This is a genomic window from Pseudomonas campi, assembly GCF_013200955.2.
Taxonomy (GTDB): domain Bacteria; phylum Pseudomonadota; class Gammaproteobacteria; order Pseudomonadales; family Pseudomonadaceae; genus Aquipseudomonas; species Aquipseudomonas campi.
This window is the reverse complement of the sequence record NZ_CP053697.2, coordinates 454,840-512,271: the sequence shown is the minus strand read 5'-3', so window position 1 is coordinate 512,271 and position 57,432 is coordinate 454,840. Positions and strand designations below refer to the sequence as shown.

Annotated in this window: 48 protein-coding genes and 1 tRNA gene (2 of these 49 cut by a window edge); 28 read left to right on the top strand and 21 right to left on the bottom strand. The window is 64.6% G+C overall.

Features of this window, described 5'->3' with window-relative positions; genetic code table 11:
- The 4 genes from HNE05_RS02195 to HNE05_RS02180 all read left to right on the top strand — a co-directional run.
- Positions 1-1,567, top strand: the 3' portion of a protein-coding gene (locus tag HNE05_RS02195; protein WP_173211545.1) for a PrkA family serine protein kinase. The gene continues 356 nt to the left of window position 1, outside the view; 1,567 of the gene's 1,923 nt are visible here — the last part of the coding sequence; the start codon falls outside the window, past its left edge; it ends in the stop codon at positions 1,565-1,567.
- Positions 1,568-1,703: 136 nt separating this feature from the next.
- Positions 1,704-2,972: a YeaH/YhbH family protein gene (locus HNE05_RS02190; protein ID WP_173211544.1), complete on the top strand. Its 1,269-nt coding sequence runs from the start codon at positions 1,704-1,706 to the stop codon at positions 2,970-2,972.
- 11 nt (positions 2,973-2,983) lie between these two features.
- The gene (locus HNE05_RS02185; RefSeq protein WP_173211543.1) at positions 2,984-4,549 is read left to right on the top strand and encodes a SpoVR family protein; all 1,566 of its coding nucleotides are present in this window, start codon (positions 2,984-2,986) and stop codon (positions 4,547-4,549) included.
- 88 nt (positions 4,550-4,637) lie between these two features.
- Complete coding sequence (locus HNE05_RS02180) at positions 4,638-5,870, top strand: multifunctional CCA addition/repair protein (RefSeq protein ID WP_173211542.1); 1,233 nt, start codon at positions 4,638-4,640, stop codon at positions 5,868-5,870.
- A 52-nt stretch (positions 5,871-5,922) separates the two neighbouring features.
- On the opposite strand, the gene folK is transcribed toward HNE05_RS02180, so the two are convergent.
- Positions 5,923-6,441 (bottom strand): 2-amino-4-hydroxy-6-hydroxymethyldihydropteridine diphosphokinase, encoded by a 519-nt coding sequence (folK, locus tag HNE05_RS02175; protein ID WP_173211541.1) that lies wholly within the window; start codon positions 6,439-6,441, stop codon positions 5,923-5,925.
- Complete coding sequence (gene folB, locus HNE05_RS02170) at positions 6,438-6,791, bottom strand: dihydroneopterin aldolase (RefSeq protein ID WP_173211540.1); 354 nt, start codon at positions 6,789-6,791, stop codon at positions 6,438-6,440. Before folB ends, folK begins: the two co-directional genes overlap by 4 nt.
- A 76-nt stretch (positions 6,792-6,867) precedes the next feature.
- Between folB and plsY the strand changes: the two genes are divergently transcribed.
- Entirely contained in the window at positions 6,868-7,437 is a 570-nt protein-coding gene (gene plsY / locus HNE05_RS02165; protein WP_173211539.1) for a glycerol-3-phosphate 1-O-acyltransferase PlsY, read from the top strand.
- Between the two features lie 20 nt (positions 7,438-7,457).
- Here plsY and tsaD read toward each other — a convergent pair whose 3' ends face one another.
- On the bottom strand, positions 7,458-8,483 hold the full coding sequence (tsaD, locus tag HNE05_RS02160; protein ID WP_173211538.1) for a tRNA (adenosine(37)-N6)-threonylcarbamoyltransferase complex transferase subunit TsaD: 1,026 nt from the start codon (positions 8,481-8,483) through the stop codon (positions 7,458-7,460).
- 202 nt (positions 8,484-8,685) lie between these two features.
- Between tsaD and rpsU the strand changes: the two genes are divergently transcribed.
- The 9 genes from rpsU to HNE05_RS02115 all read left to right on the top strand — a co-directional run bounded on the left by rpsU (position 8,686) and on the right by HNE05_RS02115 (position 23,865).
- Positions 8,686-8,901 carry a 30S ribosomal protein S21 gene (gene rpsU / locus HNE05_RS02155; protein ID WP_021702507.1) on the top strand — a complete coding sequence of 72 codons (216 nt, stop codon included), beginning with the start codon at positions 8,686-8,688 and terminating at the stop codon, positions 8,899-8,901.
- 379 nt (positions 8,902-9,280) lie between these two features.
- Positions 9,281-11,272, top strand: coding sequence for a DNA primase (gene dnaG / locus HNE05_RS02150; protein ID WP_173211537.1), 1,992 nt, complete (start codon positions 9,281-9,283; stop codon positions 11,270-11,272).
- 67 nt (positions 11,273-11,339) lie between these two features.
- Entirely contained in the window at positions 11,340-13,184 is a 1,845-nt protein-coding gene (gene rpoD / locus HNE05_RS02145) for an RNA polymerase sigma factor RpoD (RefSeq protein WP_173211536.1), read from the top strand.
- Between the two features lie 95 nt (positions 13,185-13,279).
- Positions 13,280-17,011 carry an EAL domain-containing protein gene (locus HNE05_RS02140; RefSeq protein WP_173211535.1) on the top strand — a complete coding sequence of 1,244 codons (3,732 nt, stop codon included), beginning with the start codon at positions 13,280-13,282 and terminating at the stop codon, positions 17,009-17,011.
- 16 nt (positions 17,012-17,027) lie between these two features.
- Positions 17,028-17,104, top strand: a tRNA-Ile gene (locus tag HNE05_RS02135).
- A gap of 232 nt (positions 17,105-17,336) precedes the next feature.
- A complete protein-coding gene (locus HNE05_RS02130) occupies positions 17,337-17,732 on the top strand; it encodes a hypothetical protein (RefSeq protein ID WP_173211534.1) in 396 nt (131 codons plus the stop codon).
- 279 nt (positions 17,733-18,011) lie between these two features.
- Positions 18,012-21,212: a M10 family metallopeptidase gene (locus tag HNE05_RS02125; protein ID WP_173211533.1), complete on the top strand. Its 3,201-nt coding sequence runs from the start codon at positions 18,012-18,014 to the stop codon at positions 21,210-21,212.
- A 138-nt stretch (positions 21,213-21,350) separates the two neighbouring features.
- Complete coding sequence (locus HNE05_RS02120) at positions 21,351-22,352, top strand: hypothetical protein (protein ID WP_173211532.1); 1,002 nt, start codon at positions 21,351-21,353, stop codon at positions 22,350-22,352.
- 349 nt (positions 22,353-22,701) lie between these two features.
- The gene (locus HNE05_RS02115) at positions 22,702-23,865 is read left to right on the top strand and encodes a glutathionylspermidine synthase family protein (RefSeq protein WP_173211531.1); all 1,164 of its coding nucleotides are present in this window, start codon (positions 22,702-22,704) and stop codon (positions 23,863-23,865) included.
- On the opposite strand, the gene HNE05_RS02110 is transcribed toward HNE05_RS02115, so the two are convergent.
- The 4 genes from HNE05_RS02110 to HNE05_RS02095 form a co-directional block, all read right to left on the bottom strand.
- Complete coding sequence (locus tag HNE05_RS02110; protein ID WP_173211530.1) at positions 23,833-24,600, bottom strand: hypothetical protein; 768 nt, start codon at positions 24,598-24,600, stop codon at positions 23,833-23,835. The genes HNE05_RS02115 and HNE05_RS02110 overlap by 33 nt on opposite strands.
- A gap of 1 nt (position 24,601) precedes the next feature.
- Complete coding sequence (locus HNE05_RS02105; RefSeq protein WP_173211529.1) at positions 24,602-25,477, bottom strand: hypothetical protein; 876 nt, start codon at positions 25,475-25,477, stop codon at positions 24,602-24,604.
- A 5-nt stretch (positions 25,478-25,482) separates the two neighbouring features.
- Complete coding sequence (locus tag HNE05_RS02100; protein WP_173211528.1) at positions 25,483-26,280, bottom strand: DUF1190 domain-containing protein; 798 nt, start codon at positions 26,278-26,280, stop codon at positions 25,483-25,485.
- Between the two features lie 135 nt (positions 26,281-26,415).
- Positions 26,416-28,203 (bottom strand): alkyl/aryl-sulfatase, encoded by a 1,788-nt coding sequence (locus HNE05_RS02095; protein ID WP_173211527.1) that lies wholly within the window; start codon positions 28,201-28,203, stop codon positions 26,416-26,418.
- 97 nt (positions 28,204-28,300) lie between these two features.
- On the opposite strand from HNE05_RS02095, the gene HNE05_RS02090 reads away from it, so the two are divergent.
- Positions 28,301-29,206, top strand: a complete 906-nt coding sequence (locus tag HNE05_RS02090) for a LysR family transcriptional regulator (RefSeq protein WP_173211526.1) — start codon at positions 28,301-28,303, stop codon at positions 29,204-29,206.
- Positions 29,207-29,397: 191 nt separating this feature from the next.
- Here the strand turns inward: HNE05_RS02090 and speB are convergent, their stop codons facing one another.
- Positions 29,398-30,357 carry an agmatinase gene (gene speB, locus HNE05_RS02085; protein ID WP_173211525.1) on the bottom strand — a complete coding sequence of 320 codons (960 nt, stop codon included), beginning with the start codon at positions 30,355-30,357 and terminating at the stop codon, positions 29,398-29,400.
- A 118-nt stretch (positions 30,358-30,475) separates the two neighbouring features.
- A complete protein-coding gene (locus HNE05_RS02080; protein WP_173211524.1) occupies positions 30,476-31,549 on the bottom strand; it encodes a polyamine ABC transporter substrate-binding protein in 1,074 nt (357 codons plus the stop codon).
- A gap of 193 nt (positions 31,550-31,742) precedes the next feature.
- Between HNE05_RS02080 and HNE05_RS02075 the strand changes: the two genes are divergently transcribed.
- The 4 genes from HNE05_RS02075 (at position 31,743) to HNE05_RS02060 (ending at position 35,013) form a co-directional block, all read left to right on the top strand.
- Positions 31,743-32,636: a LysR family transcriptional regulator gene (locus HNE05_RS02075; RefSeq protein WP_173211523.1), complete on the top strand. Its 894-nt coding sequence runs from the start codon at positions 31,743-31,745 to the stop codon at positions 32,634-32,636.
- Positions 32,637-32,837: 201 nt separating this feature from the next.
- Positions 32,838-33,437 (top strand): TetR/AcrR family transcriptional regulator, encoded by a 600-nt coding sequence (locus HNE05_RS02070; RefSeq protein ID WP_219637212.1) that lies wholly within the window; start codon positions 32,838-32,840, stop codon positions 33,435-33,437.
- The gene (locus HNE05_RS02065) at positions 33,427-34,314 is read left to right on the top strand and encodes an alpha/beta hydrolase family protein (RefSeq protein WP_173211522.1); all 888 of its coding nucleotides are present in this window, start codon (positions 33,427-33,429) and stop codon (positions 34,312-34,314) included. The genes HNE05_RS02070 and HNE05_RS02065 overlap by 11 nt, the downstream gene beginning before the upstream one ends.
- Before the next feature lie 267 nt (positions 34,315-34,581).
- Positions 34,582-35,013, top strand: coding sequence for a PaaI family thioesterase (locus HNE05_RS02060; RefSeq protein ID WP_160080221.1), 432 nt, complete (start codon positions 34,582-34,584; stop codon positions 35,011-35,013).
- A 179-nt stretch (positions 35,014-35,192) separates the two neighbouring features.
- Here HNE05_RS02060 and HNE05_RS02055 read toward each other — a convergent pair whose 3' ends face one another.
- Together HNE05_RS02055 and HNE05_RS02050 are read right to left on the bottom strand one after the other, a co-directional pair.
- Positions 35,193-35,516, bottom strand: coding sequence for a hypothetical protein (locus tag HNE05_RS02055; protein ID WP_173211521.1), 324 nt, complete (start codon positions 35,514-35,516; stop codon positions 35,193-35,195).
- 81 nt (positions 35,517-35,597) lie between these two features.
- On the bottom strand, positions 35,598-36,635 hold the full coding sequence (locus HNE05_RS02050; RefSeq protein WP_173211520.1) for an RbmA family biofilm matrix protein: 1,038 nt from the start codon (positions 36,633-36,635) through the stop codon (positions 35,598-35,600).
- Positions 36,636-36,790: 155 nt separating this feature from the next.
- Here HNE05_RS02050 and HNE05_RS02045 point away from each other — a divergent pair, with 155 nt between their 5' ends.
- Positions 36,791-37,351: an NADPH-dependent FMN reductase gene (locus HNE05_RS02045; protein WP_173211519.1), complete on the top strand. Its 561-nt coding sequence runs from the start codon at positions 36,791-36,793 to the stop codon at positions 37,349-37,351.
- 137 nt (positions 37,352-37,488) lie between these two features.
- Positions 37,489-38,265: a hypothetical protein gene (locus HNE05_RS02040; RefSeq protein ID WP_173211518.1), complete on the top strand. Its 777-nt coding sequence runs from the start codon at positions 37,489-37,491 to the stop codon at positions 38,263-38,265.
- 149 nt (positions 38,266-38,414) lie between these two features.
- Here the strand turns inward: HNE05_RS02040 and HNE05_RS02035 are convergent, their stop codons facing one another.
- Complete coding sequence (locus HNE05_RS02035) at positions 38,415-39,899, bottom strand: flagellin N-terminal helical domain-containing protein (protein WP_173211517.1); 1,485 nt, start codon at positions 39,897-39,899, stop codon at positions 38,415-38,417.
- 163 nt (positions 39,900-40,062) lie between these two features.
- Between HNE05_RS02035 and HNE05_RS02030 the strand changes: the two genes are divergently transcribed.
- A complete protein-coding gene (locus HNE05_RS02030; protein ID WP_173211516.1) occupies positions 40,063-40,992 on the top strand; it encodes an ion channel in 930 nt (309 codons plus the stop codon).
- Positions 40,993-40,998: 6 nt separating this feature from the next.
- Here the strand turns inward: HNE05_RS02030 and HNE05_RS02025 are convergent, their stop codons facing one another.
- The 3 genes from HNE05_RS02025 to HNE05_RS02015 all read right to left on the bottom strand — a co-directional run bounded on the left by HNE05_RS02025 (position 40,999) and on the right by HNE05_RS02015 (position 42,787).
- Complete coding sequence (locus HNE05_RS02025) at positions 40,999-41,772, bottom strand: substrate-binding periplasmic protein (protein WP_180889168.1); 774 nt, start codon at positions 41,770-41,772, stop codon at positions 40,999-41,001.
- Between the two features lie 174 nt (positions 41,773-41,946).
- Entirely contained in the window at positions 41,947-42,360 is a 414-nt protein-coding gene (locus HNE05_RS02020; RefSeq protein WP_173211514.1) for a group II truncated hemoglobin, read from the bottom strand.
- 49 nt (positions 42,361-42,409) lie between these two features.
- Entirely contained in the window at positions 42,410-42,787 is a 378-nt protein-coding gene (locus tag HNE05_RS02015; protein WP_173211513.1) for a hypothetical protein, read from the bottom strand.
- Positions 42,788-42,927: 140 nt separating this feature from the next.
- Between HNE05_RS02015 and HNE05_RS02010 the strand changes: the two genes are divergently transcribed.
- Positions 42,928-43,575, top strand: a complete 648-nt coding sequence (locus HNE05_RS02010; RefSeq protein ID WP_173211512.1) for a hypothetical protein — start codon at positions 42,928-42,930, stop codon at positions 43,573-43,575.
- Positions 43,576-43,692: 117 nt separating this feature from the next.
- On the opposite strand, the gene HNE05_RS02005 is transcribed toward HNE05_RS02010, so the two are convergent.
- The 6 genes from HNE05_RS02005 to HNE05_RS01980 all read right to left on the bottom strand — a co-directional run bounded on the left by HNE05_RS02005 (position 43,693) and on the right by HNE05_RS01980 (position 52,679).
- The gene (locus tag HNE05_RS02005) at positions 43,693-45,648 is read right to left on the bottom strand and encodes a PhoX family protein (RefSeq protein WP_173211511.1); all 1,956 of its coding nucleotides are present in this window, start codon (positions 45,646-45,648) and stop codon (positions 43,693-43,695) included.
- A gap of 132 nt (positions 45,649-45,780) precedes the next feature.
- Entirely contained in the window at positions 45,781-46,569 is a 789-nt protein-coding gene (locus HNE05_RS02000) for an energy transducer TonB (RefSeq protein WP_173211510.1), read from the bottom strand.
- On the bottom strand, positions 46,566-47,009 hold the full coding sequence (gene tolR / locus HNE05_RS01995) for a protein TolR (protein ID WP_160488347.1): 444 nt from the start codon (positions 47,007-47,009) through the stop codon (positions 46,566-46,568). Before tolR ends, HNE05_RS02000 begins: the two co-directional genes overlap by 4 nt.
- Positions 47,010-47,019: 10 nt before the next feature.
- The gene (gene tolQ / locus HNE05_RS01990; protein WP_173211509.1) at positions 47,020-47,727 is read right to left on the bottom strand and encodes a protein TolQ; all 708 of its coding nucleotides are present in this window, start codon (positions 47,725-47,727) and stop codon (positions 47,020-47,022) included.
- Positions 47,728-47,965: 238 nt separating this feature from the next.
- The gene (locus tag HNE05_RS01985) at positions 47,966-49,903 is read right to left on the bottom strand and encodes a phytase (RefSeq protein WP_173211508.1); all 1,938 of its coding nucleotides are present in this window, start codon (positions 49,901-49,903) and stop codon (positions 47,966-47,968) included.
- A gap of 250 nt (positions 49,904-50,153) precedes the next feature.
- Complete coding sequence (locus HNE05_RS01980; protein ID WP_173211507.1) at positions 50,154-52,679, bottom strand: TonB-dependent receptor; 2,526 nt, start codon at positions 52,677-52,679, stop codon at positions 50,154-50,156.
- A 379-nt stretch (positions 52,680-53,058) separates the two neighbouring features.
- Between HNE05_RS01980 and HNE05_RS01975 the strand changes: the two genes are divergently transcribed.
- The 5 genes from HNE05_RS01975 to HNE05_RS01955 all read left to right on the top strand — a co-directional run.
- Positions 53,059-53,976 carry a GGDEF domain-containing protein gene (locus HNE05_RS01975; protein WP_173211506.1) on the top strand — a complete coding sequence of 306 codons (918 nt, stop codon included), beginning with the start codon at positions 53,059-53,061 and terminating at the stop codon, positions 53,974-53,976.
- Between the two features lie 10 nt (positions 53,977-53,986).
- A complete protein-coding gene (locus tag HNE05_RS01970; RefSeq protein ID WP_173211505.1) occupies positions 53,987-55,027 on the top strand; it encodes an AraC family transcriptional regulator in 1,041 nt (346 codons plus the stop codon).
- A 459-nt stretch (positions 55,028-55,486) separates the two neighbouring features.
- Positions 55,487-55,888 carry a YkgJ family cysteine cluster protein gene (locus HNE05_RS01965; protein WP_173211504.1) on the top strand — a complete coding sequence of 134 codons (402 nt, stop codon included), beginning with the start codon at positions 55,487-55,489 and terminating at the stop codon, positions 55,886-55,888.
- A gap of 408 nt (positions 55,889-56,296) precedes the next feature.
- A complete protein-coding gene (dctP, locus tag HNE05_RS01960; RefSeq protein ID WP_173211503.1) occupies positions 56,297-57,292 on the top strand; it encodes a C4-dicarboxylate TRAP substrate-binding protein DctP in 996 nt (331 codons plus the stop codon).
- A 67-nt stretch (positions 57,293-57,359) separates the two neighbouring features.
- A protein-coding gene (locus HNE05_RS01955; RefSeq protein ID WP_173211502.1) for a TRAP transporter small permease crosses the window boundary here: on the top strand, positions 57,360-57,432 show its 5' end (the start). 560 nt of this gene lie beyond the right edge of the window; only the first 73 of its 633 coding nucleotides appear in the window; it begins with the start codon at positions 57,360-57,362; its stop codon lies off the right edge, out of view.

Genomic DNA, 57,432 nt, shown 5'->3' with positions numbered 1-57,432 from the left:
GGCAGAAAAGCTCAAGCAGCTGATGGAAAAAGTGCCCTTCTATGCGATCAAGGGCTCACCGGTATTCGAGTCGCCGCTGGGGCTGTTCAATGCCAGTGAAGACGGTGCCATCCTCGAAGAGGACTACGGCATCCCGCGGCGCTACCTCAACAGCATCATTTCGCCCTGGGCAACCAAGCGCCTGACCGAGTTCGGTGGTGACATCAGCCAGTTCCGCGTGGTCAAGCTGTATCCCTCGATACTCAACCAGATCGCCGTGGCCAAGACCGAACCGGGCGACGAGAACAACCAAGACATCTCCGCCCTGGTCGGCAAGGTGGATATCCGCAAGCTGGAGGAATTCCCGCAGAACGACGCCGACGCCTACAGCTACTCGGGCGCCCTGTGCCGTGCCAACCAGGGCCTGATGGAATTCGTCGAGATGTTCAAGGCACCGATCAAGGTCCTGCACCCCTTGCTCACCGCCACCCAGGAAGGCAACTACAACAGCACCGAAGGCCTCGGCGCGATTCCCTACAGCGGCATCCTGCTGGCCCACTCCAACGAGTCCGAGTGGCACAGCTTCCGCAACAACAAGAACAACGAGGCGTTCATCGACCGCATCTACATCGTCAAGGTGCCGTACTGCCTGCGCGTCACCGACGAGGTGAGAATCTACGACAAACTGCTGTTCAACAGCTCGCTGGCCAAGGCCCATTGCGCCCCGGACACCCTGAAGATGCTCGCCCAGTTCTCCGTGCTCAGCCGCCTGAAAGAACCGGAGAACTCCAACATCTACTCGAAGATGCGCGTCTACGACGGCGAGAACCTCAAGGACACCGACCCCAAGGCCAAGTCGATCCAGGAGTACCGCGACACGGCGGGCGTCGATGAAGGCATGAACGGTCTGTCGACCCGCTTCGCCTTCAAGATTCTGTCCAAGGTATTCAACTTCGACCCGCACGAGATCGCCGCCAACCCGGTGCACCTGCTGTATGTGCTGGAGCAGCAGATCGAGCAGGAACAGTTCCCCGCCGAAGTGCGCGAGCGCTACCTGCGCTTTATCAAGGAATACCTGGCACCGCGCTACATCGAGTTCATCGGTAAGGAAATCCAGACCGCCTACCTGGAGTCCTACAGCGAGTATGGGCAGAACATCTTCGACCGCTATGTGCTGTACGCCGACTTCTGGATTCAGGACCAGGAATACCGCGACCCGGAAACCGGCGAGATCCTCAACCGCGTGGCCCTCAACGAGGAGCTGGAGAAGATCGAGAAGCCGGCCGGAATCAGCAACCCGAAGGATTTCCGCAACGAGATCGTCAACTTTGTGCTGCGCGCCCGTGCCAACAACAACGGCAAGAACCCGACCTGGCTCAGCTACGAGAAGCTGCGCGTGGTGATCGAGAAGAAGATGTTCTCCAACACCGAGGATCTGCTGCCGGTCATCAGCTTCAACGCCAAGGCAAGCAAGGAGGATCAACAGAAGCACAACGACTTTGTTACCCGAATGGTCGAACGTGGCTACACCGAGAAGCAGGTGCGCCTGCTGTCCGAGTGGTATCTGCGGGTTCGCAAGTCGCAGTAACCCGTTGCCGGCGCGGCACTCGCTGCCGCGCTGGTCGCCGTGCGTCCGCAAGGCGTACGTGCAACGAACCGACTCATGGCCTCGCGAGCTAGAGCAAAACGCGCCGCAGGCTATGTGCAGGTTCTAAGGAGATGTCATGAGCTATGTGATAGACCGGCGTCTGAATGGCAAGAACAAGAGCACGGTGAACCGCCAGCGTTTCCTGCGGCGTTACCGTGACCACATCAAGAAGGCAGTGGAGGAGGCCGTCAGCCGGCGCTCCATCACCGATATGGAGCACGGCGAACAGATCAGCATTCCCGGCCGTGATATCGACGAGCCGGTGCTGCACCATGGCCGCGGCGGCAAGCAGACCACCGTGCACCCCGGCAACAAGCAGTTCAGCGGTGGCGACCATATCCCTCGCCCACAGGGCGGTGGTGGTCGCGGCGCCGGCAAGGCGAGCAACTCCGGCGAAGGCATCGACGAGTTCGTCTTTCAAATCACCCAGGAGGAATTCCTCGACTTCATGTTCGAGGACCTGGAACTGCCCAACCTGGTCAAACGCCACCTGACCGGCAGCGACACCTTCAAGACCGTGCGCGCCGGTATCAGCAACGAAGGTAACCCGTCCCGTATCAATATCGTGCGCACCCTGCGCTCGGCCCATGCCCGGCGCATCGCCCTGTCCGGCAGCAGCCGCGGCAAGCTCAAGCTGGCCCTGGCCGAACTGGAGCGCCTGAAGCTCGAAGAACCGGACAACTTCAGTGACATCCAGGCGCTGGAAGAGGAAATCAGCAAGCTGCGCGTACGCATCAACCGCGTGCCGTTTCTCGACACCTTCGACCTCAAGTACAACCTGCTGACCAAGCAGCCCAATCCCAGCTCCAAGGCGGTGATGTTCTGCCTGATGGACGTGTCCGGCTCGATGACCCAGGCCACCAAGGACATCGCCAAGCGCTTCTTCATCCTCCTGTACCTGTTCCTCAAGCGGAACTACGACAAGATCGAGGTGGTGTTCATCCGCCACCACACCAGTGCCAAAGAGGTCGACGAGGAGGAGTTCTTCTACTCGCGGGAAACCGGCGGCACCATCGTCTCCAGCGCACTGAAAATGATGCAGGAGATCATGGCCGCGCGTTACCCGATCAACGAGTGGAACATCTATGCCGCCCAGGCGTCGGACGGCGACAACTGGAACGACGATTCGCCGATCTGCCGCGATATCCTGATCAACCAGATCATGCCGTTCGTGCAGTACTTCACCTACGTCGAGATCACCCCGCGCGAACACCAGGCGCTGTGGTTCGAGTACGAGCAGGTCGGCGAAAACTATGCCGACACCTTCGCCCAGCAGCAGCTGGTCTCGTCCGCCGATATCTACCCGGTGTTCCGTGAACTGTTCCAGCGCCGCCTGGTGACCTGAGGGGAACCGCGATGACCGTATCCGAGAGAAAACGCCAGCCGATCTCCACCGGCTCGGAATGGACCTTCGAACTGGTCCGCCAGTACGACCGCGAGATAGCGCGCATCGCCGAACGCTATGCGCTGGACACCTACCCCAACCAGATCGAGGTGATCACCGCCGAGCAGATGATGGACGCCTACGCCTCCGTCGGCATGCCCCTGGGCTATCACCACTGGTCCTACGGCAAGCACTTTCTCTCCACCGAGAAGGGCTACAGCCGCGGGCAGATGGGCCTGGCCTACGAGATCGTGATCAACTCCGATCCGTGCATCGCCTATCTGATGGAAGAAAACACCATGTGCATGCAGGCCCTGGTGATCGCCCACGCCTGCTACGGCCACAACAGCTTCTTCAAGGGCAACTACCTGTTCCGCACCTGGACCGACGCCAGCTCGATCATCGATTACCTGGTGTTCGCCAAGCAGTACATCATGCAGTGCGAGGAGCGCCACGGCATCGACGCGGTGGAAGACCTGCTCGACTCCTGCCATGCCCTGATGAACTACGGCGTAGACCGCTACAAGCGCCCCGACCCGATCTCCGCCGAAGAAGAACGGCGCCGGCAGAAGGACCGCGAGGAGCACCTGCAGAAGCAGATCAACGACCTCTGGCGCACCATCCCCAAGGGCGCCAGCAAGGGCCACGACCAGGACAACAAGCGCTGGCCGGCCGAACCGCAGGAAAACATCCTGTACTTCCTCGAGAAGCATGCGCCGCTGCTGGAGCCCTGGCAGCGCGAGGTGATCCGCATCGTGCGCAAGATCGCCCAGTACTTCTACCCGCAGCGCCAGACTCAGGTGATGAACGAAGGCTGGGCGACCTTCTGGCACTACACCCTGATGAACGACCTGTACGACGAAGGCCTGGTCACCGACGGTTTCATGATCGAGTTCCTTCAGTCACACACCAGCGTGGTCTACCAGCCGGGCTTCGACAGCCCCTACTACAGCGGCATCAACCCCTACACCCTGGGCTTCGCCATCTACTGCGATATCCGCCGTATCTGCGAACACCCCACCGAGGAAGATCGCCACTGGTTCCCCGACATAGCCGGCAGCGACTGGCTGTCGACCCTCAAGTTCGCCATGGCCAACTTCAAGGACGAGAGCTTCATCCTGCAGTTTCTCTCACCCAAGGTGATCCGCGACCTCAAGCTGTTCAGCGTGATGGACGACGACCAGCAGGACGACATGCTGGTGCCGGCCATCCACGACGAGCCGGGCTACCGCATCATCCGCGAGACCCTGGCCGCCCAGTACAACCTGGGCAACCGCGAACCCAATGTGCAGATCTGGAGCGTCGACCGCCGCGGTGATCGCTCGCTGACCCTGCGCCACCAGCAACACGACCGCAAACCGCTGGGCGACTCCACCGGCGAGGTGCTCAAGCACCTGCATCGCCTGTGGGGCTTCGATATCCACCTGGAAGTCCGCCAGGGCGAGCAGGTGGTCGGCATGCAGCACGTGCCGCCGCGCAACGAGCAGGATGCCGACAGCGAGTACCCGCGCCTGGATCTGGTGATTCCGCCGATCTGAGCCCCCGCTCGACCAGGCAAGCCCGTACCGGCAGGCAGCAGGTACGGGCTTTTTCGCTTATCCTCCGCGGCAACGGAGGAGTGATTCCATGCAGATCTATAAAGTCGGCGGCGCGGTGCGTGATCGCCTGCTCGGCCGGCCCATCACCGATATCGACTGGGTGGTGGTCGGCGCCGATGCGCAGAGCATGCTCGACCAGGGCTACCGGCCGGTGGGCGACGACTTCCCGGTGTTCCTCCACCCGCAGAGCGGCGAGGAATATGCGCTGGCCCGCACCGAGCGCAAGTCCGGCCAGGGTTACGGCGGCTTCACCTTCTACGCCAGCCCGGACGTGACTCTGGAAGAGGACCTGATCCGCCGCGACCTGACCGTCAACGCCATGGCCGAGGACGACCACGGCCTGGTGATCGACCCCTATGGCGGCCAGCGCGATCTTGCCGCGCGGCTGCTGCGCCATGTTTCCCCCGCCTTCGCCGAAGATCCGCTGCGTGTGCTGCGGGTGGCGCGTTTCGCCGCACGCTATGCACCGCTGGGCTTTGTCGTGGCGCCGGAGACCCTGGCCCTGATGCGCCAGCTGGCCGAGTCCGGCGAGCTCAAGGCGCTGACCGCGGAGCGCAGCTGGAAGGAGATTTCCCGCGCGCTGCTGGAGCCGTGCCCCGAGGTGTTCATTCAGGTACTGCGCGACTGCGGCGCCCTGGCCGAGTTGCTGCCGGAAGTCGATGCCCTGTTCGGGGTGCCGCAAACCGCCACCCATCACCCGGAAATCGACACCGGCCTGCACAACCTGATGGTGCTGCAGCAATGCGCCCGCCATCAGCAGCCGCTGAGCGTGCGCTGGGCCTGCCTGCTGCATGACCTGGGCAAGGGCACCACGCCGCCAGCCGAATGGCCACGGCATATCGCCCACGAAACACGTGGCCTGAAGTTGATCAAGGCGGTGAATACACGCTGCAAGGTACCGCGGGACTGTGCCGAACCGGCGCTGTTGGTCGGCGAGTACCACACCCACGGCCACCGCGCCCTGGAGCTGCGCGCAGACACCCTGCTCGGCTTGCTGCAGAGCTTCGACGTCTACCGTCGCCCGCAGCGTTTCGAGGAATTTCTCGCCGCCTGCGAGATGGATGCCCGCGGCCGTCTCGGCTTCGAGGACCGCGACTACCCACAAGCCGCCTACCTGCAGGGTGCCATGCAGGCCGCCCGTGCGGTGGCAGTGCAGCCGCTGCTGGAGCAGGGAATTCAGGGCGCGGAGCTGGGCGAAGCGCTCAAGCGCGAGCGGCTGAAAGCGCTCAAGGCCTACAAGGAACGCAGCGCGCAAACGTAGCCCGGATGCAATCCGGGAGGCACACGCGGATTCGATTCCGAGCGGATGTGTCTCAGGCCTGGAGCAACGCCGCCGGCGTCAGCTCGCGGCCGCGCCACTGGAACGCCACCGGGCGCAGTTGCTGGTCGATCTGCGCCGCCGCCCAGAGCTGGGCAAATGACGTACCGGTCAGCGGATGCACTGTCGCGGGCACCAGCAGCGCCAGCGGCCAGAGCACGAAGGCATTCTTGAGGATTTCCGCGCGAGGCAGGATCAGCCCATCGAAATTGCCGACCAGTTCGTCATACAGCAGCACGTCGATATCCAGCGGCAGGCCCTTGCGATTGGGCGCATAGCGGCCATTGTCGGCCTCGATGATCTTCAGCCGGCGATCCAGCTCGGTCAGCGGCAGATCGGTGCGCGCGCTGACCACCAGATTGAAGAATGGTCCGCTCTTGATCCCCACCGGCGCGCTCTCGAATACCGGCGAGCACTGCAGGTCATGGAGAAACCCGGCCAGCGCATCGAGCCCGGCACACAGGTGCGTCTCGCGCTCGATGTTGCTACCCAGGCCAAGCAGTATCCGGCTCATGGCTGACTGCGCTCGATTTCCACACCCACCGCACGGGCCGCCGGGTTGGCACCGGGCTTGGTCACCTTGAGGCGCAGCCAGGGCATGCCGAACTCGCTCAGCAGGCTGGCGGCCAGGTGCTCGGCAAAGGTCTCCACCAGCTCGAAGCGGGCGGCGCTGGCGAACGCCTGCACGTGCTGGTTCACCGCTGCATAGTCGAGTGCCTTGCTCAGGTCATCGCCAGCTGCGGCCGGGCGGATATCCCAGGCGAAGGTCAGGTCCAGCTGCAGGCACTGGCGAATGCCGCGCTCCCAGTCGTAGGCACCGATCAGGGTGTCGACTTCCAGACCTTCGATAAAGACTTTGTCCAAGCACTTAACTCCACAGCACGACAAGGAGTGTGTCCCGCCGCTAGAATCGGGGCTCACTCGCCCCGGAATGGATACCATGTTCTGGCTGTTGGTACTGCTCGCCTACCTGCTCGGCTCGCTGTCCTTCGCCATCCTGCTCAGCCGCCTGAGCGGTGGGCCGGACCCTCGCGCCAGTGGCTCGGGCAATCCCGGAGCGACCAATATGCTCCGGGTGGCGGGCAAGAAGCTGGCCATCATCACCCTGCTCGGCGACCTGTGCAAAGGCCTGCTGCCGGTACTGATCGCCAGCCTGCTCGGGCTGAATATCCAGCAACAAGCCTGGATCGGCCTGGCTGCCGTGATTGGCCACCTTTATCCGCTGTACTTCCGCTTCAAGGGCGGCAAAGGCGTGGCCACGGCCGCCGGCATGCTGCTCGGCCTGTATCCGCCGGCCGCCGTGCTGGCGCTCGCCGCCTGGGCGCTGACCTTTATCCTCACCCGCACCAGCTCGCTCGCCTCACTGATCGCCACGCCGCTGACATTGCCATTGCTGGCCTGGCAACAACCGGCAGCGCTGCTGCCGATGTGCGTGCTGACCGGGCTGATCGTCTGGCGCCATCGGGGCAATTTACGCGACCTATTCGCCGGACGCGAACGGCACTTCTGAGCAATCGGGCTGCAAGCGCCTCAGATGGCCGGCAGCTGTTCCATCGGCCAGCGTGCCTGCACCCCGATGGCCGGGCCATCCTGCTGACCGGCCAGCAGACGCTGACAGCCGGCGTAGGCGATCATCGCGCCGTTGTCGGTGCAGAAGCGCGGCCGCGCATAGAACACCTGCCCCTTGAGCTCGCCGAGCATCTTCTCCAGGGACTGGCGCAGCGCCTGGTTGGCGCTCACGCCGCCGGCGATCACCAGGTTATTCAGACCGGTCTGCTTGAGGGCGCGGCGGCACTTGATGGTCAGGGTATCGACCACCGCCTGCTGGAAGGCCAGGGCCACGTCCGCGCGGATCTGCTCGCTCTGGTCGCCCGCCTCGCGGCATTGCAGCCAGGTATTGAGGGTGAAGGTCTTCAGTCCGCTGAAGCTGAAATCCAGCCCGGGGCGATCGGTCATCGGCCGCGGGAAGGTGAAGCGCCCCGGCGTACCAACCTCGGCCAAGCGCGCAATCTCCGGGCCACCTGGATACTGCAGGCCCATCAGCTTGGCCGTCTTGTCGAACGCCTCGCCGGCGGCATCGTCCAGCGACTCGCCGAGTAGCTGATAACGGCCGATGCCATCGACCCGCACCAGCTGGGTATGGCCACCAGACACCAACAAAGCGACGAACGGGAAGGCCGGCGGCTGTTCTTCCAGCATCGGCGCCAGCAGATGGCCTTCCATATGGTGTACACCCACCGCCGGAATACCCCAGGCAAAGGCCAGGGCCTGGGCGCACGAAGCGCCAACCAGCAGCGCGCCGACCAGGCCAGGACCCGCGGTGTAGGCGATGGCTTCGATCTGCGTGCGCTCTACGCCGGCCTCGGCCAGCACTTCGCGGATCAACGGCAGCATGCGCTTGACGTGATCGCGCGAGGCCAGCTCCGGCACCACGCCGCCGAACACCCGGTGCTGCTCAATCTGACTGAACAAGGCGTCGGCCAGCAGGCCGCGCTCGCTGTCATACAGAGCGACACCGGTTTCATCGCAGGAAGTTTCCAAGCCCAGCACCAGCATGGGTTCGCGCCTTTAATACAGAGGGAATTCGAAGGCGCGCATAATAATCGCCGCCCTACAGCCCGACCAGCGCTTTTCGATCAGAGGCTTTGCATTCTGCGGCGCTTGGCGTTAATATCCGCAGCCCTTGAAAACCGACGTATTCCCGTGCCCTAGCCGGATCGCGTCGTCCATTCGGTAAAACAGTGAAGGTACGACCTGGATGCCAGCCGTCAAAGTTAAAGAGAACGAACCCTTCGACGTAGCTCTGCGTCGCTTCAAGCGCTCCTGCGAAAAGGCCGGTGTATTGGCCGAAGTGCGCAGCCGCGAGTTCTATGAGAAGCCAACCACCGAGCGCAAGCGCAAGGCAGCAGCCGCTGTTAAGCGTCACGCGAAGAAAGTGCAGCGCGAACAGCGCCGCCGCGAGCGCCTGTACTGAGTCATCAGTCACGCCGCAAAGGTTTCCGCAGGGCCCGGCTTACGCCGGGCTTTGCATTTTAAGGCTCCACCCGACTCCGCTTCGCCGCTCGGCGATGACCGGAGTTTTTTCGTTTAGCAGGCTGTTGAAAAACGTAGGCGAGGCAGCCAGCGCAAGGCGCTACGTTAGTAACAGCCTACGGCTGATCAAAACGGCGAAAAAGCGCAGTTTACGAGTTGTAAATGAGCATTTGATTCGCTGCGCTCACCCCTTCGGGGCCGTGCTAAAGCACGTTCAGCCGCTGGCTGTGAGCCTGTTTTTAACGCCGCGATGGCAACGCAGGTAGTTTTTCAACAGCCTGTTATGCTCCCGCCCCTGACACCAGCACACTGACGACCCCATGGCCGGCCTGATCCCACAATCCTTTATCGATGACCTGCTCAACCGCACCGACATAGTCGAGGTGGTGAGTTCGCGCATCCAGATAAAGAAGGCCGGCAAGAACTACAGCGCCTGCTGCCCGTTCCACAAGGAAAAGACCCCGTCGTTCAGCGTCAGCCCGGACAAGCAGTTCTATTACTGCTTCGGCTGCGGCGCCGGCGGCAACGCGCTCGGCTTCATCATGGACCACGACAACCTGGACTTCCTCCAGGCCATCGAGGAACTGGCCAAGCGCGCCGGCATGGACATCCCGCGCGAGGAAGGCGGGCGCGGACACAAACCCCGCCAACCGACCGACTCACCGCTCTATACCCTGCTGACCGCCGCCAGCGACTACTACCGCCAGGCCCTGAAAAGCCATCCGACGCGCAAAGCCGCGGTGGATTACCTCAAGGGCCGCGGCCTGTCCGGCGAGATCGCCCGCGATTTCGGCCTCGGTTTTGCCCCGCCCGGCTGGGACAACCTGCTCAAGCACCTGGGTGGCGACAACCTGCAACTGAAGGCGATGATCGACGCCGGCCTGCTGATCGAGAACACTGAAACCGGCAAGCGCTATGACCGCTTCCGCGACCGCGTGATGTTCCCCATCCGCGACAGCCGCGGCCGTATCATCGCTTTCGGTGGCCGGGTGCTCGGCGACGACAAGCCGAAGTACCTGAACTCCCCGGAAACCCCGGTATTCCACAAGGGCCAGGAACTCTACGGCCTGTTTGAGGCGCGCAAGAACAACCGCGACCTCGACGAGATCATGGTGGTCGAGGGCTATATGGACGTCATCGCCCTGGCCCAGCAAGGCCTGCGCAATGCCGTGGCCACCCTCGGCACCGCCACCAGCGAAGAACACCTCAAGCGCCTGTTCCGCATCGTACCCAGCGTACTGTTCTGCTTCGACGGCGACGCCGCCGGGCGCAAGGCCGCCTGGCGCGCCCTGGAGTCAACCTTGCCAAGCCTGCAGGACGGCCGCCGCGCGCGCTTTCTGTTCCTCCCGGAAGGCGAAGACCCGGACAGCCTGGTCCGCGCCGAAGGCACCGACGCCTTCCGTGCGCGCATCAACCAGCACGCCCAGCCGCTGGCCGACTACTTCTTCCAGCAACTCTGCGAAGAAGCCGACCCGCGCTCCCTGGAAGGCAAGGCTCACCTGGCGACCCTGGCCAGCCCGCTGATCGAGCAGATTCCCGGCAACAACCTGCGCGCCCTGATGCGCATGCGCCTGGGCGAGATCACCGGCCTCACCGCCGAAGCCCTGGCGCAGATGACGCAACACGCACCCGCCGCCAGCCCCAGCAGAACCGAGCACGAATACGGGCCGGCCGCCGAGCACTATTACGACGCCCAGCCGGACTACGGCGACATCGCCGACTACGCCAACCATATCGAGCCACCCGCCGACGCCGGCTTCGAGCAGAAAAAGAACTGGAAGAAAGGCGAAGGCAAGCCGTGGAAAAAGGACGGCAACTGGAAGAAAGGCGGCCGCGACGACCAGCCGCGCACTCCGCGCAAGGCCGTCAGCGTCGAGTCACCCACCCTGACCGCCCTGCGCACCCTGCTGCATCACCCCAATCTCGCGCAGAAGGTCGAGGATGTCAGCCATTTCGCCGCCGAAGACGACACCTACGCCCAATTGCTGGTCGCCCTGCTCGGCGCCCTGCAGAAGAACCCGCAACTGCGCTCGCTGCAGCTGATCGCGCGCTGGCACGGCACCACCCAGGGCCGCCTGCTGCAGGCCCTGGCGGAAAAAGAATGGCTGATCGACCAGGACAATCTTGAAAAGCAGTTCTTCGACACCATTACTACACTTGCCCATAACCAGCTGCAGAAACGACGCGAGCAACTCCTGCGCAGCGTCATGCAAAAAAGCCCCAGTGAACTGACACCGGAAGAAAAGACTCTACTGCGCGAGCACTTCAGTCGCCCTTCTTCCGCAAGCGACAAGAGCTCAACTGGCGCCTGAGCCCCTTAATCAGTTATAATCCTCGGCTTGTTTTTTGCCCGCCAAGACCTTCAATGGATAGGGTGTTATGTCCGGAAAAGCGCAACAGCAATCTCGTTTGAAAGAATTGATCGCCCGTGGTCGTGAGCAGGGTTACCTGACTTACGCGGAGGTCAACGACCACCTGCCGGAGGATATTTCCGACCCGGAACAGGTGGAAGACATCATCCGCATGATCAACGACATGGGGATCAACGTATTCGAGACTGCCCCGGATGCGGATGCCCTGTTGTTGGCCGAAGCCGACACCGATGAAGCCGCAGTAGAGGAAGCTGCAGCCGCCCTGGCGGCCGTGGAGACCGATATCGGCCGCACCACCGACCCGGTACGCATGTATATGCGTGAAATGGGCACCGTGGAGCTGCTGACCCGCGAAGGCGAAATCGAAATCGCCAAGCGCATCGAAGAAGGCATCCGTGAAGTCATGGGCGCTATCGCTCACTTCCCGGGTACCGTCGACAGCATCCTCGCCGACTACCAGCGCATCACCAGCGAAGGTGGTCGCCTGTCCGACATTCTCAGCGGTTATATCGACCCCGACGATGGCAGCCTGCCGGCTGAAGAAGTTCCGGTCGATCTGAAAACCGCCGCCCCGGCTGCTGAAGCCGCGGAAGACGAGGAAGAAAGCGACGGCGACGACGAGGAAGAAGAAGGCGATGGCGGTCCGGATCCGGAAGAAGCCCTGCGCCGTTTCACCGCTGTCTCCGACCAGCTGGAAAAAGCCCGCAAGGCGCTGAAGAAGCATGGCCGCAGCAGCAAGCAGGCGATCGCCGAACTGCTCGCCCTGGCCGAGCTGTTCATGCCGATCAAGCTGGTGCCCAAGCAGTTCGATGCCCTGGTCGAGCGCGTACGCGGCTCGCTGGAGCAGCTTCGTGCCCAGGAACGCGCCATCATGCAGCTGTGCGTGCGTGATGCACGCATGCCGCGCGCCGACTTCCTCAAGCTGTTCCCCGGCCACGAAATCGACGAAACCTGGGCCGCCGGCCTGGCCAAAGGCAAGGCCAAGTACGCCGAGGCCATTGGTAACCTGCAGGCCGACATTCTGCGCTGCCAGCAAAAGCTGATCGCCCTGCAGAACGACACCAGCCTGACCATCGCCGAAATCAAGGACATCAACCGCCGCATGTCCATCGGCGAAGCGAAAGCGCGCCGGGCGAAGAAAGAGATGGTCGAGGCCAACCTGCGCCTGGTTATCTCCATCGCCAAGAAGTACACCAACCGCGGCCTGCAGTTCCTCGACCTGATTCAGGAAGGCAACATCGGCCTGATGAAGGCGGTGGACAAGTTCGAATACCGCCGCGGCTACAAGTTCTCGACCTACGCCACCTGGTGGATTCGCCAGGCGATCACCCGCTCGATCGCCGACCAGGCGCGCACCATCCGTATTCCGGTGCACATGATCGAGACGATCAACAAGCTCAACCGCATCTCTCGTCAGATGCTGCAGGAGATGGGCCGCGAGCCGACTCCGGAAGAGCTGGGTGAGCGCATGGAAATGCCCGAGGACAAGATCCGCAAGGTATTGAAGATCGCCAAAGAGCCGATCTCCATGGAAACCCCGATCGGCGACGACGAAGACTCGCACCTGGGCGACTTCATTGAGGACTCCACCATGCAATCGCCGATCGACGTGGCGACCGTGGAAAGCCTCAAGGAAGCCACCCGCGAAGTCCTGGCCGGCCTCACCGCACGTGAAGCCAAGGTTCTGCGCATGCGCTTCGGCATCGACATGAATACCGACCACACCCTCGAGGAAGTCGGTAAGCAGTTCGATGTGACCCGCGAGCGGATCCGCCAGATCGAAGCCAAGGCGCTGCGCAAGCTGCGCCACCCGACGAGAAGCGAGCATCTACGCTCCTTCCTCGACGAGTAAATCAGAACCCCCGGCCAAAACCGGGGGTTTTGCTTTATCCCCCAAGGAATGCAGGGCTACACTGAAAATTCCACCTTGCTGCGGAAGCCGCCTGCATGTCACGTCTGCTGGCCATTCTCCTGTTGTGTCTGGCGTACTGGGCAGCCCCGGTGTATGCGCTCACCCTCAGCCCAGATGAACAGACCTGGCTCGCCAACCATCCCCAGGTGCGCCTGGGTGTTGATGCCTCCTGGCCGCCCTTCGAATTTCGCGACGAGCAAGGACGCTATCAGGGGCTCAGCGCCAGCTATGTCGAGCTGATCGAGCAACGCCTGAACATCGCCATGCGGCCCGTGGAGCCAAGCAGCTGGAGCGAGGTGCTGGCAAGCGCCAAGAGCGGCGAACTCGACCTGCTCCCCGGCGTGATGTCGACGCCCGAAAGACAGAAGGATCTTGCCTTTACCCGCCCCTACCTCGACTTCCCCATCGTCATCATCGCCCACCATAATGGCCCGCAGCCGAGCAGTCTGAAGCAGCTCTATGGCCTCAAGATTGCCGTGGTCAAGGACTACGCCCCGCACGAACTGCTGCGCACGCGCCATCCGGACCTCAACCTGCTGCCGCTGCCCAGCGTCAACGCCGCCCTGCAAGCCGTCGCCACCGGCCAGGCCGACGCCCTGATTGGCGACCTCGCGTCCAGCGTCTGGAGCATGCGCCAGCTCAAGCTCGAAGGCCTGTATGTCAGTGGTGAAACCCCCTACCGCTATCAACTGGCCATGGCCGCCCCACACAGTCACGCGGTACTGATCGGCATCCTCGACAAGCTGTTTGCCGAACTCACCGAAGAGGAAATCGAGGCCCTGCAAAAGCCCTGGGTGGGCGGCGTGCTGGATGGCCGGCAAAGCTGGCAGCAAGCCGTGCTCTATGGCCTCCCCGCCCTGCTCGTGGTCCTGCTGATCCTCGCCGCCGTGCTGCGCATCAACCGTCGTCTGAGTCAGGAAATCCAGGGACGGCAGGCCCTGGAACTGCAACTGCGTAGCAGCGAGCAGCATTACCGCGGCCTGGTCGAAAGCCTCAGCGCAATCGCTTGGGAAATGCGCATGGAGGATTACTGCTTCACCTATGTCTCACCGCACGCCGAACGCCTGCTCGGTTACCCGCTAAACGACTGGCTGCAGCCAGGCTTCTGGCAACGCACCCTGCACCCGGATGACGCCGAGAAGGCCCTCAACTACTGCATCAGCGAAAGCCAGGCCGGCCGCGACCACAGCCTGGACTATCGCATGCTGGCCGCCGATGGGCGGGTGGTGTGGATTCGCGACATCGTCACGCCCATCCAGCAAGGCGCCAAGCTGATCCTGCGCGGCCTGATGATCGACATCAGCGAAGCCAAGCACGCCGAGCACGCACAGCAGCTGTCGGAACAAAAATTCGCCTCGGTCTTCCACAACTGCCCGGACATCCTGGTCATCGCCCGGCGCAGCGATGGAGCCTTGCTGGCCCTCAACCAAACCTTCGAACAGCAACTCGGCATCAGCGCCAGCGAAGCCATCGGCAAGACCGCCACCCAGCTGGACATCTGGGGCGTGCCCGGCGTCGGCACGCAGCTACTCGCCCGCCTGCAAGAGGACGTCCTGAACAACCTCGAGATGCCCTTCCGGCGGCGCAACGGCGAGCTCTTTATCGGCCTGGTTTCGGCTCAGCCGGTGCAGCTCGATGGCAGCCCGGCACTGGTGGTCGCCGTGCGCGACATCACTGAGCTGAAGCGTACCCAGCAGCAACTACAAGCCTCCGAAGAGAAGTTCGCCAAGGCGTTCCATGCCACTCCAGACGGCATGCTGATCACCCGCCTGGAGGATGGTCGCATCCTCGAGGCCAACGAAGGCTTCACGCGCATCACCGGCTATGACAATCATGAAGCCATCGGCCAGACGACACTGGAACTGGCCATCTGGAGCTCGGCTGCTGATCGGGAGCGCCTGGTGGAACAGGTTCGCACGCAAGGTCAAGCCAGAGACTTGCTGGCCTGGATACGCACCCGCGACGGCCAGTTGCGCCTCGCCGAACTATCCGCCCAGCCGCTGATGATCGACGACACCCCCTGCATACTGACCATGGCCCGCGACATCACCGAGCGCCAGCAGATGCAGGAGCGCCTGCACCAGGCCGCGACCGTGTTCGAGAACACCGCCGAAGGCGTGATGATCACCGACACCGAGCAACGCATCACCGCGGTTAACCGTGCCTTCAGCGAAATTACCGGCTACAGCGAAGCGGAAGCCCTCGACCAGACCCCGCGCCTGCTCTCCTCCGGCCAGCATGACAGCGCCTTCTATGCCGCCATGTGGCACCAACTGGCGGCCGAAGGCCACTGGCAGGGCGAGATCTGGAACAAGCGCAAGAATGGCGAGTTGTATCCGGAGTGGCTGACCATCAGCGCCGTACGCAACCAGGCCGACGACATCACCCACTTCGTTGGCGTGTTCGCCGACATCAGTACGCTCAAGCATGCCCAGGCCCGGTTGGACCACCAGGCGCACCACGACCCCCTGACCGGCCTGCCCAACCGCCTGCTCTTCGAAACCCGGCTGGCAGCCGCCCTCGGCGATGCACTCGCCGACAATCACCAGGGTGCCGTGCTGTTCCTCGACCTGGACCGCTTCAAACACATCAATGACAGCCTCGGCCACCCGGTCGGCGACGCCCTGCTGAAAAGCATCGCCCTGCGCCTGCGCGAACAACTGCGCGATATCGACACCGTCGCACGTCTGGGGGGCGACGAATTCATCGTCCTGCTACCCGGCCTGCAGCAGGCAAGGGATGCCGAGCGCGTGGCCGCCAAGCTGCTGAGCTGCTTCAACGCCCCCTTCGAGGCCGACACCCACGAGTTTTTCATCAGCGCCAGCATCGGCGTCAGCCTGTTCCCCCTCGATGGCACAGATGTCGCCACCCTGGTGAAGAATGCCGATGCGGCCATGTACAGCGCCAAAGCCAAGGGCCGCAACCGCATCGAACTCTACACGCGCAACCTGACCTTCCAGGCCAACGAGCGCATGACCCTCGAACACGAACTGCGCCGCGCCATCGAGCGTGACGAACTGAGCCTGCACTACCAGCCGAAGATGTGCCTGCACAGCGGCAACCTGGTGGGCGCCGAAGCGCTGATCCGCTGGAGTCATCCGGTATTCGGCGACATCCCACCCGACCGCTTCATTCCCCTGGCGGAAGAAACCGGGCTGATCCTGCAGATCGGCGACTGGGTACTGCAGGAAGCCTGCCGGCAGATGCGCGAATGGCAAAGCCGGCACGCGCCCTTCGGCCCACTCTCGGTCAACCTGTCCGGCAGCCAGCTCAGCCAACCCCAGTTGGCCGAACGCATCGCCAACACACTCAGCGACTTCGGCCTGGACGCCTGCTACCTGCAACTGGAAATCACCGAAGGCTTCATCATGACCCAGGCCGAGGAAGCACTGGGCGTACTGCACGAACTGAAAAGCCTGGGCCTGCAACTGGCCATCGACGACTTCGGCACCGGCTACTCCTCGCTCAGCTACCTCAAGCGCCTGCCGCTGGACATCCTGAAAATCGACAAATCCTTCGTCCGCGGCCTGCCCAGCGACCCGGACGACGCCGCCATCACCCGCGCCATCATCGCCCTCGGCCGCAGCCTGCAGATGACCGTGATCGCCGAGGGCGTGGAAACCAAGGCCCAGGAAATCTTCCTCACCAGCGAAGGTTGCGAACAGATCCAGGGCTACGTGGTCAGCCGCCCGCTCTCGGCCGAGTCTTTCGCCAACAACTTCCTCGGCCCCTTGCCGATTGGCAGCAGCGAAAAGGCACCGGTATAATCCGCCGTCCTTCTGGGGGCCTATAGCTCAGTTGGTTAGAGCAGAGGACTCATAATCCTTTGGTCCACGGTTCGAGTCCGTGTGGGCCCACCATATGAAACAACGACTTAGGTCAGCCATCGTGCTGGCCTTTTGTCGTTTATGGGCTGAACAAAAAATTTGCGTACCGTTTTGCGTATCGTTTCATTTTTGCTGCTACGGAACGCAACGAGCGCTTTAGCTCGCAGATTGCCTCCTTTCAAGCAGTCCCCGTCTGGGACGTATCGTTCCCTTATATCGGAGGGCGGCTGTTTAGCCGAACGCCACAATCGCAAAAGGAAAATACATGAGGTCTGAAGCGCTCTTTATCGCAGGCCTCGTGGCGCTGCTGGCAGGCTGTGAGGCTCTGATGTTCGGCAATGTGATAGTCGGCTGCGCCATGCGGCCTGATCCCGAGATCCTGCCGAAGGCGCTTCCCGCTGCAACTGTGGAGGTGCCGTACCGCATGCGTGTCGATGTGATCAACGCCAGCACGCCCCTCAGCAAGCTGCTGGTGCCCCCCGACAAGCCCCTGCCCGCGGGCCTGGAGTTAACCCACAGGGAAAGAGAAAAGCAGGGGGTGATTGAAGAGGTCCCCATCACGGCCGGAAGCTACGACGTGCTGGTCTATGGCAGTACTTATGGCACTCAATGTGCCGGCCAATCTGCCGAACGGCTCTATCGGCTCGACGTGCAAAATTAGCCCACGACGGGGCGCAACGCCCACAGGTACCGCGACCCACCACCTCCGAGAGCTCCTGGCACAAGGCGGCATCACCCAGCTCCCGGGCGGTTGGCACTGTACCCACGATCCAGTCATATGCGCTGCCGCGAGAAAGCCAAGACAGGCGAACAGTGCGCAAAAAACGGGTATTTGTCGGCAACATCTTGAGAATGCCGGGATTGCCCCCTAAATTAGCCGCCCCGATCAGGGAGGCAACTGCCTCCTTTACTTTTTCTATTGCCAGGATGGTGATGCTGTATGCCAAGCCCAAGCGAATCTACCGCCGCTTCCTATGTTGTTCTGTCCAACGACAGCCAGATCGATAGCTTGATCTATGGCACCAAATGGGGCGGCACCACCGGTTCCGGCGTCACGCTGAGCTACAGCTTCCTGACTGCCGGCTCCCAGTTCGCCAGCAACTACTCCTCCGACAACGAACCCCTGTTCGACTTCGTGCTGACCTCCGGGCAGCAGAGCGCGGCCATCGCCGCCCTGGCGGAGTGGAGCTCGGTCGCCAACATCACCTTCAGCAAGGTCACCGAGACCAGCAGCCAGGTCGGCACCCTGCGCTTCGGCGGCTATCTGGAGATGGACGACCAGACGGCGGCCTGGGCCTATCTGCCTGGCTCCACGGCCAAGTCAGGCGATATCTGGCTTCATCCCTACACCAGCAGCAATCCCCAGCCGGGGCAATTCGACTACCACGTGCTGGTGCATGAGATCGGCCATGCCCTCGGCCTCAAGCACCCCTTCGAAACCAGCTTCCTGAGCGGCGAAACGCTGGCCGGCACCGAGTACGACGATGTGCGCTATACGGTGATGAGCTACAACGACCCTTACTACTTCGAGCCCACCGGCCCGATGCTGCTGGACATCGCGGCCATCCAGTACCTGTATGGCGCCAACATGAACTGGCAGACCGGCAACAACACCTACAAGTGGGATGCCGGCAGCAGCGTATTCGAAACCATCTGGGACGCCGGCGGTACGGACACCATCGACGGCAGCAACCAGGCCAGCGCAGTGAACATCAACCTCAACGCCGGCAGTTTCAGCAGCATCGGCAAGGCGTTCTGGAACGGCAGCACCTACATCAACAACTGCCTGGCCATTGCCTACGGCGCACAGATCGAGAACGCCACTGGTTCCAAGTACAACGACACGCTCACCGGCAACGAACTGAACAATGTGCTCAACGGTGGCGCCGGTGCCGACCGCATGACCGGCGGCAACGGCAACGACACTTACTCCGTTGACCACACTGGCGACCGGGTCAGCGAAACCGAGGCCGACCGCAGCCTCGGCGGCAGCGACACGGTCAAAAGCTACCTGAGCGCCTACAGCCTCGGCGCCAACCTGGAAAACCTGCGTCTGATGAGCAGCGGCACCGCGAGCGGCACCGGCAACGCGCTGGACAACATCCTGTATACCGGCGCTGGCAACAACAACCTGAATGGCGGCGACGGCAACGATACCGTCTCCTATAAATACGCAAGCCTGGGCGTGACGGCCAGCCTGGCCCTGACCAGCGCCCAGGCCACCGGCGGCTCCGGCAGCGACACCCTGCGCAACTTTGAGAACCTTAACGGCAGCCAGTACGACGACAAGCTCACCGGTAACGCTGACGCCAACAAGTTGAGCGGCAACGCCGGCAAGGATGTCCTTGACGGTGGCGCCGGTGCCGACAACATGATCGGCGGTGACGGCAACGACACCTACTATGTCGACGACATCGGCGACAGCGTCAGCGAAACCAACGCCGATGCCGCCAGCGGCGGCAGCGATATCGTCTTCAGCTACCTGGCCGACTACAGCCTCGGCGCCAACCTGGAAAAACTGCGCATTATGGCCGCAGGCAATGCCAATGGCAGCGGCAATGCACTGAACAACCTCATTCACGCTGGCGCTGGCGACAACGTTCTGGACGGTGGCGACGGTAACGACACCCTGTCCTACCGGCATGCCACCCAGGGTGTCAGTGTCAGCCTGGCCCTGAGCGGCGCGCAGGACACAGGCGGCTCTGGCAGCGACACCCTGCTGTCATTCGAGAACCTCAACGGCAGCCAGTACGACGACAGCCTGATCGGCACGGCGGCGGCCAACACGCTGAGTGGCGATCTGGGCAACGACATCCTGGACGGCGGGGCCGGTGCCGACCAGATGGCCGGCGGCGACGGCAACGACAGCTACCACGTCGACCACAGCAGCGATGTGGTCAGCGAGACCAATGCCGACAGCACCGCCGGCGGCAGCGACACCGTTTTCAGTTACCTGACCGCTTACACCCTCGGCGCCAATCTGGAAAAACTTCGCATCATGGCCACCGGCAATGCCAATGGCAGTGGCAACGCGCTGAACAATGTCATCTACGCCGGCGCCGGCAACAACGTGCTCGACGGCGGCAGCGGCAGCGACACGCTGTCCTACCGCTATGTCGACCAAGGGGTCACCCTCGACCTGAACCTGACCACCAGCCAGGCCACCGGCGGCTCTGGCAGCGACACCCTGCGCAACTTCGAGAACCTCAACGGCAGCCAGTACGACGACAAGCTGATCGGCAACAGCGCCAACAACAAACTCAGCGGCGACCTCGGCAACGACATCCTCAACGGCAAAGGCGGCGCCGACAGCATGACCGGCGGCGACGGCAATGACAGTTATTACGTCGATAACAGCGGCGATACTGTCAGCGATACCAATGCCGACCTGGCCAGCGGCGGCACCGACACCGTCTACAGCTACCTGACCGCCTACAATCTCGGCGCCAACCTGGAAAACCTGCGCATCCAGGCCACCGGCAACGCCAACGGCATCGGCAATGCACTGAACAACACAATTCATGCAGGCAGCGGCAATAACCGCCTCGACGGCGGCAGCGGCGAAGACACCCTGTCCTACGCCAGCGCCACAGCCGGCATCACCCTCAACCTGGGCCTGACCAGCACCCAGGCCACCGGCGGCTCCGGCAGCGATACCGTGCTCAATTTCGAGAATCTCACGGGCAGCAACTACAACGACCGCCTCACCGGCAACAGCCTGGCCAACACCCTGCGCGGCAATGCCGGCAACGACCAGCTCAATGGTGGCCAGGGCAACGACATACTGATCGGCGGCAGCGGTGCTGACCAACTAACCGGCGGCAGTGGGCTCGACCGGTTCATCTTCAATGCACTCAGCGAACTGGGCCTGGGCTCGCTGCGAGACGTGATCAAGGACTTCAAGTTCGCCGAAGGCGACCTGCTCGACTTCTCCGGACTGGACGCCGACACCTTCACCACCGGGGTGAACGAAGCATTCGCCTTCATCAACGACGCCGCCTTCATCGAAGGCAGTGCCACTGCGCAGCTGCGCTTCGAGGGGGGCATGCTCTACGGCAGCGTGGACGCCGATGCCGATGCCGAGTTCGAGATCCAACTGATCGGCGTCGCCAGCCTGGACAGCAGCAGCCTGATCGCCTGATCGGTGCTGGACTCTCAGGGCCCCGGAACTTCCGGGGCACTTGGATGCACAAAACCTTCAGCAGCACCCTGACCTTGGCTAGAATCCATAGCCGAGTGGCTATCCCCACCCTCAAGAACGCCCATGCAAAGGATCTGTATGAACAAGTACCTCTGTATTCTTGCCGCACTGTTCAGCGTCTCCGTCAGCGATCTGCAAGCCGCCACCACGTCGACCTCCTGCAGCTCGACAGCCCCCAGCGGCTATGTAATGACCAAGATCCAGGAGCGCTCCACCTCCTGCAGTGGTGGCAACCTCTACACCTATACCCGGCTGGCCGGGGAAACCGTGCTGGATACCTGCATCCGCACCACCCCCACCGGCTGGGTGAACACCAAGGAGCGCAGCTACACCGGCAGCGGTATCTGCGGCAGCTCCAGCGGCACACCCAGACTGATCTGGCAGATCACCAACAGCTATGGCCAGACCAAGCTCAACTCCTGTCTGCGCACCCTGCCTACCGGCTGGGTCATCACGCGCCAGACCAGCTACTCGGGGTCAGGTGATTGCGGCACGGCCAGCGGCAGCAAACGCACCAAGTACGAAGCGCAAAGCACGGCAGGGCAGAGCCAGATGAGCGTGTGCAATGCCTCGACCCTGCCCAGCGGCTGGGAGGTGGGCGCTACCTCCAGCAGCAGCAACTGCGGCACCGGCTCCGGCAATCTGTGGAAGATCCTCAATACCAAGCCGCTGACCAAGGTCGCCCTGCACCACTACATCGGTAAGACCGGCGACAACATGTATGTCACCAAGCGCGACGATGCCGCTATGGCCCTGTACAAGTACAGCTACAACGCCATCGCCGCACAGGTGCCGAGCAGCGCGGCATTCGGCACGACCGTGCTGCATCGCTACTACAACAGCAGCATCGCCAACAGCCTCTACACCATCGGTCGTGACGACGCCTACTACAGCAAGGTCGGCTATGTCTATGTGGGCGCGGCCGCCAACGTATTCACGGCCAAGGTGCCCAACGCGACGGCCCTGCACCGCTACTGGAACCCCACGACCAAGCACCACCTCTACAGCGTCGTGTACTCCAGCACGGGCATCAATGGCTTCAAGTACGAGAAAGCCGAAGGCTACGTGTACAAGCCCTGAGTCAGCGCGATCGCAGCCCTGACTCTTCTGCCAACATGTCAGGGCTGCCGGTTGCGCAGGTACAGCACACCGAACAGCACCACCTGCAGGCGATCCAGAGATACCTGCGCCAAGTGTTGTAGGCGGCCGTACAGCAAGGTGATCTGGCTTCCGTCCTGACCTCTCTCGCAGCGTCAGCCAGTTAGCTGGCACCACGGCACAAAAACCGCAAGTGACGCCCCTGCCCCCGCATACCCCGTGCCGATGATGTTTCTGCGATTGGCTTCACTGTCACGCCCCCCGGAAATTCCCGGCTCATGCCTCAATGGTAAAGTGGCGCCCCGTTTGCCCCGCACCACATGGACGTTACATGCTCAGGCACAGCATCCCTCCGCGCCAGGACTGGCGCACCCAAGCCGCCTCACTCGGCTTTCATTTCCACTCCATCGGCGGCGAGCCTTACTGGGACGAGAGCATCTGCTACCGCTTCAGCCTGCGTCAGATCGAAGACGCCATCGAAGCGCCCAGCGCCGAGCTGGAGGCCATGTGCCTGGCCCTGGTGGCCGAGGTGGTGGACAGCGAGGCGCTGCTGCGGCGCATGGCGGTGCCCGAGGCCCACTGGCAACTGATCCGCGACAGCTGGCAGGCTCGCGAGCCGGCGCTCTACGGGCGCATGGACCTGGCCTACGACGGCCAGGGCCCGGCGCGCTTCTACGAATACAACGCCGATACGCCGACCGGCCTGTACGAGGCGGCCTTCTTCCAGTGGGTGTGGCTGGAGCAATGCCGCGAGCGTGGCCTGCTGCCCGTGGCGGCCGACCAGTACAACCGCATCCAGGACGCGCTGATCGAGCGTCTGCAGCACATCGGCCTGGCCGGGCAACCCTTGCATCTAGCCTGCTGCCGCGACCATATCGAGGATGAGGGCACCCTGACCTACCTGGCCGACTGCGCCAGCCAGGCCGGCCTGCAACCCCAGTTGATGCATATCGACGATATCGGCCACCTGCCCGGCAAGGGCTTTGTCGACCTGCGCAACCAGCCGCTGCAACAGCTGTTCAAGCTCTATCCCTGGGAATGGTTGCTGCAAGAGGACTTTTCCCGCCATCTGGCGCAGAGCCACACGCGCTTTATCGAACCGGTGTGGAAGACCCTGCTGTCGAACAAGGCCATCCTGCCGCTGCTCTGGCAACGCCATGCCGGCCACCCCAACCTGCTGCCGGCCTGCTTCGCCGATACCGCGGATGCCGAGCTGCTCGGCACGCGCTGGGTGCGCAAGCCGTTCTTCTCCCGCGAGGGGGCCAACATTCGTGTGGAAAGCGCCAAGGGCGTGGAGTTGGAAGTGCCCGGCCCTTACAGCGACGGCCCGGCGATCCTACAGGCCTGGTGCCCGCCACCAAGCATGGGCGGCCAGCATCCGATCATCGGCAGCTGGCTGGTCGGCGGTGAGCCGGTCGGCATGGGCATGCGCGAGGACCTGGGCGTGATCACCCAGGACAGCTCACGCTTCGTCCCGCACTACATCCTCGATTGAGCGAGCGCCGAGCAGGGCCTGGCAGCGTGCCGCAACCTGTTGCTGCAAGGCATAACCGGCCAGGCCGCAGGCCAGAGCAGCCAGGCCGAGCACCAAGTGCGCCAGCAGGAAGCCGACCAGGTCGAAGCTGATGATCAGGAAGGTCACCAGAAATGTCTCGGCCACCACCGAGCTGGCCACCAGCACCTCCGGGCTGAACAAGCGCCGCAGATAGTCGCGCAGGGTCAGCGGTCGATAGACGTCGATGGCCTGCAGCTTCCCCCAGTCCAGCTCGCCCAGCACCTGGGCGTTGCACGGCAACAGGTTTTCCTGGGAATGCGCGGCGACGCTCTGCGGATCGACCGCCGCCTGCCGCGCCTGCTGCAATCGCACAATGCCCGCCAGGTCGATGGCCTCGCCGCTGTTCAGGTGCAGCAGCCACTGGCGCCGGGGATTGAACAGATAAGTGTTGGGGTAGGCGCCCGCCAGCAGGCAGTAACCCAGGAACAGCAACCACAACAGCCCCCAGGCCAACAGGGTCAGCTCGAAGTTGCCCAACGGCCAGGGACGGAACTCAAGGGCCAGCTGCCCCGCCAGCAGCGCGCCGATCAACAGCGGGGTCAGCAGGCAGAGCAACTGCGCCAGCAGTTGCTGATTGCCCAGCAACAGCACGGTCTGGCTGATCGCATCGCGCTGCAGGACTCGCACCGGCGGCTCGTCGAACAGCTCGTCAGGCATTTCCAAGGGGCTACTCATCTCAGGACCTCGCATCCAGGCGGACCATCAGCAACTGCCACTGGCGGTCGCTCCACAGGGCGTGTGCCTGCGTCGGTTGGCGATTGGCGGGGAGCAGCACCATGGCGAAGGGACGCCCACCCAGTTGCAGCTCGGCCAGCTGCAAGGCCGGCACCACCCCTTCCAGGCGTGACGGGACGCCCACCAGAGCCTCCACCGCCGCGGGCTTGGCCAGCGGCGTCCACCATGCCTGCCAGGCATGCAGCCCGCGCAGGCGCGAACCACTCAGGCGCAGGCGCCCGTCGCGATGCAGGGCGAGCAGGTCTTCGGGCCAGGCCTCGGGCATACCAGCCTGCCAGCCGGGCCACTCCTCGAGTGGGGTGTCGACCAGGCTGCGCCAGACTCTGTCGAGCTGCTGCAGCTCCTGCGCAGTTGCTTGTGCCATGCCCTGAACCATGGCCTGTTCGCTGTCCAGGGCAACATCTTCCAGCGGTTCAGTACGCATGCGCCGCAGGTCATTGACCTGCATGCGCAACACCCGCCCGCTCTGCCAGGCGCTGCCACTGTGATCCCAGAAAATTGCCGCCTGCACCTGGGTCATGCCGCCGCCACTGAACTGCATGCCCATGCACTGACTCATGGCCCGCACCGGCGGTGCTGCACGCACCAGCACCGGTGGCTGGCAGAGAGGGTGCAAACCCAGCTCCTTGAGGCTGTGGTGTTGATTACGCGCGGGCAGCTTGACCCGCAGCGACTCGGGCTTGCCGGCAATCTGTTTCTGCAACTGGGCCAGCAGCGCTTCGGCCTCGCCGATGCTTTTTCCCAGGCTCTCCGCACGCAGCGTGCCGCAGCAGGCCAGGCACGCACAGAGCAGCAGCCAGCGAGGGTGCATTCGCATCGTAATCACCCCGTGGCCAGCGCCATGCTGCTGCGCGCCGAGGCGCCAAAGCCACCGCGGGCCGTGCCACCCATCCGCGCAGGCAGCGCGTTGGCCTGGAAATGCTGGGCGTAGCCGGCGCCCGCCTGCAGATGGCTGGTGTGCAGATTCAATTGACGGATGCTCTGGTCGCCCAGGTACTGCCCCTGGCTGGTGAACATGTACCAGTTGCGATTGCTGAAGCCGCCGTAATAGCTCGGGTAGTGATAGGTGGAGGTATAACCGCTGCTGACGCCACCGAGGTTCTCCTCGCTCATGCCATAGACCGGCTGCAGCTCCTCCATGTCCAGCTCCGCCAGGGCCGGCTGCTCGCCCTGGCGCAGACGTTCGAGCAGCGACTCGCTGACCAGGAAGGCCGCCGGGTTCGGCCGGGCCAGGCCATCATCGCCCAGCGCACAGTTCTGCACGGCTTGCGGCTCGCACCAGGTGCCGTCCTTGCAGCTTGGGCTGATGCGCAGGAAATCGCCCTCGCAGGCGGTGAAATTGACGAAGCTGGGCGCGATCTGCGCATTGCGCCGCAGGGCCTCGTTATACAGCTTCTGGCACTGCTCGGCCGACAGCGGGCTGTCACTGTCGCACAGCGCCACGCTGGGGAAGACCCGCACATCACGGTACAGCGGGTCCCACATGAGAATCGCCAGCGGCGCCACGCCCATCAGGCTGAGGGTCAGCAGGCTGGCACGCTTCTGCCGGCGGGCAAGCGCCGGAACGGCGTCAGGGAAGGCAACGGGCGCAGGAGCCGCGAGGGTATCGGCGTCAGACATAAAACTTCCGTGTTTGCAGTCAGCAGGCCGGGCATTACAAAGGCTGCGCCAGCGCCGGTCAACCGCGCCGTCCAGCGCGGCCAGGAAGATGTGAACCAGTCCCGGCGGCACGGAGCGGCCGCCGGTAACAACGCCTTAGCGCAGCGTCAAAGCGATCGGCGCATCCTCGAAGTCGAAGCAGCCGAGGAAGGTCTTGATCTCCAGCAGGTCGCCATCGACCTTTACATCGCCCAGCAGCGCGCCCTTGAGCAGGCCGTTCTCGCCGCTCATCACGGTGTCCAGGTAGCTCTTGTCGAGGGTCAGCTTGAGCGTGGTGCCCACGGGAATGCCCTGGTGCAACTGCACCACGCCACGGCGCACTTCCAGCGCCCACTCCTCGCCGATATCCGGGAAGCTGAAGCCCAGGGTCAGTTGCACATCATTGGCTTGGTCCGGATCGATGCGGGTGATCCAGTTCTGCAGGAAGACCCGCGCCGGGAAGTTCTTCAGCATGTCCGGGGAGAGAAATGCACTGCGCATGTCCTGGGCCAGCTGCTGCACCTCGTCACCGTCGAACTTGCCCTCCAGCTCCATGGCGCTCATCAGGTACCAGTTGCGCCAGTTGATGTTCATGCTGGCGTAGCCGAGCTTGCGGAAGCTGCGCGCCTTGATGTCGCGGGCCAGTTGATCCTCGTTGTCCAGGCTGATGACATAGCTGGCCAGCTCCGCGGCCCACTGGTGTTCGCCCTTAAGATAGGCCTCGCCGGCGGCCAGCAGTACCTTGTCATGCCCGCCCATCAGGGCGATCAGCCGTTCGGCTTTCTGCTTCGGCGGCAGCGGGTCGAGCGCCACCGGGTCGCCCTGGAACCAGCCCAGGTAGCCGTTGTAGATCTGCCGCACGCTGTGCTTCACCGTGCCGTAGTACTCGCGCAGATAGGGCGTATAGCCGGCCAGATGCGGTGGCAGTTTGACCTTCTCGACCAGCTCGTCCGGGGTCAGGCCCTTGTTCATCCAGCGCACGCTCTGGTCGTGGATATAGGCGATGCCGTCGCGGGTCATGCGCAGCACTTCTTCGACCTGCGCCTGACCGCTGACCGGACGGCCGTGCAGCGGCACCATATGCTCGGCTTGATAAGCGCGCAGCTTGTCCAGGCTCTCGACCCACACCACCGGGTCACGGAACTTGGTGCCGCGCAGGGTGTGAATATTCGGCAGAGTCGGCCCCTGCTCCACCTCGGCGCTGATCAGCACGCGGTTAGCCGGCAGGTAGACGGTGATCTCGTCGGGAGCCTCGCTGGGCACATGCAGGAACTGCAGATCCAGGCCGGCGATGCGGGTGTCGAGCTTGTCCTTGAAGGTCAGGGTCGGCGCAATAAAGGTCGAGGCCTCGACCTTGGCCAGCGGGCCGATGCCGGCGTTCATCTGCTCGTGGTCACTGTCCGGCAGCCCGGCACCGAAGCTGTAGCCGGAACGCACCGAGAGAATCGGCCCGACCAGCGCACCCTGGGCCACCACGTTGGCCAGCAGGGTTTCATGGGCGATGATCTGTACCTCGCCGCTGCGCACCTGCTCCTCCGTGACGAAGGCCTTCACGCCGTTGATATGGTCCGGGTGGAAGTGGGTGTAGACCACGGCCTTGACTGGCTTGTCGCTGATCTTGCGAAACTCGGCCATGATCTTGCGCGACTCGCTGACCGCCTCGCCGGTGTCGACGATGATCAGCCCTTCCGGCGCCTCGATCATCGCCACGTTGCCCAGCTGCCAGCCGACGGCGGAATAGACGTTGTCCGCCACCTGGTAGACCTTCTGCACGAAATGCTTGCTGTGCTCGGCCAGCTCCGGGTGGATCGAGGCGGCAATCTGTTCTTCGGGCAGGGCGGCATGGCCGGCCAGGGGTAACGCCAGGCTCAGCAGCACGGCGGCAGTTCGGTTGCGTGAAAACATGCGCAGACGCTCATTGTGGTGGGCAGTGCTGGCAGATTGGCCAATGCAAGCCAATAATTCCAATGCATTCCAAATCAACTAACGATGCAAATCATGCATGAATGACCTTCGCCAGCTCCGCCACTTTGTCGCCCTCGCCGAGCACGGCCACTTCGCCCGTGCCGCCGAGGCCGTGCACCTCAGTCAACCGGCGCTGAGCCGCAGCATCCAGGCGCTGGAAAGCAGCCTCGGTTGCAACCTGGTCGACCGCCACAGCCGCGGCATCAGCCTCACCGCCCACGGTGAACTGGTGCTGGAGCATGCCCGCCGCCTGCTCGCCGGCAGCCGGGCGCTGAGCAATGCAGTGAGCCAGCTGGGCAATCTGAGCAGCGGCGAGCTGCGCCTGGGCGCCGGCCCCTACCCTGCCGCGCGCCTGGTGCCGCAGGCCCTCGGCCAGTTCGCCGGGCGCCACCCACGGGTGCGCGTGCAATTGCTGATCGACAACTGGCAGCAGTTGCGCAGCCGTCTGCTGAACGACGAGATCGAGCTGTTCATCGCCGATACCCGCGAGTTCCACGACGACCCCCAACTGCAGGTGACGGCGCTGCAGAGCCACCACGGCGTGCTGTTCTGCCGCCCGCAGCACCCGCTGTGCCAGCGCCAGCCGCTGTCGCCAGGCGACCTGAATGAATTCCCCCTGGCCGGCACGCAGATGCCGGTGGAGGTCGACCGCCTGCTGCAGCGTCTGGGCGATGGGGAAAACCCGCTGAGCATCCAGTGCGACAACTTCATGGTGCTCAAGGAGTTGGTGTCGACCAGCGATGTGCTCAGCCTGGCGCCCTGGGATGTGGTGGCCGCCGATGTCCAGGCCGGACGCCTGGTCACCCTGCGCCTGGCCGGCGACCCGGCCCTGGCCCGCTCGGCCTATGGCATCGTCAGCCGCGCCGGACACAGCCTGTCGCCGGCGGCCGAGCAGTTGCAGCAGATCATCTGCGCGCAGGATGGTCAGACAAAGCCGGCGTAGGATCGGGTGCAGGGCGCAGCAACGAAGCCCAACATCCCGGCTGCTGCCCCTCCCAAGGAGCATTTTGCGCGCCCGAGATAACCCCGAGTTGTCGCCTGGGATCGTAGGGTGGACCGCGCTTCACCGGTCCACCACTGGCAGCCGAGCCGAACGCCAATGGCGGAAATAAACCGCGATTTCCACCCTACGGGTTAGCCCCCCAGCTTAAGCCGCGCCGCGTACAGGCAGATCATCTCCATGGCCAGGGTGGCGCCGACCAGGGCAGTGACTTCGGCGTTGTCGTAGGGCGGCGCCACTTCCACCACGTCCATGCCGACCAGGTTGATGCCGCGCAGGCCGCGCAGGATTTCCAGGGCCTGATGGCTGGAGAGGCCGCCACACACCGGGGTGCCGGTGCCGGGGGCGAAGGCCGGGTCGAGGCAGTCGATGTCGAAGGTCAGGTACACCGGCTGGTCACCGACGCGGGCGCGGATCAGCTCGGCGATCTGCTCCGGCGTGCTGCGATTGACCTGCCGTGCATCCAGCACCTGGAAGCCCATCACGTCGTCATTGGTGGTGCGCAAGCCGACCTGCACCGAGCGCGCCGGGTCGACCAGGCCCTCCTTGGCCGCGTGGTAGAACATGGTGCCGTGGTCGATGCGCGCGCCCTCTTCGTCCGGCCAGGTGTCGCTGTGCGCGTCGAAGTGGATCAGCGCCAGCGGGCCGTGTTTCCTGGCATGGGCCTTGAGCAGCGGGTAGCTGATGAAGTGATCGCCGCCCAGGGTGAGCATGGCGCAGCCGGCCGCGAGGATCTTGTCGGCATGCGCCTCGATCACCGCCGGGGTGTCCTGCGGGGTGCCGTGGTCGAAGTTGCAGTCGCCGTAGTCGATACAGGCCAGTACATCGAACGGGTCGAACTCCCAGGGATAGTGGCGCTCCCAGGCCGACTGGATCGAGGCGGCGCGAATCGCACGCGGACCGAAGCGGCTGCCGGGGCGGTTGCTGGTGGCGGTGTCGAACGGCACGCCGCTGACCACCAGGTCCACCCCGCGCAGATCGCGGGTATAGCGGCGGCGCATGAAGCTGGTGATGCCGGCGTAGGTCGGCTCGGCGACGGTGCCGTAGAGGCTGTCACGGGTGATGGCCAGGTCGTTGTCGAAGGCTTGTTCCATGGTTGGGTTCTCGGTGGGTAAAGACAGGGGGTTCTCTGTAGGAGCGAGCTCTGCTCGCGAAGTCGGTCATGCAGAAGCTTCGCGAGCAGAGCTCGCTCCTACGCGGTCCGGGTCGGGCTCAGTACTGGGTGCGAAAGCTGGCCCAAAGCCGGGTACGTTCGCGCTGGGCGCGCAGCGGCAGGATCTGCTCGGCGAACAGTTTTTCGCGCACCACCCGTGGCGGGTAGATGTCCGGGTCGCCGCTCACCGCCGCGTCCAGCAACGGGGTGGCCGCGCGGTTAGCGTTGGCGAAGTACAGCGCGTTGGTCAGCTCGGCGATGGCCTCGGGCTTGAGCATGTAGTCGATGAAGGACCGCGCCGCCTCGGGGTGCGGCGCATCCACCGGGATGGCCATGGTGTCGAACCAGATCAGCGTGCCTTCGCGAGGAATGCGGTAGAGCACCTCGAACGGCTGCTTGGCTTCGGCGGCGCGGGCGGCGGCCATGCCGGCGTCGCCGGTGTAGGTCAGCGCCAGGCAGATCTCGCCCTTGGCCAGGTCGTCGATGTGTTTCGCCGAGGCTACGTAGCGCAGGTTGGGCTGCAGCGCGGCGAGCAGCGCCTTGACCGCCTGCAGGTCATCCGGATTACCGCCGTAGGGCTTCTTGCCCAGGTAGTTGAGGGCGATGGCCACCACTTCCTGCGGCGAGTCGAGCACGGCGACGCCGCAGTCCTTGAGCTTGCCGGCGTATTCGGGCTTGAACAGCAGGTCGAGGCTGTCCAGCGCCACACCGGGCAGGCGCTGCTCCACGGCCTGGCGGTTGATGCCCAGGCCGACGGTACCCCAGGTGTAGGGCACGCCGAAACGGTTGCCCGGATCAATGAAGGCCAGCTTGGCGAGCATCTCCGGGTCGAGGTTGCCGGCGTTGCTCAGGCTGCCGACCGGTTGCACAGCCTTGGCCTGGATCGCCCGGCCCAGGCCGCTGGAGGCGGGAAACACGACGTCGTAGCCGCTGCCGCCAGTGAGCAGCTTGGCGTCCAGCACCTCGGCGCTGTCGAAGGTGTCGTACTTGACCCGGATACCGGTCTCGCCCTGGAAGCGTTTGAGCGCCTCGGGCGCCACGTAGTCGGCCCAGTTGTACAGGTTGAGGACCTTTTCCTCGGCCTGCAGCGGCAGGGCGAAGGCGAGCATGAACAAGCTTGCAGCAAGACGCATGGTGGACAACCTCGTTGGACTGACTGAGCGCGACTTCCGTAGGAGCCAGCTTGCTGGCGATCACCGCCGCCTGGTGTGCGCTGGATCGCCAGCAGGCTGGCTCCTACAGGCTGCATCCTGCGCCGGGCATTGCTTCCGATAAATACGAAGTGATCTACTCTGGCATCGCTATTCATCGATGTTTGGAACCGCCATGCTCAGCCAACTGCGCGACCTCGACCTGCAACTGCTGCGCCTGTTCGTCACCGTGGTGGAGAGCGGCGGTTTCAGTGCCGCCCAGGGCGAGTTGGGGATCGGCCAATCGACCATCAGCACGCAAATGGCCAAGCTGGAGACGCGCCTGGGCTTTCGCTTGTGCGAGCGCGGCAAGGCCGGTTTCCGCCTGACGCCCAAGGGCGAGCAGGTACTGGCGGCCACGCGCAAGCTGTTCGGCGCCATCGAGACCTTCAAGGGCGAGGCCCAGGGCATGGCCGACAAGCTGCTCGGCGAGCTGCATATCGGCCTGTCCGAGGCGCTGGCCGACGAGGTGCTGGAGCAGGTCGCGGCGGCCATCGGGCGTTTCCGCCGGCGCAACCAGGCGGTGCAGATCGAGCTGCTCAGCGCCGTGCCGGCCGAACTGGAACGGCGCCTGCTGCAAGGCCAGCTGCAACTGGCCATCGGCTATTTCTCCGGGGCACAGACCGCACTGGACTACCAGCGGCTGTTCGTCGAGCAGCAGCACCTGTATTGCGGCCGCGGCCATCCGCTGTTCGGCCGGGGGCAGGTCGAGGCCGCGGAACTGGCGCACTGCGACGGCGTGTTGCACCCCTACCGCTTCTTCGACAACGACGAGCCCTGGCAGGCCGGCAGCAGCAGCGCGCGCTGCGAACAGGTGGAAGGCACCCTGGCCTTTATCCTGTCCGGCGCGCATATCGGCTACCTGCCCGAGCACATCGCCGCACCCTGGGTCGGGCGTGGCCAGCTGCAGGTCGTGCAGCCCGACCAGCAGGGTTTCAGCGTCGAATTCCGCCTGGCCCAGCACCGCGGTCGCCAGCCCAGCGAAGCGCAGCAGGCGCTGGTCGAGGACCTGCTGGCAGTCTTTGCCTGAGACTCGCACGCCTACGAAGGTCCGCCTGTAGGGTGGATCGCGCTCCATCGATCCACCGAGCGGCGCCGTGGTGGATGAAAAAAGTGTCATCCACCCTACGAGCGACGAGCTCCACGCAGGGCTGATCGCGACCGATTCGCCCGCTGAATCGGCGTATTTGACGCTTTTCATCGCTAGACCGACCGGTCTACATATAGCGTCATGAACGCACACAACCTCAGCACCCGCGACAAACTGATCGCCACCATGGCCGATACCCTGCAACGCAAGGGGCTGCATGGTGCCGGCCTGAACGAACTGCTGGCCCAGGCCCAGGCGCCCAAGGGCAGCCTTTATCACCACTTCCCCGGCGGCAAGAGCGAGCTGGCGGTGGCCGCCATCGAGTACATCGGCCAGCGCACCGATAGCTTCTTCGCTCAGCTGTTCCGCGAGCATCCGGACCCCCTGCGGGCCATGCAGCGCTGGCTCGACAACACCCTGCAGCAACTGGAAGGCAGTCGCTTCGAGCGCGGCTGCCCGCTGGCCACCGTGGCCCTGGAAAGCGGCCCGGAGGATGTCGAGATCCGCGCCGCCCTGGCCGCCTGTTTCAGCCGTCTGCGCCAGACCCTGACGACCCAACTGCAGGGCGTCGGCTTCAACACCGACAGCGCCGACAGCTTCGCCCATCTGTTCATCTCGCTCTATGAAGGCGGCTTGTTGCAGGCCCGTGTGGCCGGTAGCGGCGAGCCCTTGCAACGCGCCAGCGCGGCGCTTTTCCAGCTACTGCGTGACTACCCGCGGGAGACCCGCCATGACCAGTGAAAACTCCACCATCCGCCGCGAAGAACTGCAGCTAAGCGCCCGCGACGGCTATCCGCTGCGCGCCACCCTGTACCATGCGCCGCAGCCGCGCGCGCGCCTGTTGATCGGCGGTGCCACCGGCGTGCCGCAGGGCTTCTACCGACGCTTCGCCGAATATGCCGCGCAGCGCGGCTACAGCACCCTGAGCCTGGACTATCGCGGCATCGGCCAGTCCAAGCCGGCGCAGCTGCGCGGCTTCGATATGCGCTACCTGGACTGGGCCACCCATGACCTGGCCGCCGCCCTCGACCACCTGCACGGCGACGACCTGCCGACCTACATGGTCGGCCACTCCTTCGGCGGCCATGCCTTCGGCCTGCTGCCGGGGCACGAGCGGGTCGCCGGTTTCTACACCTTCGGCACCGGTGCCGGCTGGCACGGCTGGATGCCGCCGCTGGAGCGCGCCCGCGTGCAGCTGATGTGGAACCTGGTCGGCCCGCTGATCGTCCTGCGCAAGGGCTACCTGGCCTGGAGCAAGCTGGGCATGGGCGAAGACCTGCCGCTGGGCGTGTACCAGCAGTGGAAACGCTGGTGCCGCTACCCGCGCTATTTCTTCGACGACCCCGAACAGGGCCATCTGGCCGCCCAGTTCGCCAACGTGCGCACGCCGATCGTCGCCGCCAACACCCTCGACGACCTGTGGGCGCCACCCAGCTCGCGTGATGCCTTCATGGCCGCCTACAGCACCGCGCCCTACCAGGCCCGCACCATCGACTCCCAGGCCGAAGGCCTCGGCGCCATTGGCCATATGGGCTACTTCCGCAGCAGCGCCACGCCGCTGTGGGACGAGGCGCTGGGCTGGTTCGAACAGCTGCAAACCAATCGCCGCGCCGCCTGAGAACCTGCTTACGATCTCCTGACTCGCGGCCATACCGCGTTAAAAACGGCCTCGGCAAGCCGCTTGCGGCTAACGCACTTCAGTGCGGCCCCGAAGGGGCGAGCGGAGCGAGTCATGCTCATTTACAGCTCGTAAACTGCGCTTCCTCGGCGTTTTGATCAGCCAGAGGCTGTTACTAACGTAGCGCCTTGTCTGGCTCTAATTCAGAAGATCGTAAACAGATTCTGATCGCCAAGAGCAGCAAACCATTCCTAAAGGAAAATACTGATGAACCCGCAACAGATGACCGGCCTGGAAATCATGCAAGCCTTCGCCGCCGGGCACTTCCCCAAGCCTGGCATTGCCAAGACCATGCCCATGGAAGTCGAGACGGTGGAGGCCAACCGCGTGGTCTTCGCCGTCACCGCCGATGAGCGCCACACCAACCCGCTGGGTGGCGTACACGGCGGTTTTGCCGCCACCGTGCTGGACTCGGTGACCGGCTGCGCCACCCACACCGCCCTGGGCGCCGGCGAGAGCTACGGCACCATCGAGCTGAACGTAAAGATGAGCAAGGCCATCCCCTTCAACCGCACGCTGCGCGCCGAAGGCAAGGTGATCAATGTCAGCTCGCGCCTGGTCATTTCCGAAGGCAGCATTCGTGACGCTGACGGCACCCTCTACGCCTACGGCACCGCCACCTGCATGATCCTGCGCTAAGCGCCGGTTGCCGATCTTGTCCCCGCGCGCACGAGGAACAGGGCTGCCCAGGTTTGAACCTGGACGCCCTGCCGTAGGGTGCGCCGCGCGCACCTCAGTCCCCGCTGGGGCTTCCGGTGCGCACAGCGCACCCTACGGGCTATCGTAAACAGGCTTCTACCGGTGTAGAGCGCCCGCCGTCAGAACCTGGGCTGACGCCCCGGCGGCGTTCGCTGACGTAGCTGTCCGGCCAGGCGCTCGATGGCCTGCAGGGTCAACTGGATTTCCTCGTGGATCAGCACCCGGCCGGGCACATCCTCCAGGATCAACTCATCCAGGGCCTCTTCGGCCTCCAACTGGTAACGCGGGTCAAACGACTGAAACCTATCCATTGCGGTGTCCTCAGGGTTTTCCGGCAGCGACAGGCCGCCGGTGCGCTGGGCAGCAACTGGCAAAACAAGGAATCTGTTGTTGTCCGGGTCAGCATGCAACCCGTTGATGACTGTTGTTCGACCGGTCAGCATTGCGCCGACACCTGGTCAATTTCTGCGCATTTGTGCCAGGGGTCAAGGGCACCGGCGGCACTGCCGATGCCCTTGTGCGCCTTATTCGGCGCGCTTGCTGAAGTTCAGGTCCGCATAGATCCGCTCGCCACTGGCCTCATCGGCCACCACCAGGCGCGCCTTGTAGCCACCGGCAGGCAACCAGGCCGGGATCAGGAAGTTCTTCAGCTCGGAGAAGCTCGAGCCCGCAGGAACCTGCACGGTGCGCGGCGAGAGCAGCGGATAGCTGGTGCCGTCGGGCAGTTCAGTGGTGATCCAGTAGCTGAGGCTCAGATCGTTGGCACTGCGGTTGAACAGGGTCCGACTGTGGCGGATATAGCCACCGCTGGCGGGCAGCACATCGGTCGTGCCGGGGCGTAGTTTGAGTTCCAGGCCCAGCATGGGTTCCGGCGGTGGCCCCTGCAGATCGGCGGGGTCTTCGTAGATCTTGATATTGCTGACGGCAGCGGTTGCTTGAGAGCACTGATCTGCCGCGCCAGTCCAGGGCGACATGGTCATGCGGATACCAGTCAGCGTTGTGCTACCCAAAGTGCTGCTGTGAACCTGGTTGCCATTGATAGCGATGGTCAGCAGGTTCTTGGCGACATCGCCATGGATAGTGATCTGGTAGAGCTGCTGATCGGTGAAATAGCCAAAGCGGCTGCTTTTGCCTCCGACATTAAACAGATAGATGTCGTTCCCGCCGCCATGGAAGTTCAACGAACGAGCGCCATAGTCCTTGCTATCCAGCGAAATGCTGAAAGCGCTATCGCTGTTATTCAATGAGGACGTCTGTACGTCGTAGCTCAGATAAATTTTCTGCTGCCCTGCCGGCAGAAAAAACTCGATCTGGTCATAGGAAGCGCCGCAACTGGGCTGGTTGAACACCCCCCAGTTGCCCGGCTGGCCGGCAAAGTTGCTGACCATCTGCACCGACCCCATGTTCTGCCGCGACGGTGTATTGGGTGTACCGTCAATGAGGATCGGCTGGCCATCGACATGCGGTGGCGAAGGGAAGTTGACGTCGTAGAGAACGGCCGAATGAGCGAGGGAACTGGCGAGGCACAGCGATGCACAAGCAAGCAGTTGCTTTGTCTGCATGGTTTCATCCTTGAGGAGTGGTTGACGCCGGCAAACTCCGCCGGCCGCTGCAGAGTAGCCATAGCCCTGGGCGTTGCCAATACGTCAGTGGCAGATGGGCCTTGAACTGGCGCGTCTATAGTTCCTGCTCAACCCACTAGCCGCGAGAAAACCCCATGAGCACGCTATACAAGGTCGCCGTCCTCGTCGGCAGCCTGCGCAAGGCCTCGATCAATCGCAAGCTGGCCATGGCCCTGGCCGAACTGGCACCGCCTTCGCTGCAGCTGAACATCGTCGAGATCGGCGACTTGCCGCTGTACAACGAAGACATCGACGTCAGCCCGCCACCGTTGCCCTACACCCGCTTCCGCCAGCAGGTGAACAGCGCCGATGCGCTGCTGTTCGTCACCCCGGAATACAACCGCTCGGTGCCAGCGCCGCTGAAGAACGCCATCGATGTCGGCTCGCGGCCCTATGGCCAGAGCGTGTTCAGCGGCAAACCGGGGGCCGTGCTCAGCGCCTCGCCGGGCGCGGTCGGCGGCTTTGGCGCCAACCACCACCTGCGTCAGTCCCTGGTATTTCTCGACGTGCCGGTGCTGCAGCAGCCGGAAGCCTACCTGGGCGGCGCCGGCAGCTTCTTCGACGAGCAGGGCAAGCTCAACGATGGCGTGCGTGGCTTCCTGCAGAAATTTATCGACGCCTATGCGCTGTGGGTGGAGCGCCATGTGCAGGTCTGATCCGCACCAGCGACCGAGCCGGTCAAAGGGCAAAGCTGCCACCTGAGTCGCTCTGCCGGCTACCGGCTTGCCCTACAATCGCCGGCCGCGCCTGCTGCATCCGCCAGCGGCGCCCGTCAGGGACAGGGAGTGCCAGCATGCCACAGGGAAACAATGCACCAGACAGCGACAAGGTCTGGGTCATACCGGGTTTTCTGGGCATACCGCTGCTGCCGTTCATGCTCTTCGGCATCTTCGTCTACGGCCTCGGCAAATTGCTCTGGCTCGGCCTGCGTGGCGGCAAGGACGGGGTGGCCAGCAACTTCCTGCTGATCCCCCTGCTGGGAGTGGTCATTGTCGACGGCCAGAACGACACCCGCCTGCTGCACTGGCTCAACTATCACTTCATCATGGGTGAGTTCGGCTGTGGGCTGGTGATTGTCAGCTACCTGGTGTTCTGCCTGCTGCCCCACTTCGATCACCCACGCTTACGCTTCTTCGCCCACAACGCTTCACGCATTCTGATGGGGATGATCGTGCTGCTGTTCATCGACGCGCAACTGGCCGGGGAAGTACACCGCGAAGCCGTGAGCAACTGCGTGGGCAACTCCGAATTCAGCGGCCCCATCCATAGTCGCCACAGCTCCACACAGGGTTTCACCTACATGCAGTACCAGCTGCGCTACGGCGACAACCAGGCGCTGTCCTATTACTCCTTCGACAGCAGTGCCTGCCACACCCTGTCGCTGCGCCGTGGCCTGCTGCCCTGGTATCACTACCAACTGCTCGACGGCCCGGCGGAAAACCGGCTGCCCTTCCCCTGCCAGGGGACAGTCTGCGCCATCCCGACAGCCTGGTTTTCATCAGACACACCCAGGAGCGGGCTGTCCACCCTGCATCCACAGCAGTCCAGCACTACCGCTGCGCCCAACTAGGCTGACGTTCACCGCAGCAAGAGCCCGCGAGCCTAGCTGGGCGGCGCCGGTAGCTTCTTCGACGAGCAGGGCCAGCCTGAATGACGGCGTACGTAGCTTCCTGTACAAGCTCATCGACGCCTATGCGCTGTGTGCGGCTAGAGAACCGTTCAGAGTCCTTGCAGCAAGCTCAGAATGGCCTGCGGCCGCTGGTTGGCCTGGGCCAGCAGGGCCGTCGCGGCCTGCTGCAGGATCTGGTTCTTGACCAGAATCGAGACTTCCGCCGCATAGTCGGTATCGCGGATGCGACTGCGCGCCGCCGAGAGGTTTTCCGCGACGTTCTCCAGGTTGGCGATGGTGTATTCGAGGCGATTCTGTATCGCCCCCAGATTGGCGCGGCTACTGTCGATGCCAATCAGCGCGCCGTCGATCACGCCGATGGCGATCTGCGCGCCGATATCCGTCAGCAGATCCAGTTCGTCGACCGTCTCCAGGCTGCTGGTATTCGACGTCACACTGCCGTCGAGGGTGGCCGCAGCGGCCTGGCTGGAGAAGGCCACAGCACTGGTGAGACGCACCACGCCAATGGCCCGCAGCGCCGAATCGTCGTCCAGGGTCGCCAGCGCCACCGTCAGTTCCTCGAGCCCTTGGTAGTCGAAGTTCTGCGCTTGCGCGGTGCCCGTGGCATTCGACAGGAAGGACTCAATGGCGATGTCGTCACCGGACTCGCTGGTCAGCCACAGCTTGTCGCCCTCGACTCGCGCACTGATGCCCGTGGTGGTCGCCCGGGCGTTGATCGCCTCGGCCATCAGGCCGAGATCACCGTCCTCGACCTCGGCGTGGATGCTTACCGCCTCGCTGTTGCGGCCATACAGCTCGAAGGAGTAGATGTCGTCGGCGCTGAATGTCAGCTGCAGCACCGTTCGCGCATCGGCCGTGACGCCGGTGGTTTCACTCTGCCGGTTGATCGCCCGGGCCACCTGGCTGGCCGAGCCGGCCACATCGAAGGTCGCCGTGCCGCGGCCGGCAATAGTCAGCTCGCTGCTGACATCGTTGTCCGCCAACGTGCCGGCCTGTTCCAGCAAGCCACCGAGCTGATCCGCCGTCGCGGCGCCGAGCGTGCCATTGACCAGGTCGCGGACGTTGCTGCCAAGGGTATCGGAGCGGTAATTGCCGAGGCCAATGGCAATGGTCTCGAAGGCGTTGGCACCGACCTGGAAGAGCTGCGAGCCAAAGCTGCCGTCGAGCAGCTTGCGCCCGGCGAAACTGGTGGTCTCGGCGATGCGCGTCAGCTCCTGTTGCAGCTGCGCGACTTCCTCCTGCAGGGCACTGCGTTCGCTGAGCCCATTCGAGCCGCTGGCCGCCTGCAGGGCCAGGTCGCGCATGCGCTGGAGAATAGTGGTCGACTGCTGTAGCGCGCCCTCGGCGGTCTGCGCCAGGGAAATGCCGTCGTTGGCGTTGCGCACGGCCACACCGAGGCCACTGATCTGGCTGGTCAGCCGGTTGGCAATCTGCAGCCCGGCCGCATCGTCCTTGGCGCTGTTGATCCGATAACCGGCGGACAGTCGCTGCATCGAGACATCCAGCGCACGCGACGTCTCACTCAGGCTGCGCTGAATGCCGAGCGAGGAAGCATTGCTGAGGGTCAACGCCATAAATTCAGTCCATTGAGCAGCGCCGGCTACCTTGCCGAGGCCGGCCAACCCATTTCGGGCTGACACCTGCACATCGGCCGTAGCGCAGGATTCTTTAGCCCGAGCAGCCGCCATTCGTCCGCAGGGCAACTAGGCTTGCCTGCAGACAGCGGAGGATTGCCCCATGGCTGCGGAACCGATCGAAGACGACGCCTGGCGCGATGGCGCAACCGACTCGCACCTGGCCGAAAGCCTGGGTGACGCCCTGCAAGCCCGCGCGCGCAGTGGCCAGCCGATGCGGGGTTTCCAGCTCAAGCGCGCCGCGCTGGCGGGGATCGACCTGGTCAACCACGGCAGTCGCAGCGGCTACCAGCTACACGATACCGACCTGTACCGCGCCGATCTGCAGAACGCCCACCTGTTTGCCCTAGACCTGCGTGGCAGCTCGCTGATGAAGGCCGACCTGCGCGGCACCAATCTGCACTGCGCCGACCTGCGCGACTGCAACCTGCTGGGTATCCGCCTGGACGGTGCACGCCTGGACAATGTGATCTGGGATCGCCAGTTGCTGCAGGAGCGCCGTGGCCGCGAACGCCAGCGTGCCGGCGACAGTGACGCCGCCCGCCAGCTGTTCGAGGAGGCCGAGGAAACCTACCGCAACCTGCGCCTGCACCTGGAGAAGGCCGGGCTGTTCGAGCAGGCCGGGATCTTCTTCCACCGCGAGATGGTCATGCGCCGCCTGCAGATGCCGCGCTTCTCCGGCAAGCGCCTGCTGTCCTGGCTGGTCGACCTGTTCAGCGGCTACGGCGAGAAGCCGCTGAATGTGGTGCTGTTTTCCCTGGGCCTGATCTTCGTCTGCGGCCTGCTCTACTTCCTGGTCGGCGTGCGCCACGGTGACCTGCCGCTGCGCCTGGCGCTGGAGCGCGGCTGGCTGGCCAACCTGGCGGATCTGGCCGGCTGCCTGTATTTCAGCGTGGTCACCTTCACCACCCTGGGCTATGGCGACATCACACCGCACGGCCTGGCCCGCCCGATTGCCGCCTTGGAGGCCTTCGCCGGCAGCTTCACCATGGCCCTGTTCGTCGTGGTGTTCGTGAAGAAGATGACGCGCTGAGCGGTATTACAGACCGTACTTGGCCTGCAGCGCGGCAACCGCCAGCGCTTCGCTGCGCAAGAAGGCATCGAAACGCCGGATCAGCTCGGGATGGCGGATGCTCGACAGATGGTAGTAGCTGTCGCTGAGCGGCAGCAGTGCCGGCTCGACCACCAGCCCCGTCGGCTGGCCCTGACGGACCAGGTGATAGTGCGCCACCTGCTGCGCCATGTTGGCCGCGTCGATATAGCCGGCCAGGGTCATGTGGATCAGTCCTTGCGGATTCGGCGCCTCATGGATTTCCACCTGCCCGGCGGCAATTTCGGCCTGGAACTTCCAGGGGGTAAAACCGCGCACGAAGCCCAGCTTGCGGAAGCTGGCACGCGGCTGCCCCAGCCGCTCCGGCTTTACCAGCATGGCGTCCTGAAACTTGATCACCGGCTGCGAGTAATGGATGGCATTTACCGGTAGTGCGGCGTGGCTCCAGCGCGGGTTATCCGGAAACACCAGATCCAGTTGCCCAGCCAGGTACGAGTGATAAAGCCGGCGCACGGGCAATGCCACGTACTGCAGGCGAATGTTCTCGTGAGCGGCAAACAGATCCAGCAGCTCCCGGGCATACCCCCGGTACTGGTAGTCCGGCGGGGCCACCGAGTAGATCGGGTAGTAATCGACCTGCTCCACCCCCACGCGGTACTCCTGCGCCACGGCCGGCAGCAGCGCGAACAACGCGCACGCAGTGGATAGCAGGCCAACGAGTCTGGCTGAACGGGCATAACGCTGGACAAGCGGGATCAGCATGGCGAGGCCTGGTTTCGGCGCGATACCAGCAGTGTAATCCAGGCTGCCGCTGCGCCCAGCGGCATGCAGTGAGCAGGCCGCGCTGCGTCCGCGCGCAAACCGCCATAGCCAGTGGCGAGCAGGCACGCCGGGGGACTGAATTGCAGCTCTAGCTCAGCCGCCTTCGTAGCCGAATCAGCCGTGGCGCGCGGCACTGGCCTGGACGATGCGCTGCGCCGGCACGCGCAGCTGGGTCAGCAGATAGTCGGCAAAATCGGGCGCGTAGCCCTGCACGGCGATGGCTTGTTGCATGCAGCTCAGCCAGGCCTCGGCGTGCTCAGCGCTAATTGGCCACTGGGCATGGAAACTGGGAATCGCGATCGGCCCGTACTTCTCGCCGAACAGCTTCGGTCCGCCGAGCCAGCCACTGAGGAAGCAGGCCAGCTTGTCACGCGCCAGCGCCAGGCTGGCGGGGTGCATGGCGCGCACCTCGGCGGCCTGCGGCAGTTCGTCCATATAGCGATAGAAATCGTCCACCAGCCGGCGCAAGCCCTGCAGACCACCCGCGGCCCGGTAGGAGGCGTCGCCGACACCGTACTGCTCACTCATGCACCATCCTCTTGCCCAGAACCTGTTTGGCCTGTCGTTGCAGAACCGATCAGGACTTCTCCAGCATCGCCCGGTGGGCGCGCAGCTGCTCGATCATCTGCCCCATGTGCTGGATACGCTGATCCACCTGTTCCACCGTGTCCAGCTGCATCATGCCCATGCCGTGCCCCATTGGCATGCCCTGCTTGCCGCCGTGCATGGGGCAACCGCCCATCATCTGCATGCCGCCACCCATGGCCTGCTGGTGCTCCTGCATCAGCTTCTGCCGCTCTTCCGGGGTCTTGCCGGCCATCCATTTCTGATGCATCTGCTGCATTTCGCTCATGTGCTGCTGCCACTGCTGCTCGGTCGTGGCATCGGTCGCGGCCCAGCTGCTGCCGGCTGCGAGCAGCACAAGAAGGCTGCCCAGGCGTATTGATCTGTTCATCTGCAAATCCTCTGCGAAGCAACGTGGAGTCTTAACTTTAGGCCCCTCGCCCAGAGTGCGGTTGATCTGTATCAACTAGCGGTAGGCTCGCGCCAAGCATGCGACACTGGCCCACACCCAACGCTCACCAAGGAAAACTGATGGAACTGCGTTTCAGCATGGATGCTGCCGAGCTGCACCAACTGACCGAGGACATCATTGCCTGCCGCCTGGCGAGCCATGAGCAGACCTTTGAACGCCTGGCGCACTGGCAGGCACGCCTGCTCGCCCCGCTGACCCTGGGTCTGATCGTGCTGCTACTCGCTCTGCTGCCGCTGCTTGTGCAGGGCGGCTATAGCGCGCCCAGCAGCATCGCCACGCTGCTGGTGATCGGCCTGGTGCTCCTGCTGTGGCGTCGCGTTGCCGCGCCCTGGCTGCAACGCGCCGTGCAGGCCGGCCAACCCCGCAGTGCGCGCATTCGCCAGCACAGCGCCGCGCGCCTGGAACGCAGCCTGCGTCAGCAACTGAGCAAGAGTCTGCCTCGGCTGCGCGGCCTGCATGTGTGGACGCTCGAAGAACAGGGCGTACTGGTCAGCACGCCTGACGGCCAGCAACAGCGCATCGCCTGGGGCCAGCTCGAATGCGTGGCCGAAAGCGCGCATTTCTACCGCCTGGCCAGCCGCGCCCAGCAGCGCCTCGGGCTGGCCTACACCATCAGCAAACACAGCTGCGAAATGGACGCCGCCACCTATCGGGCCGGCCTGGCGCAACTGCTGGCCCACTGTCACAGCGCCACGCGCCAGCCCTGAGCCAGCCGCCTCTCCCGCAGGATCGGCTTCAGCCGCGATAGCCATGTCACCGCCGGCTGCGCGCCGTGTTCAGAGCACCAGACACGCGGGTTGCACCCGCCCTACCGCGCCCTCGCCTCAGCTACCGATCACCCCACCATCCAGCTTGGTGATCAGCAGCGTGGTCGAGCGCGGGCGGGTCTTGCCGTCGCTGGCCGGGAAGCTGATGCCGGGGTGCTGGATGTTCGCCCACATGGCCTTGCCGTCCGGGCTCCAGGCCAGGCCGGTGACTTCGCAGCCGCGCGGGCCGACCAGGAAGCGGCGTACTTCGCGGGTGGCCGGGTCGGCGCAGAGCAGCTGGTTGCAGCCCATGGCCTGCATCGGCGCTTCGCTGTCGTCGTAGTCGGTCTGGATCCACAGGCGCCCGGCGGCATCGAAGGCCAGGCCGTCCGGCGAGGAGAACAGGTCGCCATTGATGGTGCCGGTGAGGTTGACCGGTACTGGCTGGCCATCCTGGCCCTTGGCACCCCGATTCTCGCCGGCCAGCAGGAACAGCTCCCAGGTGAAGGCGGTGGCGGTCGGGTCGGCGTTCTGTTCGTTGAAGCGCAGCACCTGGCCGTGCAGGTTCTGCGGGCGCGGGTTGGCCTTGTCGGTGGGCTGCTTGGCACCACGGCCGTCGTTGTTGGTCAGGGCCACGTAGACCTCGCGGGTCTTGGGATGCACGGCGGCCCACTCGGGGCGGTCCATCGGCGTGGCGCCGGCGCGGTCGGCAGCGGCGCGGGCGTTGAGCAACACCTCGGCCTGATCGGCGAAGCCGTTGTCCACGGTCAGACCGTTCTGCCCATGCACCAGCGCCAGCCACTGGCCGCTGCCATCGGCGTCGAAGCGCGCAACGTACAGGGTGCCCTGATCCAGCAGGTCGCGGTTGGCCTGGGGCTGGGAAGCGTCGAAGCGCCCGGCGGGGACGAACTTGTAGACGTACTCGCCCTTGGCGTCATCGCCGGAGTAGAAGGCCATGCGCCCGTCCGCGCCCAGGCTCAGCGCCGCGCACTCACGCCCGATGCGACCGAAGGCGGTGCGCTTGATCGGCTGCGCCTTGGGGTCGAACGGATCGATCTCGACCACCCAGCCGAAGCGGTGCGGCTCGTTGACGTGGCCGCCATGGGCCTGGTCGGCATAGGGCGTGGCGTCGAAGCGCGGGTCGGCGGTTTCCCAGGCGTAGTTCTTGCTCGTGCCTTCCTTGGCCAGGCCGTAGCGTTTGTGCGAAACCCTGGCCTCGTAATCTTGTTTATCGCGGTTGATGAAGTAGTTGTGCCAGTTCTCCTCGCAGGTGAGGAAGGTGCCCCAGGGCGTGACGCCGGTGGCGCAGTTGTTGAGGGTGCCGAACACTTCCAGGCCACTGGGGTCGCTGACGGTTTTCATCACGTCGAGCCCGGCCAGCGGGCCGGCGATGCGCATGGCGGTGAGCATGCTGATGCGGCGGTTGTAGGGCGAGTCCATGACCCGCTGCCAGTGGCCGTCGGCGCCCTTTTTCACCTCGATCACCGAAACGCCGTGGGCGGCCTGTTCCTTGCGCACCTCGGCCAGCGGCCGTGGTTTGGTCTGGTCGATCTGCCCGGACGGGTGCAGCGGCGGGTTGACGTATTCGTGGTTCATCACCAGCAGGCCGCGCTCGGTTTCGCCGGGGAAGGCGAAGAAGTCCATGCCGTCGTGGTTGTCCCCGGCCTGCTTGAGCTGGGCCTGCCAGTCGTCGCTGGCGTCCGGGTTCCAGGCCGGCGCGCCGGCTTCCACCGGATCGCCCCAGGAAAAGAACGGCACGGCGCGGTAGCCCTCGGCCACCAGCACGCGGTCGAACTGCGGGTCGATCTGCACTGGCACGCCCTGGAAGCCGAGCAGCGGGCTGGCGCCGGCCTTGCTGCAGGCGCTGATGCCGCCGGCGAAGAAGCCGAGGGCGGCGAGGCTCAGGCCGCCCTTGAGCACGTTGCGCCGCGCCGGGTTGATCAGCTCGGCCAGCGGCGGGTTGGCGCTGGGGTTGATGGCGATGTCGTCGTGGGCTTCCAGGCTGGCGTGGAAGTGGCTGTGCTCGTGGCTCATCACGGGGTCTCGATCTTGACGGAGGTGGGGTTGTCCCGGATTGCATCCGGGCTACGGATCGGTGTTGTCTGCTGCCCTCTCCCCGGCCCTCCCCCATAAATGGGAGAGGGGGTTGTCCGGGCGGGGCGGGGTTTATTCGATGCGGTAGTGGAAGGTGTTCTTCACCCCTTCCACGGCCACCGCCTGGCCATCGACGATGCGTGGCTGGTAGCGGAAGCTTTTAGCGGCGGAAAGTGACGGGCGAATGAACAGCGGGTGGCAGTCGCCCACCACCTGCGGGTTCTCCACCCGGCCTTGCGGGTTGACCCGGTAGCTGACGGTGCAGTCGCCCTGGATGCCCTTGTCGAGGGCGCGTTCCGGGTAATCCGGCGCGTCCTTGGCAATCGGCAGGTACTGGCGGCTGGCGGCTGCCGCGGCTTCGACCTGACGGGCGCGCTCGGCGGCCTGGGCCTGCTGTTCGGCCAGACGTTGCTGCTGCGCTTGCGCCTCGGCTTCGCGACGCTGCTGCTCCAGCCGTTGCTGCTCGATACGCTGCTGTTCCTGGCGCTGCTCATCGCGCTTCTGCTCCTCGACCCGCTTACGCGCCAGGGCGGCCTGTTCCAGCTTCTGCTGCTGAATGCGCGGATCAGGCTTAGGCGCTTCAACCGGCTTGACTGGCTCCAGCGGCACCGGCGGCGCAACAACCATTTCGGGCTGTGGCGGCGCGGGGGGAGCCGGCGGCGCCAGGCTGATCAGGCGGGTGGTCAGGGTGCGCACCTGCGGTGGCTCGGGCGTAGTGTCCGGCCAGTGAAACAGCAGCAGGCCCAGCACCAGCGCATGCAGACCGACTGCCACCACGGCCGCACCGGCATTGCGCAGCCAGGCGGGGCTGGGCAGCGCCGGCAGGGCCAGGCTGGGCGCGGGCATCAGCGCGCTGCTCATTGCGGCGCCTCGGTGATCAGGCCGAGGTTGCTCACTCCGCCCTGCTGCAGCGCGGCCATGCCGGCCACCACCGTGGCGTAGTCGGCGCCGCCGTCGGCGCGGATATACACCTGGGTGTCGCCATGGGCGGCGATCAGCGCGCCGACCTTGCTGCGCATCTCCTCCAGGTTCACCGCGCTGTCGGTCTGGCTCTGGGTATCCAGCTCGCTGCCGAGGTTCCAGTAGTAGCTGCCATCGACCTTGACCGAGAGGGTCAGCACCCGCTGCTGGCTATCGGTCGGCAGCGCTTCGGCGGCGACCTTGGGCAGCTCGACCTTGACTCCCTGGGTGAGCATCGGCGCGGTGACCATAAAGATCACCAGCAGCACCAGCATCACGTCGATATAGGGCACCACGTTCATCTCGGCCTTGGGGCCGTGCTTGTTCTGCGGCTTGCGCATGGGGCTCTCCTCAGGCGGCCTGGGCGATGCCCGGCGCGGCCTGCAGCTTGCGATGCAAACGCGCCTGCAGTTCGTTGCCGAAGGCGTAGAAGCGCGTGCTGAGGGTGGCCACGCGGGCGGCGAAGCGGTTGTAGGCGATCACCGCGGGGATCGCCGCGAACAGGCCGATGGCGGTGGCGATCAGCGCCTCGGCGATGCCCGGCGCGACGGTGCTGAGGGTCGCCTGCTGTACCTGGGACAGACCGATGAAGGAATTCATGATCCCCCACACGGTGCCGAACAGGCCGATATAGGGGCTGACCGAGCCGACCGTGGCGAGGAACGGCAGGCCCTTCTCCAGGCGCTCTTCCTGCTCGGATATAGCCACCAGCAGGCTGCGCTCGACGCCGTCGATCACCGCCTCGCCGCTGATACCGGGCTCGCGTTTGAGGTGGGCAAATTCGTTGTAGCCGGCACGGAAGATCTGCTCCAGCGCGGCATCGCTGTCGATGCTGTCGCCGCCTTCGCGGTACAGCGCGGCGAGGTCGCCCTGCTGGCGGAAGCGCTTCTGGAAATCCTTCAGCAGGCGTTCGCTGCGGCCCAGCAGCAGGCTGCGCTGGACGATCAGGTACCAGCTGGCCAGCGAGGCGCCGAGCAGGATGAGCATGACCAGTTTGACCAGCAGGCTGGCGTCGCCGATCAGGCTCCAGACGGTCATCTGTTCGAGGGTGGGGTGCATGGTGGGGCTCCTGTATTTCGGCACGGGCCAATGGCTGGCCGGTGGTTTCTCCCCTCTCCCCGGTCCTCTCCCGCAAGCGGGAGAGGGGCAACGGCGGCGCGGAGTCTGGGGTTATTCGATTACGTTGCGGTTACCGGCTGATGACAGCGCTTTTTTGTAGGAGCCAGCTTGCTGGCGATCAGTACCCGACCGGAGTCACGGAGGATCGCCAGCAAGCTGGCTCCTACGGAGAACGGTATCAGTCCAGGCTCAGCGTCCGGGCTACCTCGCTCCAGGGCACCAGCTTGAAGTTCTGCGTCTGCTCGGGCATGCGCTTGCGGCCGTCCTGCACCACCAGCATGCCGTCGCTCCAGGGGCCGCCGAGGTTGGCGGCGCTGACCTCCAGGCCGTCGGTCTCGGAGGCGCCGTCGATGCCCAGGGCGCCGTTGAGGCCGACGCGGAAGGCGCCCTTGAGCGCATAGGGCGGCTCGGCATCGAGCACCACGTAGCTGTCGTTGCCCTGGCTGGAGATCACCAGGTAGTCCTGCGCGCCGGCTTGGTACAGGCCGAGGCCCTCGACATCGGCCTTGAGCACCTCGCCCACCGCCAGCACGCTGACCAGCTCGGCCGGCGCATCGGCGCGGGCATCCACGGCCCACACGCCGGCGTCTTCCTCGCCTAGGAACAGGCGCTGACGCTGGTCGTCGGCGACGCAGCCCTCGGGCTGGCTGTCCACCGCGAAACGCCGTACCAGCTCGCCCTTGATCTCACCGCTAGCGCCGTCCAGGCGGTACTGCAGGAAGCTGCCATCCTTGCCGTTGGCGAAGGCATACAGCTCGCCGGGCGCCGGCTGGAACAGACAGATGCCGTAGATTTCCTTGATCGGCGTGCGGATCTCGCCAGACTCGCGCAGCTCGCCGCTGACCCGGTCGATGGCGAACAGGTGGATGCTGTCGTGGTCGCGGTTGCTGGCTACGGCCAGGTCGACCTGAGTGCCGCCGAGGTCGAAACCGGCGCGCACATCGACGTTATTCAGACGGCCGACCGGCAGTTCCTGCAGCAGCCTGCCGTCCAGGTCGTAGGCCAGCAGGCCCTGCTTCTTGTTGGTGCCGAGCACGCGCGACAGCGCCGGCTGCTCGGGGTGCACCCAGATTGCCGGGTCATCGGCGGCGTCGCCGTGGCGACCGACTGGCTCGCTCTGGCGCAGGGCCGGGATACTCGGCAACACCGGTGGCAGCTCAACGGCGACAGGCTGCCAGTTCAGTTCGCCCTGGTAGAAGCGCCCGGCGCCGTCGTCCTGCACCAGCAGTTCCAAACCTTTTTCGGAACTGCGCACGGCCAGGCGCTCGGGCTCATCCAGGCCCTTCAGCGGCAGGCTGGAGACGTGCTGCCAGGCTTCATCCTGCTGCTGGTAGAGGTTCAGCTCGGCGGCGCCGGGGTCCAGGCCCAGCAGGCCGCCCGGCACGCTGACCATGGCCCCGGCGCTGTCCTTGAGATTGCCGAATGGCGCGCGGATATCCACCGGCACGCGGCTGGCGTCGGCTTCCGGATGAGCCGGGTAGGCCCACAGGCCGACGTTCTCCTCGTTGACGAACAGCCGGTTGCCGGCGTCGTCGGCCTGGCAGTATTCGGCCTGCGGCGGCAGCGGCAGGCCGCGCACGCGCTGGGCCTCGGTGTTCAACTGGTTGCCGGCGCCGACCAGCCACTGCTCGCCCTGGCCGTCTTCGCCGATCAGGAACAGATAGAGGTTGGCCGCGTCGTCGCGGTACAGGCACAGGCCGCTGATGGCGTAGTCACGCACCGGCAGCAGCTGTGGGCGGCTCCACTGCTTGCCGGCGGTATCCAGGCTGACCAGGGCGGCCTGCTGGGTGGCGTTATCCAGGCTGGCGACGATCAGCTGCTGGCCGGCGCTGCGACTGTCCAGGCCGGAATAGGAACCGGGCAAGCGCGCCAGCTCGGCGCCCTCGCCATCGAGCAGGAGCAGGCCGTTGCGCTCGCTGGCGGCGATGCGCAGGTCGGCGCCGCCACTCAGCTCGGCGGGGACGAAGCGCAGGTCTTCAGCCTTGACCTTGGCCGAGGCGCCCCAAGGGCTGAGGGCCAGGCTCGGGCTGGCGGCGGAGGCCAGTGGCGGCAGCTGGTCGCAACCGGCCAGGGCCAGGCTGGCGAGCAGCAGGGTACGGGTGAACAGCGGATTCATGCGGTGAGATGTCCTTGTAGCGAAGCGTGTGGGCGCAGTAACGGCTCGGGGCAAGGGGCGGCGCCGGCCCTCTCCCCACGCCCTCTCCCGCAAGCGGGAGAGGGGGCTGACCGCGCATCGGTGCAAGACCTCGCGAGCTAGAGCCAGGCTAGGCGGAAGCGGCCGAGGGAGCGGAATTTACGAGTTGTAAATGAGCATCCCGAGGCCGGTTCCAACGACGCATGGCCGACGCGCAGCAGGTCGTTTCTATTCACAGATTTGTGTAGGTCAGGCCGAGCTTGTAGGTGGGGCCGTACTCTTCGTACTGGGCGTTGTAACCACGGCTGCCGGTGTAGACGTAGTAGCTCTCGTCGGTAAGGTTCTGCGCCTCGAACTTGAGCTGCAGACCCTTGGTCAGGAAGTAGCCGGCGCTGAAGTCGACGAAGGTCTGGTCGTCCACATAGAGGTCGTGGGCCTTATCGGTGATGCTCGCCACTTCGTAGAGGTATTCCGACTTGTAGTTGGCCGACAGGCGCAGGCTGAGCTTGTCGTCTTCCCAGCCAAGCATCAGGTTGCCGACCGTCTCGGACTGGTTGGGCAGGTCGATGTCGCGCTCGCGGAACGTGCCGCTGTCAGCGTCGAAACCGCTGATGCTGGCGTCGGAGCGGCTGAAAGTGGCGTTGGCGCCCAGCAGCAGGCCGTTCCACGGCGCCGGCAGCCAGTCAAACTTCTGCGAGTAGGCCAGCTCAAGACCGTACAGGTCGGCGCTGTCGCCGTTGGCGAAGGTGTTGGCCTCGGCGAAGTCGAGCCATTCGCCGGTGCCGGCCAGATCGCTGTTGTAGACGAAGTTGTCGATGTCCTTGTAGAACACGAAGGCCGAGACCACGCCAGCGCGGCCCAGGTAGTGCTCGATGCCGAGGTCGAAGTTGCTCGACTCCAGCGGATCGAGGGTCGGGTTGCCGAAGCTGGCCTCGTCGCCGTCGATAACGAAGCCCGGCGCCAGCTGGCCGAAGGTCGGCCGCACCACGCTGTTGGTCCAGGCGGCGCGCAGCTGGGTGTCCGGGTTCAGCTGGTAGCGCGCGTGCAGGCCGGGCAGCCAGTGGTCGTAGTCGCTATCGGCTTCGATCGACTCGAACTCGCCATCGCGGATGCCAGTGCCCTTGGCCGTGAACTCGGTGCCCTCGTAGCGCAGGCCGGCGATGATGCGCAGGTCGTCGATGTCGACGGTGTTCATCAGGTAGGCGGCGTCGATGTCTTCGCTCATGTCGAAGTCGTTGACCCGCGACTCTTCCTCGTTGAAGAACTCGCTGCGATCCAGGTCGCCGAGCAGGCTCTCGATGTTGTCGGCGGACAGGCCGGGGCCGAAGTGGCCGAGACCGTAGTCGACCTCGCCCTTGGTGAAGTTGGCCATGCTCAGCTGCTCGTCGCTGAAGCCGAAATCGCCGAAGTCTTCGTAGGTCCAGATCTGGGTGTCGTTGTCCTTGTCGCGGCGGCTGAGCTTGCCGCCGAACTTGGCCTGGGCGGCGTGACCGGCCAGCTCGTAGTCGCGGGCCAGGTCGAGCTTGATGTTCTTCTCGGTGTCGGTGGTGTCTTCCTCGGCCCACTCCACTTCGTCGAGGCTGAAGTTGGCCGGGTCGGAGAATTCGCTGCCAATGTTCAGGTGCGGCTTCTTGCTGTCGTTGAAGCCGACATCGGCGAAGTCGTCATTGCCGGCGAAGGTGGCGCCGGCGATATGCCCCGGCGTGTCCTGGCTGGACTGGCTGTAGCCGGCCTGGGCATTGAGGGTCCACTGGCCCATCAGGCGCTCGCCGCCGAGCACATAGGACTGCACTTCCTGGGTCTCCTCACGGTCCTTCAGCTCGCGCCAGCCTTCGGCATCGCCGCTCTCGCCCGGCAACTGGGCATCGGCGAATTCGACGCCGGCGGCGTTGCGCGTTTCGGTGTCCTTGAAGCGGCTGTACAGGGTGCGCAGGTAGTAGCTGCTGTAGTCGTCGGCCTGGTAGTCGAAGTTCAGGCCCAGGCCGCTGCGCTCGCGAGTGATTTCGTAGTCGCGCTGCTCCAGGCTTTCCAGCCGGGCGCCGTCTTCGAAGTCCCAGGCGCCGCCGGTTTCCACGTTGTCCGAGCCGAAGTCGCGCTCCTGCCAGCTCATGGCCGCGGCTATACCGAAGTTGTCGGTACCGTCGCCGAGGCTGAAGCGATCACTCACCGCGCCGGAGAATTTCGGGCTGGTCTCGCCGGTGTTGTCGTCGTAGCTGGCTTCCGTGCTGCCGGTATAGAACAGGCCCTTGTGGTCGAAGGCCGAGAGGCTTTCCACCTCGATGCTGCCGCCCAGGGAGTTGGCGTCCATGTCCGGGGTCAGGGTCTTGACCACGGTCAGCGACTGCACCAGCTCGGCCGGCAGCACGTCGAGGGCCACCGCGCGACGGTCGCTCTCCGGCGAAGGCACCAGGGTGCCGTTGATGCTCACACTGTTGAGGTCCGGGCCAAGGCCACGCACGCTGACGAAGCGGCCTTCGCCCTGGTCGCGCTCGACCGACACGCCCGGCAGGCGCTGCAGCGCCTCGGCGGCGTTCTCGTCCGGCAGCTGGGCCACGCCGTCGGCGTGCACCACGCTTTCCACGCTATCGGAACGGCGCTGCTCCTTCAGCGACAGGTCCATGCTGGCGGCCTGGCCGACCACATTGACGTGCTCCACGGCTGCCTCATCGGCCGCCCACAGCGGTGTGGTGGCGATGGCCAGCGCCAGGGCGCTGATATGGAAACCTGCCCGGCGGGCAGTAAGACGACGCTTGTGCATGCTGATCTCCCCAAGAAATCCGTTGCAGCCGGAACCGCTGCCCGGCGACTTGGGGCGCAAGCTAGGAGTGGGGCATGACGGTTGCGTGACAGACCGGTGGTGCAGGGCCGGAATCACGGGGCTTGGCCACTGCGATGCGGGTGCTTTGAGCTGAATTGACCCGAGCGCGGGGAAACTCCGGGCGCAATTCGTAGGGCGGGTGCAACACGCGTTGGCCCGATTCGCGGGTTTCACCCGCCCTACGCGATTCGACAGCCTGGGCGCCGGAAAAATAATCCGCATACGGCCTGAGCCAATCCGACCTCCCCCGCTGCAACCATTCCGTCACATGGCTCTGTTCTGCTGGCCGCGACCACCGTTTCGCGGAGCCTGCGCGGCCATGCCCTCCCTGTTCAAACTGCACCGCCTGAAACTCGCCGGCCTGCTGCTGGCAGCCAACCTCGGCCTGCTCCTGCATCTGGCCGCCGGCGAGCTCAAGCCGCTGGCCCAGTGGGTGTGGCTGGATATCCTCGGCGAAGGCGGCTCGGCACTGCTGTGCCTGGTCTGGCTCGGCCTGGTGCTGAAGAGCCGGCCGGCCGGGCGGGTGACCAATTTCCTCGCCCTCGGCCTGGGCCTGGTGTTCTTCTCCTGGTGGGTGGACGCGCTCGACGAGTTCATCCAGATCGCCGATGCGATCGGCTGGGACAACTGGCTGGAGTCGGCGCCGATGCCGCTCGGCCTGGTCCTGCTGACCTTCGGCCTGTACCACTGGCACCACGAGCAGCTGGCGATCAGCGCGCAGATGGAGAAGCGCGAGCGGCTGTTCCGCGAGCACCGCCTGTTCGACAAGCTCACCCCGCTGGGCGCCGCCGACTACCTGCGCCTGCAACTGGAGCAGAGCCTGGCCCTGGCCCGTGCTGAGCAGCAGGCGCTGTCGCTGGTGATCGTCGATCTGGATGACTTCAGCGCGATCAACCGCCTGTACGGCCACGCTGAGGGCGACCGCGTGCTGCAGGCGCTGACCCAGCTGCTTTTGCTCAACCTGCGCCGCCAGGACCTGCTCTGCCGCCTGGCCGGCGACCGTTTCGTGGTGCTGCTGCCGCATACCGGCGAGCGCCAGGCGCGTCAGCTGGCCGAGGAGCTGCAGGCGGCTGTGGCGCACCTGGCGCACAAGACCGGCCAGCACGGCGAGCGCCTGCAACTGCGCGCCACGACCGCCTCGGTGATGGCCCTGCAGGACGATGCGCAGAGCCTGCTGCAACGGCTCAATCTGGCACTGGCCAAGGCCAAGCAGCCGCCCTACGCCTGCAGCGCCTGAGGCCGCGGCCATGACCCTGAAGACCGACTGGTACGAGCGCGACAGCCGCTTCATCCCCGGCCACTGGCAACCGGCAGTGCTGCTCGACCTGGCCCTGTCGCGCGGGATCGACAGCCACCGCCTGCTGCGCGGCAGCGGGCTGTTCCACGAGGACATCCTCAGCGGCCAGGCGCGCCTCAGCCCGCAGCAGTTCCTCTGCCTGATCGACAACAGCCGGCGCCTGCTGGATGCCGACGACAGCAGCTTCCTGTTCGGCCAGCGCCTGCTGCCCGGCCACTACGGCGCCGCCAGCCATGCCCTGCAGCAGGCGGCGAACCTGCAGCAGGCGCTGGATATCCTCGGCCGTCAGCGCGCCCTGCTCAGCCCGCTGCTCAGCCCGCGCCTGCTGCTGGATGAACGCCACGCGCATATCTATTGGCTGGACAGCTGCGGCGCCGGCGCCCAGCAGCGCTTCCTGCTGGAAGCGAGCATGACCGCACTGGTCGGCATGAGCCGCTGGCTGGCCGGCGAGCGCTTGCCCTGGCGCGCCAGCTTCAGCCATGCGCAGCCGCGCTACGTCGAACAGTACTGGGTGCACCTGGGCGAGAACGTGCAGTTCGCCGCGCCGGTGGATGTGCTGAGCATTCCCCGTGAATACCTGCATCGCCCCTGGCCGGGCGCCTCGGCCATCGCCGGCCAGGTGGCGCAGCAGGACAGCGAATGCCAGCTGGCGGCGCTGGGCTTTCGCGCCAGCCTGCTCGACCGCCTGTATGGCCACCTGCTCGCGCATATCCGCGAGCCGCTGCAGCTGGAGGGCGTGGCCCAGGCCTTCGGCATGAGCCCCTCGACCCTCAAGCGCAAGCTGCAGAAGCACGACAGCCACTTCCAGGAACAGCTCGACCTGGCGCGCAAGCACATGGCGCTGTACCTCTATCGGGTCAAGGGCTACAGCAACGAGGAGGTGGCGAGCTACCTGCAGTTCCACGACGCCACCAACTTCCGCCGCTCGTTCAAGCGCTGGACAGGCCTGGCACCGAGTGCCCTGCGGCAGTTGCTGGAGGGGCTGGGTTAGAACCTGATCACTGTCTTGCGGGACAGGCTGTGACCCTGGCTGATCGGTGGAAAACGCTGCGCGGTTTTCCACCCTACGCGGGTTCACATGCTTTGTAGGGTGGATAACGCTTTGCTTATCCACCATTGCGGCGCACGCGGGTGGCCAGCAAAACACCCGGACGCAGAAAAAGAAAAACCCCGCTGGTGCGGGGTTCTGCAGACTGGTACCTGACTTCCTTGGTCGACTCGCCATCCTGGCAAGCAATCCTACGAATCCGTGTTGTTTTGCTGCGCTTCCTGCGCGTCGTCCTTGGTGGGCAGATTAAACAGCTGTTCGAACCGCCACCAGCCGCGATTGCCAGCACGCCCTGTAAGCCATGACTTACACGGCCGCCCGGCAGGAAGTGGTTCACAAATTCGCCGCGCCCGTTATCATCGCGCGCCCAACCTTGTGCGCTAAGCGCCTGTGACCCTGCCGATGAAACCTCAACTGATCGCCGCCGCGGAAATCGACCGCGTGGAAACCTGGAGCAAGTACAACAGGGATATGTGCACCAGCTGCATGTCCACCTGCTGCACCATGCCGGTGGAAGTGCGCATCGTCGACCTGATCCGCATCGGCCTGGTCGACGAGTTCGAGCGTGGCGAGCCGCCGAAGAACATCGCCAAGCGCCTGCAGAAGGACGGCATGATCGAGCGCTTCAACGCCAAGTCGGGCATCTTCACCCTGACCCGCATGAGCAACAACGATTGCATGTACCTGGATCGCAAGACGCGCCTGTGCACCATCTACGAGAAGCGCCCGGACACCTGCCGCAACCACCCGCGCGTGGGTCCGCGTCCCGGCTACTGCGCCTGGCGGCCGAAGACCCAGGCCTGAAGATGGCCGCGGGTGCAATGCCCGCGCCTCAACGCGGTTGGTGATCGAAACGGCAACAGGCCCTAGCCGGCCGTTGCCCAACCACAGGCCAAATTCAGCCCGCCCGCCTCTTCTGCCGCGCACAACACGCCCGCATTTCCCGGCCTCACGCCGCGCCTGCCAGCAAACCTGGCGGATTCCCGCCAACGCTCGCGGCGAATCTGGCGAAAACCCGCCAACAACCCTCCAGCCTCAGCCGGCAAACCGCTCTAAATCGGCACTTCCCGAGCGCAGCACACCTGGCATCCGGGTTGCTATGACTGTTGCCTGCACCCACGCCCCTGCTCTGCGGAGCCGACTACAGTGAAATGGAGTTGCGGCGCAGCGGTGCGCGTCACCCCTAACAATCACAACAAAGGAATCACCCGCATGTTCAAGCAGACTGCCATGGCGCTCGCCTGCGCCTTGTCCTTCGGCATCGCCGGCCTGACCCAGGCCGCCGAACCGATCGTCATCAAGTTCGCCCACGTGGTCGCCGACAGCACGCCGAAAGGCCAGGGCGCCCTGCTGTTCAAGAAACTCGCCGAGGAGCGCCTGGCCGGCAAGGTCGAGGTCGAGGTCTACCCCAACTCCTCGCTGTTCGGTGACGGCAAGGAAATGGAAGCCCTGCTGCTCGGCGACGTGCAGATGATTGCCCCGTCGCTGGCCAAGTTCGAGCAGTACACCAAGCAGCTGCAGATCTTCGACCTGCCGTTCCTGTTCGACGACATGGCCGCGGTCGACCGCTTCCAGCACAGCGCCGAAGGGCAGAAACTGCTGACCTCCATGGAAGGCAAGGGCATCACCGGCCTGAGCTATTGGCACAACGGCCTCAAGCAGCTGTCGGCCAACAAGCAACTGCTGCTGCCCAAGGATGCCCGCGGCCTGAAGTTCCGCGTGCAGGCTTCCGCCGTGCTCGAAGAGCAGTTCAAGGCAGTGCGCGCCAACCCGCGCAAGATGAGCTTCGCCGAGGTCTACCAGGGCCTGCAGACCGGCGTGGTCAACGGTGCCGAGAACCCCTACTCGAACATCTACAGCCAGAAGATGCATGAGGTGCAGCCGTACATCACCGAGTCCAACCACGGCCTGCTGGACTACATGGTGATCACCAACACCAAGTTCTGGAGTGGCCTGCCGGAAGACGTGCGCAGCGAGCTGAGCAGCATCATGGCCGAGGTCACCGTCGAGGTGAACAAGCAGGCCGATGCCCTCAACCAGGGTGACAAGCAGCGCATCCTCGACGCCAAGACCAGCGAGATCACCGTGCTCAACGCCGAGCAGCGGGCGGCCTGGCGCGATGCCATGAAGCCGGTGTGGCAGAAGTTCGAAGGCGAGATCGGCACCGACCTGATCAAGGCCGCCGAAGCCGCCAACCAGGCGCAGTGACCCGTACCCCGCAGCCGCCCTCCCGGCGGTTGCGGCCTGCCGTTTCAGCCATCGGGAGATGCCATCCATGAACGCCTTGCGGCGCGTCTGGGATCACTTCGAGGAAGGCTTCATCGCCTTCCTGCTGGGAGCCATGACGC

Excerpts from the sequence above, each read along its gene's own strand:
- HNE05_RS02190 (WP_173211544.1), top strand. The coding sequence starts at position 1,704 with ATGAGCTATGTGATAGACCGGCGTCTGAATGGCAAGAACAAGAGCACG.
- HNE05_RS02185 (WP_173211543.1), top strand. The coding sequence starts at position 2,984 with ATGACCGTATCCGAGAGAAAACGCCAGCCGATCTCCACCGGCTCGGAA.
- HNE05_RS02180 (WP_173211542.1), top strand. The coding sequence starts at position 4,638 with ATGCAGATCTATAAAGTCGGCGGCGCGGTGCGTGATCGCCTGCTCGGC.
- folK (WP_173211541.1), bottom strand. The coding sequence starts at position 6,441 with ATGAGCCGGATACTGCTTGGCCTGGGTAGCAACATCGAGCGCGAGACG.
- plsY (WP_173211539.1), top strand. The coding sequence starts at position 6,868 with ATGTTCTGGCTGTTGGTACTGCTCGCCTACCTGCTCGGCTCGCTGTCC.
- tsaD (WP_173211538.1), bottom strand. The coding sequence starts at position 8,483 with ATGCTGGTGCTGGGCTTGGAAACTTCCTGCGATGAAACCGGTGTCGCT.
- rpsU (WP_021702507.1), top strand. The coding sequence starts at position 8,686 with ATGCCAGCCGTCAAAGTTAAAGAGAACGAACCCTTCGACGTAGCTCTG.
- dnaG (WP_173211537.1), top strand. The coding sequence starts at position 9,281 with ATGGCCGGCCTGATCCCACAATCCTTTATCGATGACCTGCTCAACCGC.
- rpoD (WP_173211536.1), top strand. The coding sequence starts at position 11,340 with ATGTCCGGAAAAGCGCAACAGCAATCTCGTTTGAAAGAATTGATCGCC.
- HNE05_RS02140 (WP_173211535.1), top strand. The coding sequence starts at position 13,280 with ATGTCACGTCTGCTGGCCATTCTCCTGTTGTGTCTGGCGTACTGGGCA.
- HNE05_RS02130 (WP_173211534.1), top strand. The coding sequence starts at position 17,337 with ATGAGGTCTGAAGCGCTCTTTATCGCAGGCCTCGTGGCGCTGCTGGCA.
- HNE05_RS02125 (WP_173211533.1), top strand. The coding sequence starts at position 18,012 with ATGCCAAGCCCAAGCGAATCTACCGCCGCTTCCTATGTTGTTCTGTCC.
- HNE05_RS02120 (WP_173211532.1), top strand. The coding sequence starts at position 21,351 with ATGAACAAGTACCTCTGTATTCTTGCCGCACTGTTCAGCGTCTCCGTC.
- HNE05_RS02115 (WP_173211531.1), top strand. The coding sequence starts at position 22,702 with ATGCTCAGGCACAGCATCCCTCCGCGCCAGGACTGGCGCACCCAAGCC.
- HNE05_RS02110 (WP_173211530.1), bottom strand. The coding sequence starts at position 24,600 with ATGAGTAGCCCCTTGGAAATGCCTGACGAGCTGTTCGACGAGCCGCCG.
- HNE05_RS02105 (WP_173211529.1), bottom strand. The coding sequence starts at position 25,477 with ATGCGAATGCACCCTCGCTGGCTGCTGCTCTGTGCGTGCCTGGCCTGC.
- HNE05_RS02100 (WP_173211528.1), bottom strand. The coding sequence starts at position 26,280 with ATGTCTGACGCCGATACCCTCGCGGCTCCTGCGCCCGTTGCCTTCCCT.
- HNE05_RS02095 (WP_173211527.1), bottom strand. The coding sequence starts at position 28,203 with ATGTTTTCACGCAACCGAACTGCCGCCGTGCTGCTGAGCCTGGCGTTA.
- HNE05_RS02090 (WP_173211526.1), top strand. The coding sequence starts at position 28,301 with ATGAATGACCTTCGCCAGCTCCGCCACTTTGTCGCCCTCGCCGAGCAC.
- speB (WP_173211525.1), bottom strand. The coding sequence starts at position 30,357 with ATGGAACAAGCCTTCGACAACGACCTGGCCATCACCCGTGACAGCCTC.
- HNE05_RS02080 (WP_173211524.1), bottom strand. The coding sequence starts at position 31,549 with ATGCGTCTTGCTGCAAGCTTGTTCATGCTCGCCTTCGCCCTGCCGCTG.
- HNE05_RS02075 (WP_173211523.1), top strand. The coding sequence starts at position 31,743 with ATGCTCAGCCAACTGCGCGACCTCGACCTGCAACTGCTGCGCCTGTTC.
- HNE05_RS02070 (WP_219637212.1), top strand. The coding sequence starts at position 32,838 with ATGAACGCACACAACCTCAGCACCCGCGACAAACTGATCGCCACCATG.
- HNE05_RS02065 (WP_173211522.1), top strand. The coding sequence starts at position 33,427 with ATGACCAGTGAAAACTCCACCATCCGCCGCGAAGAACTGCAGCTAAGC.
- HNE05_RS02060 (WP_160080221.1), top strand. The coding sequence starts at position 34,582 with ATGAACCCGCAACAGATGACCGGCCTGGAAATCATGCAAGCCTTCGCC.
- HNE05_RS02055 (WP_173211521.1), bottom strand. The coding sequence starts at position 35,516 with ATGCTGACCGGTCGAACAACAGTCATCAACGGGTTGCATGCTGACCCG.
- HNE05_RS02050 (WP_173211520.1), bottom strand. The coding sequence starts at position 36,635 with ATGCAGACAAAGCAACTGCTTGCTTGTGCATCGCTGTGCCTCGCCAGT.
- HNE05_RS02045 (WP_173211519.1), top strand. The coding sequence starts at position 36,791 with ATGAGCACGCTATACAAGGTCGCCGTCCTCGTCGGCAGCCTGCGCAAG.
- HNE05_RS02040 (WP_173211518.1), top strand. The coding sequence starts at position 37,489 with ATGCCACAGGGAAACAATGCACCAGACAGCGACAAGGTCTGGGTCATA.
- HNE05_RS02035 (WP_173211517.1), bottom strand. The coding sequence starts at position 39,899 with ATGGCGTTGACCCTCAGCAATGCTTCCTCGCTCGGCATTCAGCGCAGC.
- HNE05_RS02030 (WP_173211516.1), top strand. The coding sequence starts at position 40,063 with ATGGCTGCGGAACCGATCGAAGACGACGCCTGGCGCGATGGCGCAACC.
- HNE05_RS02025 (WP_180889168.1), bottom strand. The coding sequence starts at position 41,772 with ATGCTGATCCCGCTTGTCCAGCGTTATGCCCGTTCAGCCAGACTCGTT.
- HNE05_RS02020 (WP_173211514.1), bottom strand. The coding sequence starts at position 42,360 with ATGAGTGAGCAGTACGGTGTCGGCGACGCCTCCTACCGGGCCGCGGGT.
- HNE05_RS02015 (WP_173211513.1), bottom strand. The coding sequence starts at position 42,787 with ATGAACAGATCAATACGCCTGGGCAGCCTTCTTGTGCTGCTCGCAGCC.
- HNE05_RS02010 (WP_173211512.1), top strand. The coding sequence starts at position 42,928 with ATGGAACTGCGTTTCAGCATGGATGCTGCCGAGCTGCACCAACTGACC.
- HNE05_RS02005 (WP_173211511.1), bottom strand. The coding sequence starts at position 45,648 with ATGAGCCACGAGCACAGCCACTTCCACGCCAGCCTGGAAGCCCACGAC.
- HNE05_RS02000 (WP_173211510.1), bottom strand. The coding sequence starts at position 46,569 with ATGAGCAGCGCGCTGATGCCCGCGCCCAGCCTGGCCCTGCCGGCGCTG.
- tolR (WP_160488347.1), bottom strand. The coding sequence starts at position 47,009 with ATGCGCAAGCCGCAGAACAAGCACGGCCCCAAGGCCGAGATGAACGTG.
- tolQ (WP_173211509.1), bottom strand. The coding sequence starts at position 47,727 with ATGCACCCCACCCTCGAACAGATGACCGTCTGGAGCCTGATCGGCGAC.
- HNE05_RS01985 (WP_173211508.1), bottom strand. The coding sequence starts at position 49,903 with ATGAATCCGCTGTTCACCCGTACCCTGCTGCTCGCCAGCCTGGCCCTG.
- HNE05_RS01980 (WP_173211507.1), bottom strand. The coding sequence starts at position 52,679 with ATGCACAAGCGTCGTCTTACTGCCCGCCGGGCAGGTTTCCATATCAGC.
- HNE05_RS01975 (WP_173211506.1), top strand. The coding sequence starts at position 53,059 with ATGCCCTCCCTGTTCAAACTGCACCGCCTGAAACTCGCCGGCCTGCTG.
- HNE05_RS01970 (WP_173211505.1), top strand. The coding sequence starts at position 53,987 with ATGACCCTGAAGACCGACTGGTACGAGCGCGACAGCCGCTTCATCCCC.
- HNE05_RS01965 (WP_173211504.1), top strand. The coding sequence starts at position 55,487 with ATGAAACCTCAACTGATCGCCGCCGCGGAAATCGACCGCGTGGAAACC.
- dctP (WP_173211503.1), top strand. The coding sequence starts at position 56,297 with ATGTTCAAGCAGACTGCCATGGCGCTCGCCTGCGCCTTGTCCTTCGGC.